The organism is Paracoccus limosus, assembly GCF_009711185.1.
Lineage (GTDB): Bacteria > Pseudomonadota > Alphaproteobacteria > Rhodobacterales > Rhodobacteraceae > Paracoccus > Paracoccus limosus.
The window spans coordinates 1-55,329 of sequence record NZ_WMIF01000019.1; the positions used below are offsets into that span (position 1 = coordinate 1).

The following is a 55,329-nucleotide window of genomic DNA, read 5'->3' on the forward strand; positions in this document are numbered from 1 at the left end:
ATCAGCATCCCGTGCTCGGCCTCCGATAATCATCGAAGGCACAATGGACCCAACCCCCGGTCGGTGGGGTCCCTTTTGGACGCCGATCACCCCAGAAGCGGGGTCCTTATTGCAAGCCGTTCAACATGCAAGTGATCGGCCAATTCCGCCTCGCCCGCGATCAGCCGCGCCGGCATATGCGGCACCGGCTCAAGCCCCATCGCGCGCAGGCGGGCGGCGGCGGCCAGCATCTCGGCAAAGGGCGTGCCTTCGATATTGGCGACAAAAACCTCGCTGCCCGGCGGCAGTTGCAGCCGCGCATCCTCGTGCCGCGCCAACGTGCGCGGCGTCACCTCGATCGAGGCCGCGCCCAGCATCGGGCATGGCTTGGGGGCGATCCGCCCGGCAGGTTCTGGCCGCATCCGCTGTCCTTTCGCAATCGCGCCATCCTAGACGGCGCGCCCGGCGCGGGCATCGCAGGAATGCGTCAGGCCCGGCGCAGGCTTGCGGCGGCCAAGGGAGCGATGGGATCAGACGGCGCCGCGCTCGGCCTCGACCACGGCCAGCCGGGCCATCTCCAGCGCCGCCTCGCGGCTGGCGGCGGCGGCGATGAAGCGGCCGTTATGGCAAAACAGCGCGCCCGCCACGCCCGAGGCCTGTTCCAGCGCCTCGCCCGTCAGCCCGGCCCAGGCGGCGGGCAGGTCGGCGCGCTGCTCGAACCCGTCCTCGGATTTGCGGATGCCGCCGATCACCCAGTCCTTGTTGCGCGGCGAGATCACGAACCACAGCCGGTCGGCCCCGGCCCGGACCACGGTCGGGCGGAACGGCATGCCCATCGGCAGCTCCAGAATGCGGCCATCGCCCGCCGCCTCGATTGCCTGCAGCACGATGCCATCGGCGCGCAGCTTGGCGGCACTGCGGGCGACCCTCGCCTCGACAAAGGCGCGCGCGATGGTCAGCGCATTCAGAAAGGCGCGGTCATCGGCGCCGGGCTCAGTGTCATCGAACACCGGTTTCAGGCTTTCCAGCAGGCCCGGCAGCAGCATCCCCGTCAGCAGCGGACCCGCCGTGCCGGGGTTCAGCGCGCCATTGTCCAGCAGATCCACCGGCAGCACGAAGCGGGCGTCGAAAGAGGCATGGATGCCCTCGATATGCTCGGCCGGCACTTCCATCGCGGCAAGATAGTCGCGGCCGAAATGCTGCCAGATTAGCCCGAACGAGCTGAACGGCTGGCCATCGGCGCGCAGCGGCGCGCCGCGCTGGTGGTGGTCGAAAATTCCCGCCTCGGGATCGTAGGCGCCGCCCACGTCATAGATCACCCGGTCGGGCGCGGCGGTGATCCATTGCGGATCGCGGCTGCGCCGGATCTCGGCCTGAGGAAACAGCCGGCTCAGGATGACGGTTGAGAACAGCTCATCCGCGTGAAAGCCGCCGGAATGGGTGACGAGAAAGGCGGGGGACATGGCGGGCTTCCTTGCAAGGATCACGGGATGACGCCCGGCGCCGCCCCTTGGACGTGAAAATCCGGGGCCGGCGATCCGACCCCGGGGCAATATCGAACGGGCGGCCCCTCGGCGGCGCGGGCCGCTGGCCTCAATGCGTCCAGGGCGCGCGGCGGTCGGTCGCGAAATTCTCGCCATAGCCGCGCGGGCGAACATTGGCGGCACGGGCATGCGGCTCGATCACCACGAAATCCAGGCCCTTCTCGCGGGCGTAATCCTCGGCCTGCTTGCGGGTCTCAAAGCGCAGCCGGACCTGAGCCTGGGTGTCGTCCGAACTGGTCCAGCCCATCAGCGGGTCGATCTCGCGCGCATCGGCGGCCGGGAACTCAAGGACCCACAGCTTGGTCCGCGCGATACCGGATTGCATGGCGTTACGGGCAGGTTTGTAGATGCGAACGCGCATTGGCGGGAACCCTCTGTTCTTGCTTGCCGCCTTATCCCCCAAGCCGGGCTTCGGTTCAAGATGGCTGCGACAATGCGGGGCAATGCGCGCCCGCTTTGCACTTGCCTCTTGCATCCTGGCCACCCGATGCCAGATTCAGCACCGGAACAAAGGTGAAACCATGGGTCACAACAATACCAACGCCCCGACGCTGCGCTTTGCAGAGGTCACCCGCCCCAAGCTTGAGGGCGGCAAGCGCTTTGTCATGCAGTCCGAGTTCCAGCCCGCCGGCGACCAACCGACGGCGATCGCGGAACTGTCGCGCGGGGTGGTGGAGGGCGAACGCGATCAGGTGCTGCTGGGCGCGACCGGCACCGGCAAGACCTATACCATGGCCAAGGTGATCGAGGCGACGCAGCGCCCGGCCATCATTCTGGCACCCAACAAGACGCTGGCGGCCCAGCTTTACGGTGAATTCAAGGGCTTCTTCCCGGAAAATGCCGTCGAATATTTCGTCAGCTATTACGATTACTACCAGCCCGAGGCCTATGTCGCCCGCTCGGACACCTATATCGAGAAAGAGTCGCAGATCAACGAGGCCATCGACCGCATGCGCCACTCGGCCACGCGGGCGCTCTTGGAGCGCGACGATGTGATCATCGTGGCCTCGGTTTCCTGTATCTACGGCATCGGCTCGGTCGAGACCTATTCGGCCATGACGCAGGACATGATCGTGGGTCAGCAATACGAACAGCGCGGCTTCATCAACGAGCTGGTGGCCCAGCAATACCGCCGTCTCGACGCCGCCTTCCAGCGCGGTGGTTTCCGCGTGCGCGGCGATGTGGTCGAGGTCTGGCCCGCCCACCTCGAAGACCGCGCATGGCGCTTTGATTTCTTTGGCAACGAGCTGGAAGCGATCACCGAATTCGACCCGCTGACCGGCGCCAAGACCGACAGCTTCAAGCAGATCCGCATCTACGCCAACAGCCACTACGTCACCCCGCGCCCGACTTTGCAGCAGGCAATCAAGGGGATAAAAGCCGAACTTCACGGACGTCTGAAACAGCTGACCGAGGAAGGCAAGCTGCTGGAGGCGCAGCGGCTGGAGCAACGCACGAACTTTGACCTGGAAATGCTTGAAGCGACCGGGGTTTGCAACGGGATCGAGAACTACTCCCGCTATCTGACCGGCCGCGCCCCGGGCGAGCCGCCGCCGACCCTGTTCGAGTTCATCCCCGACAACGCCATTGTCTTTGCCGATGAATCCCACGTCTCGGTGCCGCAGATCGGGGGCATGTATCGCGGCGACTTCCGGCGCAAGTTCACGCTGGCTGAACACGGCTTCCGCCTGCCAAGCTGCATGGACAACCGGCCTCTCAAGTTCGAGGAATGGGACGCCATGCGCCCGCAATCGGTCTTTGTCAGCGCCACCCCCGCGCAATGGGAAATGGACCAGACCGGCGGCGTCTTTACCGAACAGGTCATCCGCCCCACCGGCCTGATCGACCCGCAGATCGAGATCCGCCCGGTCGAGATGCAGGTCGATGACTTGCTCGATGAGGTGCGCAAGGTCTCGGCGGCGGGGATGCGCACGCTGGTCACCACCCTGACCAAGCGCATGGCCGAGGATCTGACCGAATATCTGCACGAACAGGGCGTCCGCATCCGCTACATGCACAGCGACATCGACACCATCGAGCGGATCGAGATCCTGCGCGACCTGCGGCTGGGCGCATTCGACGTGCTGGTCGGCATCAACTTGCTGCGCGAAGGCCTTGATATTCCTGAATGTGGTCTGGTCGCCATTCTGGACGCCGACAAAGAGGGCTTCCTGCGCTCCGAGACCTCGCTGATCCAGACCATCGGCCGCGCCGCTCGCAACGCCGATGGCCGCGTCATCATGTATGCCGACCGCATCACCGGCAGCATGGAGCGCGCCATGGCGGAAACCGAGCGCCGGCGGCATAAGCAGATGGCCTATAACGCCGAACATGGCATCACGCCGCAGACCGTGCGCAAGAATGTCGAGGATGTGCTGGCCGGGCTCTGGCAGGGCGATACCGACCAGTCGCGCATCACCACCAAGGTGGACAAGCCGCTGGTCGGTGCCAATCTCTCCGCACATCTGGATGCGCTGCGCGCCCAAATGCGCAAGGCGGCCGAGAACCTCGAATTCGAAGAGGCCGCGCGGCTGCGCGACGAGGTCAAGCGGCTGGAAGCAGTCGAGCTGGCCGTGGCCGACGATCCGCTGGCGCGGCAATCGGCCATCGAGGAAGCCGCCGAAGAGGCAGTCCGCGCCTCGGGCCGCTCGACTGCCGGCCGGGCCGGCCAGCGCGGTGGCACCAAGCGATCCAAGCGCCGGCACTAGGGCCGGCGCCCGCGCAGGCTGGACCTAGCGCGGTTTGCGTTCGGTCAGGCGACGCTCGATGGCGTCCCAGATCAGCGCGGCGGCATTGATGCCGTCGAATCGCTCCAGCTCCTGAATCCCGGTCGGCGAGGTCACGTTGATCTCGGTCAGCCAACCGTCGATCACGTCGATGCCGGTAAACAGCAGGCTCTTTTCGCGCAGGACCGGGCCGATAATGGCGCAGATCTCACGCTCGCGTTCGGTCAGGCCGATCCTTTCGGGGCGACCGCCGACATGCATATTGGAACGTGCCTCACCCTCGGCCGGAACCCGGTTGATCGCACCGACCGGCTCGCCATCGACCAGGATGATGCGCTTGTCACCCTTGACCACCGCCGGCAGGTATTTCTGGGCGATGACTGGCTCGCGGTTGCTGCCGGTAAAGGTCTCCAACAGCGAGGACAGGTTGGGATCGTTCGGGCGCAGGTGAAAGATCCCTGCCCCGCCATTGCCGTAAAGCGGCTTGACGATGATATCGCCGTGCCGCTGGCGAAAGGCGCGGATCTGCGCCAGATCGCGGGTGATCAGCGTTGGTGGCGTCAGATCGGGAAAATCCAGCACCAGCAGCTTTTCCGGGCAGTTGCGCACCCAGAACGGGTCGTTGACTACATAGGTTTCCGGATGCACGCGTTCCAGCAGATGGGTGTTGGTGATATAGCCCATGTCAAAGGGCGGATCCTGCCGCAGCCAGACCACGTCGAATTCGCGCAGATCCGCCTCTTGCCAATCGCCGAAGCTGACATGGTTGCCGCGCTCGCGCCGCAAGGTGATCGGCCGGCCCTGTGCGAGGATCCGGCCCTCATCATAGCTCAGCTTATCGACCGTATACTGGAAAAGACGGTGCCCCCGCGCCTGGGCTTCCAATCCCAGACGGAAGGTGCTGTCGCCATCGATCGAGACATGTTCGATCGGGTCCATCTGGAGGGCGACGTATAGGCTCATGCTGACAACTCCAGTCTCGTTCGCAATGAGTTCTGGCCTGCCCGTGGCGCCATTGCAAGCACTGCCGGCAGGCAGTCAGCCCATGGCGAATGCGTTCTCAAGGATCTCGACCCGGCCCTGACCATCGACCAGCGCCGCGTCGAAGCGCATCGGCGTCAGCAGTGCCTGTGGCAGCCGGCCACAGAATTCCAACGCGGCATTGCAGATGCGTTCGATCTGCTGCGCGCTGATCCGCATCACCGCATCGGCATGGCGCGCCGCGCTCTTGACCTCGACAAAGACATATTCCCGGTCGCGCTCCATGATCAGGTCAATTTCGCCGCCCGCACCGCGCCAGCGTGCCGCCACCTTGGAATAACCGCGTGCCAGATAATCCCGCAGCACGCTGTCCTCGCCCATGCGGCCGGCGGCATAGGCGGTCGCACCCCCGGCACGGCGGCTGGCCGGGACGGCGCGGGGCTGGGCGACAGAGGTCCGGGCCGCGGGGGACTGAACGGCGGGGATCCGCGTGGCGGGCATGGTCATGGCGTCTCCTTTTTCATTTCCAGCGCCAGCGCATAGATGTCGCGCCGGGGCAGATCGAATTTCGCGGCGACCCGAGCCGCCGCCTCCTTGACTGGCAGTTCGGGCAATAGCGCGGCCAAGGCCTGACGCAGATCACCCTCATCCCGTTCCTTCGCCGCCGGGCGGTCGAATAGCACCACCACCTCGCCGCGCAATCCCTCGGGCGGGATCGCTTCCAGCAGTCCACCGGCCGTACCGCGCATCACCTCTTCGAATTTCTTGGTCAGTTCCCGGCAGATCACCGTAGATCGATTCGGGTCAATCTCGCACATATTCTCCAATAATTGCCTAACGCGGCGCGGGCTTTCGAAGGTGATGACGGTGGCCTCGATCTCGGCCCAGCCGGCGATCCAGCTGCGCCGGGCGCCCTGTGTCGCGGGCGGAAAGCCCACGAACAGGAAACGGTCGCTCGGCAGGCCCGAGACCGACAGCCCCGCCAGCGCCGCCGAAGGGCCCGGCAGCGCCCGCACCACCAGCCCCTCCTGCGCCAGATCGCGCGCCAGCCGATAGCCGGGATCGGCCACCAGCGGCGTTCCCGCATCCGAGGCATAGGCCACCGACAGGCCCGCGCGTAGCGCCTCGATGATGCCCGGGCGGGCGCGATCGGCATTGTGGTCGTGATAGGCGATCATCCGGCGGCCGCGCAGCGGGATGCCGTGAATGTCCATCAGGTGCCGCAAGGTCCGGGTATCTTCGGCCGCCAGCACATCGGCGGTATTGAGCACGTCGAGCGCGCGCAGTGTGATGTCGCGGGCCGAGCCGATCGGGGTTGCCACCAGATAGAGCGCCGCCTCGGGGGGCGCGGCGGAAATCGATAGTGCGATCGACCGCGCAGCAGTTTCCTTGTCAGCCATGGCGGCGCTCCTTGTTGCTGGGCCAGTCGTTTTGGGGCCGGGGCGTCCTGCCGGAAGGCCGGATGCCGGGCACGTTGCCATCCCCGGGATATGCCAATAACCTGCCGGGGTTAAGTCCCCAGCCCCAGTGACAGGGAATCAAGCCATGATCGCATTGACCACGACGCGCGGCGGCTTCGGCCTTCGCCGGCCTCTCGCCCGCATCGCCGCCATCGCCTCGGCCCTGTTCCTGGCCGCCTGTGACCCGATCGAAACCGCCAGCTCCGGCGCCTCGACCGGGCAATCCATCGACCCGACCAAGCCGGTGCAGATCGCGCTGCTGGTGCCCGGCGGCACCAACAACGCCGATTTCGACTGGCTGGCGCGTTCGTTGACCAATTCGGCCAAGATGGCCGCCGCCGATGCGCGCGGCGCCACCATCGACCTGCGGGTCTATGACTCGGGCTCCGATCCGGGGACGGCGGTGGCCAAAGCCACTGAGGCGGTCGATCAGGGCGCCAAGATCATCCTTGGCCCGCTGTTTGCCGACAGCGCCAATGCCGTCGGCAATGCCATGGCGCCGCGGGGCGTGAACGTGCTGTCGTTTTCGAACAATGCCGACATCGCGGGCGGCAACGTCTTTGTGCTGGGCAATACCTTTGACAACACCGCCAACCGGCTGGTCAGCTATGCGGTCCAGAACGGCAAGCGCCGCATCATGGTGCTGGCCGAGGATGACGCCGCAGGCCAGATCGGCAGCGCCGCGATCCAGCGCGCCATTCAGGCCAACCGCGCCACGCTGGCCGGCACGGCCACGCATCCGCTGTCGAAACAGGGCATCGACGGGGTGATCCCGAACGTGGCTCAGGCGGCCCTGTCCGGCAATGTCGATGCGGTGTTCCTGACCGCGAACCAGGGCGCTGTGCTGCCCTATCTGACCGACAAGCTGGCCGATGCCGGCGTCTCTTCGGGCACGGTGCAGATGATGGGGCTGACGCGCTGGGACACCCCGGCTTCGCGCCTGAAACTGAAGGGCGTGCAAGGCGGCTGGTTCGCCCTGCCCGACACCCGGATGAAGGGCCAGTTCGAGCAGCGCTACCGCTCGGCCTATGGCGAGGCGCCGCATGAGCTGGGTTCGCTGGCCTATGACGGCGTGGCTGCCATCGCCGCTCTGGTCCGCGCCGGCAAGAAGAACGCGCTGACCACCGCCGGGCTGACCCAGAACGCAGGCTTTGCCGGCGTGAACGGCGCCTTCCGGCTGAAACGCGACGGCACCAACGAACGCGCGCTGGCCATCGCCACGATCCAGAACGGTCAGGTGCAGATCCTGTCGCCGACACCCACCAGCTTTGGCGGCTTCGGGTTCTGATCTTGGCCGACCTGTCCGCCGACCGCCTGCCGCAAAGCGCCCCGGCCCTGCCCGGGGCGCATGCGCTGTTTTCGCCCGAGACTTTCCTGCCGCAGCTCAGCCGCGAATTGCAGGGCATCGACAACCCGCGCGACATCCGCGCCCGCACGGTCGCGCTGCTGACCGAGGCGCGCACCGCCGCCCTTGCCGATATCGTCGCGGGCTTTCAGTCCCATCCCCGCGCCGCGCGTGAAACCGTCCGCGCCATCTCGAACCTGACCGATGCCACGGTGACGGCGATCCACCATGTCGCCACCACCATCCTGCATCCGCACACCAATCCGACCGATGCCGAGCGCCTGTCGGTGCTGGCAATCGGCGGCTATGGTCGCGCCGAGATGGCGCCGCAATCGGATGTGGACCTGCTGTTCCTAACGCCGTGGAAGGTCACCGGCTGGGCCGAAAGCGTGGTCGAATCCATGCTTTACATGCTGTGGGATCTGAAGCTGAAGATCGGCCAGTCCACCCGTTCGATCGACGACTGCATCCGGCTGGGCGGCGGCGACATCACCATCCGCACCAGCCTTCTGGAGCACCGGCTGGTCTGTGGCCATGCCGCCACGGCGGAATCGCTGCGCGAGCGGCTGTGGAGCGAGCTTTTCGACAATTCCGTGCCCGAGTTCATCGAGGCCAAGATGGCCGAGCGGGCCGAGCGCCACCGCCGTCAGGGCGGCCAGCGCTATGTGCTGGAGCCCAATGTCAAAGAGGGCAAGGGCGGGCTGCGCGACCTGCAGACGCTCTACTGGATCGGCAAATACATCCACCGCGTCGACCGCGCGGTCGAGCTGGTGGGCCTTGGCGTATTCACCAAGGACGAACACCTGACCTTCTGGCAGGCCGAGGATTTCCTGTGGGCCGTGCGCTGCCACCTGCACCTGCTGACCGGCCGGCCGACCGATCAGCTGACCTTCGACATTCAGGTCGAGGTCGCCCGCGCCATGGGCTATCGCGATCTGAGCGGGCGGCGCGCGGTCGAGGTCTTCATGCAGGATTATTTCACCCATGCCACCCGCGTGGGCGAGCTGACGCGGGTGTTCCTCGTCTCGCTCGAAGCGCGCCATCTTTACAAGGCGCCGATCCTGAGCGGGCTGCTGAGCCGGCGCAAGCGTGTGCGGCCGGGCTTTCGGATTGACCGTGGCCGGCTGAACTATGCCGACGAAAAACAGTTCCTGGCCGATCCGCTGAACATTCTGCGCCTGTTCGAGGAATCGCTGCGCACGCAATTGATGCTGCATCCCGATGCCATGCGCGCGGTGGCGGCGAACCTGAACCTTCTGGACGACAGCCTGCGTTCGGACCCCGAGGCAGTGCGCATCTTTCTGGACCTGCTGCTGAAACACGGCAACCCGGAACGCTCGCTGCGGCGCATGAACGAGTTGGGCGTGTTGGGCGCCTTCATCCCCGAATTCGCGCCGGTCGTGGCGATGATGCAGTTCAACGTCTATCACCATTACACGGTGGACGAGCATCTGATCCAATGCGTCGCCGCCCTTTCGGCCATCGAGCGCGGCGAACAGATCGAGGATCTGCCCACCGTCAGCCGCATCATGCATGGCAAGATCAGCCGCCGGGTGATCTATCTGGCGGTGCTCTTGCATGACATCGGCAAGGGCCGTACCGAGGATCACTCGATCCTAGGCGCGCGGCTGGCGCGGCGGGTCTGCACACGCTTTGGCCTGCCCGCGGATGAGATCGAGACCATCGAATGGCTGATCCGCAATCACCTTCTGATGTCGGACGTGGCGCAGAAACGCGACATTTCCGACCCGCGCACGCTGCGCGACTTTGCCAAGCTGGTGAAAAGCACGCGGCGGCTGGACCTGCTGACGGTGCTGACCGTCTGCGACATCCGTGGCGTCGGCCCTGGCACATGGAACAACTGGAAGGCCGTGCTGCTGCGCAAGCTGCATGCCGAAACCGAACTGGCGCTGAAGAACGGGCTGGAAGAGCTGAACCGCGAAAAGCGCACCGGCGAGGCCAAGCGCTCGCTGCGCCACCTGCTGACCGCCCGTGGCTGGGAGCCGCGCGCGATCAAGGCCGAGCTGGGCCGGCATTACGAAAACTACTGGCCGGGCCTGCCGACCGAAACGCAATCGGTCTTTGCCGACCTGCTGCGCGGTCTTGGCACCGATGAGATCCGCATCGACCTGAACCCCGACCCCGATCGCGACGCCACCCGCGCCGCCTTCGTGCTGGCCGATCATCCCGGCATCTTTTCGCGTCTGGCCGGCGCGCTGGCGCTGGTCGGCGCCAATATCGTCGATGCCCGCACCTACACCACCAAGGACGGCTTCGCGACGGCGGTGTTCTGGCTGCAGGACGGCGACGGCCATCCCTATGACATGGACCGCCTGCCCCGGCTCAGCAAGATGATCGAGCGCACGCTGAAGGGCGAGGTGGTCCCGCGCGAGGCGCTGGCCGGGCGCGACAAGCCGAAGAAACGCGAATCCGCCTTTCGTTTTCCGACGCATATCACCTTCGACAACGAGGCATCCGACGTCTACACGCTGATCGAGGTCGATACCCGCGACCGTCCCGGCCTGCTTTACGACCTGACGCGGACGCTGGCCGAAAATCACATCCAGATTGCCAGCGCGGTGATCGCGACCTTTGGCGCGCAGGTGGTGGACACCTTCTACGTCAAGGACATGTTCGGATTGAAACTGCACCAGCCGCAAAAGCGCGAGTCGCTGCGCAAGAAGCTGGAAAAGGCGATCCGCGACGGGGTCGAACGTGCCGAAAAGGCCGATCGACCCTTGGGCGGATCGTTCTGACCTAGGGACAGGAATACAATGCAACCGATCAGACTTATCCGGGGGTTCCTCTCGGTCGGGGCCTGGACTTTGGCCAGCCGGGTGGTGGGCTTTGTCCGCGACGTGATGATCGCGGCCTATCTGGGCGCGGGCCCGGTGGCCGAGGCCTATAACGTCGCCTTCCGCCTGCCCAACATGTTCCGCCGCTTTTTCGCCGAGGGCGCGTTCAACACCGCTTTCGTGCCGATGTTCGCCAAACGGCTGGAAGCGGGTGAGGACCCGCGCAGCTTTGCCGAAGAGGCGTTCTCGGGCCTGTTCAGCGTAGTGCTGCTGGTGTCGCTGGTCGCGACCTTCCTGATGCCATGGCTGGTCTTTGCCTTGGCGGCGGGCTTTGTCGGCGACGAGCGCTTCGATCTGGCCGTGACCTATGGCCGGATCTGCTTTCCCTATATCCTGTTCATCTCGCTGACGGCGCTGCTGTCGGGGCTGTTGAACGCGGGTGGGCGTTTCATGGCGGCGGCGGCCGCGCCGGTGCTGATGAACCTGATCCTGATCGTCGCCATGCTGCTGGCCGACCATTACGGCTGGGACATGGGCAGCGCCATGGCCTGGTCGACGCCGGTCTCGGGGCTGGCGCAATTCCTGACCGTCTGGTGGGCCGCCAAGCGCATGGGCTTTCCGCTGCGCCTGCGCCGGCCGCGACTGTCGCCCGACATGAAGCGGCTGCTGGCCGTCGCCGCGCCCTCGGTGCTGGCCGGCGGCGTGGTGCAGCTGAACCTGATCGTCGGCCAGCAGGTCGGCTCGTTCTTCGACGGTGCGGTGGCCTGGCTGACCTATGCCGACCGCCTGTATCAGCTGCCGCTGGGTGTGGTCGGCATCGCCATCGGCATCGTGCTGCTGCCCGACATCTCGCGCCGGCTGAAGGCCGAGGACACGGTGGGCGGCCGCTATGCCTATAACCGGGCCACGGAATTTGCGCTGTTCCTGACGGTGCCGGCGGCGATCGCGCTGACGGTCGCGGCCTATCCGGTGATCTCGGTCCTGTTCAAGCGCGGCGCGTTTCTGGAATCCGACGTCGGCCCCACGGCACTGGCGCTGGCGATCTATGGCGTGGGCCTGCCGGCATTCGTGCTGCAAAAGGTGCTACAACCGCTGTATTTCGCACGCGAGGACACGCAAAGCCCGTTCCGCTTTGCCATCTGGTCGATGGTGGTGAACGCCGTGCTGGCGCTGGGTCTGGCGCCGCTGATCGGCTTTTCGGCGGCAGCACTTGGCACCACGGTCGCCGGTTGGACCATGGCTTGGCAATTGTGGCGCGGCACCCGCGTCTATGGCGAGGCAGCCGAGTTCGACGACCGGCTGCGCCATCGCCTGCCGCGCATCGTCGCGGCCTCGCTGGTGATGGGCGGCGCGCTTTGGGTGGCAATGCTGGTGCTTGGCGACAGCCTGTATCAGCCGGGGACGCGCTATCTGGCACTGCTGGCGCTGGTCATGGCGGGGGCGCTGTCCTATGGCGCTGCGCTGGTCGCTTTGGGCGGGTTCCGGCTGTCGGACCTGCGCGCCGGCTTCAGCCGCGGGCGCTGATCGCGGCCCGCCGGCTTGCCCTGCGGCAGGCCGGCCCGGCCTTAGCGGTCGCGGATCTGGGCCATGACGCGGGCAATGCCGCCCGGCACCAGCACGAAGGACAAAAGGAAGCCGGTGCCAAAGCCCGCAACCTCGGCGATCCATGTCTTGTTGCCGGTCTGGAACAGGATGCCAAAGACCAGCTGGAAGGCCAGCAACATGCCGATCAGCGTGAACGCCCGCATCCGGTTCGCGTTCTCTTGCCCAAGCCGGGTCCAGAGCAGGAAGGTAAAGGCGCCGACAAAGCCATAGACCGCCGGATAGCCGCCGATCAGCGGCTGAAAGTTCAGCTGCGGCAAGGCGGCCACGAAAAGCGTATAGACCAGCGCACCGCCGATGGCCGAGCCAAAGAACAGCACGATCACTGCCCAGGGCCGAAAGACATTGGCAATCAGATTGCCAAGCGCCAGGCAGAACACCACGACGAAAACCGCCTGCATCAGCGACAGATGCACAAAGGAATAGGTCAGCACCCGCCAGCTTTGATCCAGCAGGAACACCCGCATCTGCCACAGCCGCAGCACCAGCTCGGGGATATAGGCGCTGCGCTCGACCGCGATCTGGCGCATGGCCATGCCCGCACCCGGGCCGCCGCCGCCGGCAAAGCCCAGCTGCGCCAGCCCGAACAGCGCCTCGCAGGCGATCATCGGCAGCACCAGCGCCCAGACCACGGCAGGAACAGGGTTCAGGGGCGATTCATCGTAACCGGGGCGCATCTTCTCTCCTTCCGACAGGGCGGTTGCGCCCGAACGGGGCAAGGGGTAAGCCAGCGCACGGGATTTTCCAAGCAGGTAGTGCCATGGCCACGAGCTTCACCAAGCGCATCTTCTCCGGCATCCAGCCCTCGGGCGGGCTGACGCTGGGGAACTATCTGGGCGCGCTGAAACGTTTCGCGGAATATCAGGGACAAGGGGCCGAGACGATCTATTGCGTCGTCGACCTGCACGCGATCACCGTCTGGCAAGATCCCGAAAAGCTGCGCCACAACACGCGCGAGGTGGCGGCGGCCTTTCTGGCTTCGGGCGTCGATCCGGCGCAGTCGATCCTGTTCAACCAAAGCCAGGTCAGCCAGCACGCGGAACTGGCGTGGCTGTTCAACACGGTCGCGCGCGTCGGCTGGATGTATCGGATGACCCAGTTCAAGGACAAGGCGGGCAAGAACAGCGAGAATTCTTCGCTGGGGCTGCTGGCCTATCCCTCGCTGATGGCGGCCGACATTCTGGCCTATCACGCGACGGCGGTGCCGGTCGGCGAGGATCAGAAGCAGCATCTGGAACTGACCCGCGACATCGCCGCCAAGTTCAACCATGACTACGGCGTGGAGTTCTTCCCGATCACCGAGCCGCTGATCGAGGGCACCGCGACCCGCGTTATGTCTCTGCGCGACGGGTCCAAGAAGATGTCGAAATCCGATCCGTCGGATGCGGCGCGCATCAACCTGACCGACGATGCCGATGCCATTGCGCAAAAGATCCGCAAGGCGCGCACCGATGCCGAGCCGCTGCCCGGCACCATGGAGGGGCTCAAGGACCGCCCCGAGGCGCGCAATCTGGTCAATATCTATGCCGCACTTTCGGGCGAAACCGCCGATCAGGTTCTGGCGCGCTTCGAGGGTCAGGGCTTTGGCGCCTTCAAGCCGGCGCTGGCCGAGGTCGCGGTCGAGGTCATGGCCCCGATCACCGCGCGCATGACCGAGTTCATGGCCGACCCCGCCGAGATCGACCGCATTCTGGGTCATGGCGCGGATCAGGCCGCCGCCATCGCCCAGCCCATCGTCGAGCGGACCAAGGAAATCATGGGGATGATCCGGTCGCGCTAGGCCGGGGATTTTCCCAAGTTCGCGCCCCATGCTAGGCTGGGGCAAAGGCAGGATGACACGCGCGGGCGACGCGCGGGAACGGATGGGGTGATGACGCACAGGCTTGCCCGGCTGCTTGCGACGCGGGACTGGATTCTGGCCGACGGGGCGACGGGGACCAACCTTTACAACATGGGGCTGGCCAGCGGTGACGCGCCGGACCTGTGGTGCGAAACCCACCCCGAGCGGGTCTCGGCGCTGCACCGGCAGATGATCGCCGCCGGCGCCGACCTGATCCTGACCAACAGTTTTGGCGCCAATGCCAGCCGGCTGCGGCTGGCCGGGGCGCAGGACCGGGTGCAGGTGCTTAACCTGGCCGCCGCCCGGCTGGCGCGGGCCGAGGCCGATGCCGCTGGGCGCGAAGTTGTCGTCGCAGGCTCGATCGGCCCGACAGGCGAGATCATGGCCCCCATCGGCCGGCTGACCGAGGCCGAGGCGGTGCGCATGTTCACCCAGCAGGCAGAGGCGTTGAAGCAGGGCGGTGTCGACCTGCTCTGGGTAGAGACCATCAGCGCCGCCGAGGAAATGCGCGCCGCCGCCAAGGCCGCGCAGGCGGTGGGCCTGCCGTGGTGCGGCATGATGAGCTTCGAGCCCGGCGGGCGCAGCGTCATGGGCGTCAGCCCGCCGCAACTGGCCACGCTGATCGACCGCCTGCCCTGCCCGCCGCTGGCTTACGGCGCCAATTGCGGCACCGGCCCGGCCGAGCTGTTGCTTGCCGTCTCGGGCTTTTCTGCCGCCGGCTGCGAACGTGCGCTGATCGCCAAGCCCAATGCCGGCGTGCCGCGCTATCAGGACGGCGGGCTGATCTATGACGCCACGCCCGAGGTCATGGCCGAATTCGCCGTGCTGGCCCGCGATCTGGGCGTGCGCATCATCGGCGGCTGCTGCGGCACCACGCCCGAACACCTGTCGGCGATGCGGGCCGCGCTGCAAAGCCGGCCGCAGGGCGCGCGGCCGAGCCCCGAAGCCATCTCGTCGCGCATCGCCGCGCTGATGCCGGATCGCTAGAACAGCGCCAGCTGATCACCCGCCCGCGGCGGCGCGCGAAAGCGGCTGCAATCCAGCACCGGCCCCGGCCCGTCCAGCCCCAACCGCCGCCGGGCCAGCCGGAACCGCTGCTGCAACAGATCGGCCTCGTGCCCCTCGCCCCGCATCCGGCTGCCGAAACGCGGATCATTGTCGCGCCCGCCGCGCATCGCCTGAACGCGGGCCATCACATGCGCGGCCTTGCCGGGGTGCAGCCGCTCCAGCCAGTCGCGAAACAGCGGCGCCACCTCCAGCGGCAGACGCAGCGGGATCATGCTGGCGGCGCTGGCGCCGGCGTCGCGGGCAGCGGTCAGGATGCGCTCGATCTCGTGTTCGTTCAGCACCGGGATCATCGGCGCGGCCATGATCCGCACCGGCACGCCCACCTTGGCCAGCCCCTCGATCATCTTCAGCCGGGTCGCGGGTGCCGGCGCGCGCGGCTCCATGCTGCGCGACAGGGCCGGGTCCAGCGTGGTCAGCGACACGCCCGCCGACACCAGCCGCCGCCCGGCCATGTCGCCCAGCAGATCCAGATCGCGCAATACCGTCGCGCCGCGCGTCACCAGACTCATCGGGTGGTTCCAGTCCGACAGCACCTGCAGACAGCCGCGCATGATCCGCAGCTGCGCCTCGACCGGCTGATAGGGATCGGTATTGGTGCCAAAGGCGATCGGTGCCACCGCATAGCAGCGCCGGCCAATCTGAGCGGCCAGCAGCTCGGGCGCGTTCGGCTTGGCGGTGATGCGGGTTTCGAAATCCAGCCCCGGCGACAGGCCCAGATAGGCGTGACTGGGCCGGGCGAAGCAATAGATGCAGCCATGTTCGCAGCCGCGATAGGGGTTCACCGAGCGGTCGAAGGAAATATCGGGCGAGCTGTTGCGCGAGATAATCGAGCGCGCCTGCTCCAGCCGGATCTCGGTGCGCAATTGCTGCTGCGCTTCGGGAATGTCCCAGCCATCATGTTCGCGGGCGCGCTGATAGGGCTCGAACCGACCATCGGGGCGGCTGTCGGCGCCTCGGGCGCGCAGGATCTGGTCAGGGTCTCGCGGCGGCAGGGTCATGCCCTACCCTAGCCGCCCGAAGAGAACATTTCAAGAACATGAAACCGGATCGGTGCCGCAGGGTTGGTTTACCGAGATCGCGATTCCATCTTTCGATTCTGCTGCGCCGGTCGCATAGTCATAGCAACGGAGGACCACATGCCATTGCCGCATTTCCTGCTCTTGCTGATCGCTGTCGTCGCGGCCGCCGCCCTGACGATCTGGGTCGCCAGTGCGGTCGGCGTGCCGCTGCTGGTCATGGCGCTGCTGATGCTGATGGCGGCGGGCATCGCCCATCTGGCGATGCATCTGGACCGTTAGCTGTCCAGCTCGGTGTCCCAATACAGATAGTCCATCCAGCTTTCATGCAGAAAGTTCGGCGGAAAGCGGCGGCCGACCGCGTGCATTTCCTCGGTCGTGGGCTGGCGCGGTGGGCGACGCAGGCGCAGGCCGGAATTGCGCAGCGACTTGTTGGCCTTTTTCAGGTTGCAGGGAGAACAGGCCGCGACCACGTTTTCCCAGCTGGTCACGCCGCCGCGCGACCGCGGCACGACATGGTCAAAGGTCAGATCGCCGCGCGCGCCGCAATACTGGCAACAGAATTCGTCCCGCAGAAAAAGATTGAAGCGCGTGAATGCCACGCGCTTCTGGGGTTTGACGAAATCTTTCAGGACGACGACCGAGGGGATGCGTATCGCCTCTTTCTGGCTTCGCACCACCTCGTCATATTCGGCGATGATCTGCACCCGGTCCAGCACCACCGCCTTGATCGCCTCTTGCCAGGGCCAAAGCGACAGCGGGTAATAGCTGAGCGGGCGGAAATCGGCGTTCAGCACCAGCGCCGGATGATGGCGCAGGCCGGCCGGCTCGCGCACGAAATGAGTTCGGAAATCGCCATGGTCGTCCAGCATAGGCCCTCTGCCCTTGTGTGCCAGGATCTGTCGAACGTCTTGGCCTGACTATATATCGCGACCAGACCCTGACAAGCCCCCGAATATATGCCTGTTCCTGACTATCCCGCAGTCGTGACATCGGCGTGACAGGGCCGCCGGGGCCGGTCTAATGCGGCGTGGCGAATTTCAACAAAAGCAAGCCCGCAAGGATCAGCCCCGCCGCCGTCAGCCGCAGCGGATCGGCGGATTCGCCCAAGGCCACGATGCCCAGCACGAATGCGCCCACGGCGCCGATCCCGGTCCAGATCACATAGGCCGTGCCCAGAGGCAGGCTGCGCATGGCCAGCGACAAAAACCAGACGCTGGCCAGCATCGCCACCACGGTCACCGCCACCGGTCCCGGCCGCGTCAGCCCCTCGGACTGTTTCATCGCGAAGGCCCAGACCACCTCCAGCAGCCCCGCGATCATCAGATGGATCCACGCCATGCCATCCCCTTTGGTTGTTCCGCGCCAGACTGGCATAATCGCGCGGGCAATGTCAGGATGGTTTTATGACCCAAGCCCCACATCTGATCGGAACGCTGGAAAGCGCGCTCTATGCCGAGGATCTGGCGGCTGCGGTGGCGTTCTGGACGGGCATCATCGGGCTGCAACAGATCGGTCATGTGCCGGGGCGGCATGTGTTTTTCCGCTGCGGTGCGCAGATCCTGCTGGTCTTTGACCCGCGCGCGACCCGCGTGCCGCCGGGGCCAGAGGCGCGCCTGCCCGTGCCTCCGCATGGTGCCGAGGGTGCCGGCCATTTCTGCATGGCCGCCGCCCCCGATGACATCGAACGCTGGAAGGTTCATCTGGAACGGAAGGGAGTCGGGATCGAGGCCGATCTGCGCTGGCCTCAAGGCGGCCGCTCGATCTATTTCCGCGACCCGGCGGGAAATTCCGTCGAGATCGCCGATCCGGCGATATGGCTTTCCCGGTAAAGGGCCAAAAGGCAAAAACGGCACCCCGTCAGGGATGCCGCACCGCAGGAACTGGCGAAATCAGCGACGGGCGCGAACAGCGACCCTTTCAGCCTGCGGCTGGTGCATCGCCGAGCCTGCCAGTCCAGCAGTCACCAAGGCAATCAGCGCTATCGCGGTCAGGGTCATCGCAATCTCCTCACTTCCTGTAGTTGAAGGTAAGGACCAGCCCGGCCAGTTCAAGCATTATTTCATGAAACTTTCAGGATTCAGCAGAAAATTGCTGCTTCAGGAAAGCCAGCGCCACCGACAGCCCGTCGGGCGAGATGCCGTGCGGCGTGTTTTTCATCACATATTTCGAGACATCGAAGCCCACCGCCGCCAGCGCATCTGCGGCAAGCGCCATGCTTTCAAAAGGCACCACCGGATCCTGATCGCCATGCAGCAGCAGGATCGCCGGGCGGGTCACGGGGCCGGCGGCACGTTCGGGGTCCAGCAGCCGGCCGGAAAAGCCCACCACACCCGCGATCTCATCGGGGCGGCGCGGCGCCACATCCAGCGCCATCATCGTGCCCTGCGAAAAGCCGACCAGCGCCAGCCGATGCGCCGGCAGTTCTTCCCGTTTCAGAACTTCGTCAAGGAAGGCATTGATATCATCAAATGATTGCTCGGCCCCTGCCCGCGCCTGCTCGGGGCTGGACCCATCCATCCACGGGATCGGGAACCATTGATAGCCCATCGGATTGTTGACGCAGCGCTCGGGCGCGTTCGGGGCATAAAAGGCGGTGCCGGGCAGATGCGGCGCCAGCGGATCGGCAAGACCCAGAAGGTCGTCGCCATCCGCGCCATAGCCGTGCAGGAACACCACCACCGAATCGGCCTTGGCCGGCCCCTTGCGTTTCGATTGCAATTCGTGCGTCATCTGATCCCCTCTCGGCCCTTGGCATGGCGGTAATAGGCCCAGAGCGCGCGTGCCGCAACCGCGCGCCACGGCCGCCATGGCTCGGCCAGGGCCACCAGCGCCCTGGGGCCCGGCCGCTCGGGCAGGTCATAAAGCAGCCGCACCGCCTCGGCCAAGGCAAGGTCGGCGCTGGCAAAGACATCGGCACGGCCAAGCGCGAATTTCAGGTAAATCTCGGCGGTCCAGCGCCCGATACCGGGCAGCGCGACCAGCCGTGCCACTACCGCCTCGTCCTCCAGATCGCGCAGCCCCGGCCAGTCCAGCCCCGCCTCGGCAATGCCGCGCAGATAGCGCGCCTTGGGCCGCGACAGACCCGCCGCCCGCAACTGATCGTCCGTGGCGGCGCGGATCCCGGCCTCGTCCGCCAGCCCCGCCTCGGCCATGCGGCGCAGGATCGCCGCCGCCGCGCTGGTCGAGATCTGCTGGCTGACCACCGCATCGCGGATCGAGCCGAACCCCTCATCCCAGCGCCGCAACGGCAGCGGGCCCAGCATCGGCAAGGTGCGGGCCCAGACCGGACAGACCCGCGCCAGATGCGCCGCACCCTCTGCCAGATCGGATGCGTCGCGAATCACCCGGATCATACGTCGAGGCCGATTCCACCCGCCGCGGCCAGCCGCGCGTCCTCCTTGAGCCGGGTTTCGAAGGCCATCGAGATATGCCGGCGCAACGCCTGTTCGGCGTGCTCTCCGTCGCGCTTGGCAATGGCGTCGACGATCTCCTGATGTTCGTCCAGACTGACGGCATCGCGCCCCTTGGCCGCCAACGAGGTGCGCGCCATCAGCGCCATGCTGCGATGCACGAGATCCAGTTGCTGCACCAGATAGCGGTTGTGCGAGGCCAGATGGATCTGGTGGTGAAAGCGCCGGTTCGACCGCGACAGCGCCTGCGGATCGCCAAGAATGGCGCGGTCGTCCTGAACCATACTGGCCAGAACGCGGACTTCTTCGGGTGTGGCATGGCGCGCCGCCAGCCGCGCGGCCAGCGCCTCCAGTTCGGCGCGCACGGTGTAAAGCTCGGCCAGCTGGTTGTGGTCCAGCGTGGCGACGATCAGGCTGCGGCCGTCGCGCTTGAGCATGGACTGGGTTTCCAGCCGCTGCAGCGCCTCGCGCACCGGGGTGCGCGACACGCCGAAACGTTCGGCCAGCTCGGATTCCACCAGCCGGTCGCCGGGACGATAGATGCCATTGTCGATGGCAGAGAGGATCAGCGAATAGGCGTCTTTCATGCCGGCACGATCCGTCCTCGTCAGGCGGAATGCAAGCCTCGGCTTGGGGCCCATTGCAAGCCCGCGCGCGGCACCCTAGGCAGGGGCATGGATTTTCGCCACGTGACCACCTGGATCTTTGATCTGGACAATACGCTTTACGCGCCCGAGATGCGGCTTTTCGACCAGATCGAGGCCCGCATGACCGCCTATGTGATGCGCGAATTCGCCGTGGACGAGGTCGAGGCCAACCGTCTGCGCCGACATTACTGGCGCGAACATGGCACCACGCTGTCAGGGCTGATGGCCGAACATGGCATCGACCCGATGGCCTATCTGCACGAGGTCCATGACATCGACTTTTCGCATCTGGTGCCCGACCCGGATCTGGCCGCGCTGATCGCAGCCCTGCCCGGGCGCAAGATCGTGCATACCAATGGCGATGTCGCCTATGCGGCCAAGGTGCTGGCCGGGCGCGGCCTCGGCGTCTTTGACGAGGTGCATGGCATCGACACGCTGGATTTCCATCCCAAACCCGACCCGCGCGCATATGCCGCAGTGCGCAGTCTCTCGGGCTTTGACCCGCGCGCTGCCGCGATGTTCGAGGACGATCCGCGCAACCTCGCCATCCCGCATCAGCTTGGAATGCGGACGATTCTGGTCGGTGACGGCCGCCAGGGCCATGACATCGCCGACCGGGACATAGTGGCTGATGCGCATGTCCAGCACCGCACCGATGATCTCGCAACCTTCTTGCGCACCCTTGCCGCAGGCCGCAACTAGCGTCAGAATCGCGCAACCCGCCCAAGGAGGAACCGAACATGGCCCATGCCCCGACGAACTCGTCCGCCGCCCTCGCCGAAAAGGCCCGCGAAACCCGCGCCGCGATCGGCCTGCTGATCTGCGTCGTCCTGACGCTGGCGGTGACCGCCATCGGAACCGTGCTCTGGGGTGCTGTCGCCCTGACCATGGTCGGGCTCGCCGGCACGGTTTTCGTCCTTCTCATGCTGACCGCCTACGCCGCAGGCTTCTGATGCAGGATTGCGATGTCCTCGTCTCGGGCGGCGGCGTCGCTGGGCTGGTCGCGGCAGCAGCCTTTGGCGCGGCCGGCCATTCGGTCATCTGTGTTGATCCCGCGCCCCCGGTCACCGATGAGGCGGCCGAGGGCTCGGACTTGCGCAGCACTGCCTTTCTCAACCCTTCGATCCCGGTGCTTGATGCGGCGGGCCTTTGGGAGCGGTTGGCGCCTCATGCCACGCCGCTGCAGGTCATGCGCATCATCGACGCCGGCGGCAGCCAGCCGCAGGCACGCCTGACCCGCGACTTTGACGCCGCCGAGATCTCGGACCAGCCCTTTGGCTGGAACCTGCCCAACTGGCTGCTCAAGCGCGAGATTTCGGCCCGCATCGCCTGCCAGCAGAACATCCGCTTTCTGCCCGGCACCGGCACCGCCGGCCTTCTGGCCCGCGACAGCGAGGCACTGGTCACCCTGACCGATGGCAGCCGCATCCGCGCCCGGCTGGTGGTCGGCGCCGATGGCCGCAACTCGCCGGTGCGTCAGGCGCTGGGGATCGGCACCCGCACCATCCGCTACGGCCAGAAGGCGCTGGCCTTCGCCGTCACTCATACCCGTCCGCATAACAACGTCTCGACCGAAATCCACCGCTCGGGTGGCCCCTTCACGCTGGTGCCGCTGCCCGACCGCGATGGCCGGCACTCCTCGGCGGTGGTCTGGATAGAGCGCGGCCCCGAAACCGCCCGTCTGCGCGCCCTGCCCCGTGAGGAGTTCGAGACCGAGCTGAACCGGCGCTCGGCCGGCATCCTCGGCCATCTGACGCAGGCCACGCGCCTGACCGAATGGCCGATCATCAGCCAGATCGCCGACAGCTTCACCGGCCCGCGCACCGCCCTGATCGCCGAGGCCGCCCATGTCGTGCCACCCATCGGCGCACAAGGGCTGAATATGAGCCTCGCCGACCTCAAGGCGCTGATTGATATTTCGGGCGACCGCCCCGGCGCCAGTGCCGGCCTCGACAGCTACAACCGCCGCCGCCGCCCCGAGGCGCTGGCCCGGCTGATCGGCATCGACGCGCTGAACCGCACCAGCATGATCTCGGCCCGGCCCCTGCGCGACCTGCGCGCCGCCGCGCTCGGCAGCCTCTATGCCGCAGCCCCGGTGCGCAAACTTCTGATGCGGGCCGGCCTCGGCGTCCACTAACCGCCACGGCGGCGACTGCGCCCAACCGCCGAATTCACCATTTTCCAAATACCCATATCCGAACCGCCACCAGCCCCTCGGGTTCCGGTGGCACCTGGCGGCGCAATCTGCCACAAACCCCGACATGGCCAAACCGATCACCGCCTTCACCTGCACCGCCTGCGGCGCCACCCACCGGAAATGGTCGGGCAAATGCGACGCCTGCGGCGCATGGAACACCATCATCGAAGAGGCGCCCCTGTCTCAAGGCCCCGGACGCGGCCTTGGCACGTTCAAGGGCAAGCCGGTGCCGCTCTCGGGGCTGGCAACCCAGGACGCGCCGCCCCCGCGCGCCACCTCGGGTATAGCCGAATTCGACCGCGTGCTGGGCGGAGGGCTGGTGCCCGGCTCGGCGCTGCTGGTCGGCGGCGATCCGGGCATCGGCAAATCCACCCTGCTGTTGCAGGCCGCCGCCGCCTTTGCCCGCTCGGGGCAAAGCGCAATCTACCTGTCCGGCGAAGAGGCCAGTGCGCAAGTGCGCATGCGCGCGCAACGGCTTGGCCTTGGCGATGCGCCGGTGCGGCTGGGTGCGGAAACCGCGCTGCGCGACATCCTGACCACGCTTGATGCCGAACGGCCCGATGTGGCGGTGATCGACTCGATCCAGACGCTCTGGTCCGATCAGATCGAGGCCGCGCCCGGCTCGGTGGCGCAGGTGCGCGCCAGCGCGCATGAGCTGGTGACCTTTGCCAAGCGGCGCGGCACCGCCATCATCCTGGTCGGCCATGTCACCAAAGAGGGCCAGATCGCCGGCCCGCGCGTCGTCGAGCATATGGTCGACACGGTGCTGTATTTCGAGGGCGAGCGCGGCCACCAGTTCCGCATCCTGCGTGCCCACAAGAACCGCTTCGGCCCCGCCGATGAGATCGGCGTCTTCGAGATGACCGGCGGCGGGCTGGCCGAGGTTTCAAATCCCTCGGCGCTGTTTCTGTCAGAACGCGGCGAGCCATCGCCGGGCTCGGCGGTCTTTGCCGGCATCGAGGGCACCCGCCCCGTCCTGACCGAGATCCAGGCGCTGGTCGCGCCCTCGACGCTGGCCAGCCCGCGACGCACCGTGGTCGGGCTCGACAGCGGCCGGGTCTCGACCATCCTTGCCGTGCTCGAAGCGCGCTGCGCCATCCCCTTTGCCGGGCTGGACGTGTTTCTGAATGTCGCCGGCGGCATGCGCGTGGCCGAGCCCGCCGCCGATCTGGCCATCGCCGCCGCCCTTCTCAGCGCGCGCGAGGATCGCCCCCTGCCCGCCGATACCGTGCTTTTCGGGGAAATCAGCCTGTCGGGCGCATTGCGTCCCGTCACCCAATCGGAAAACAGGTTGAAAGAGGCGCAGAAACTTGGTTTTTCACGGGCAATCCTGCCATCGGCCAGCAAGGTCGAGGCACTTGCCGGGATGCGGACAGACCGCAGCCCGGACCTGACAAGCTTCGTGGGCGAGACATTCGGTGCCGGGTGAACTCGTCCCAAAACGCGGGCAAACCCGCGAAAGGGCGTAGATATGGACGGATTCACCATCATTGACGGCATCGTTGCCGCCGTGATCATTCTTTCGGCGATCCTGGCCTATGCACGCGGCTTCGTCCGCGAATCGCTGGCGATCCTCGGCTGGATCGGCGCCGCCGTGCTGGCCTTCATCTTTGCGCCCACGGTACGACCCATGGTCGCGCAGGTGCCGGGGCTCAGCAAATTTCTGGGAGACAGTTGCGAACTGGCCACGATTGCCGGCTTTGCGGCGGTCTTTGCGCTGGCGCTGGTCGTGTTCTCGATCATCACGCCGCTGTTCTCGTCGGTGGTGCAGCGCTCGGCGCTTGGCGGCGTCGATCAGGGCATCGGGTTTCTGTTCGGCGTGGCGCGCGGCATCCTTTTGGTCGCGGTGGCCTTCATCGTCTATGACCGGGTGATGGCAACGCAGCCGGTGGCCGTGGTGGACAATTCCCGCTCGGCCCAGGTGTTTTCGCGGATGCGCGGCCAGATGGACCAGCAAATTCCGCAGGATGCGCCCGGTTGGGTGGTATCGCGCTATGAGCAGCTGGTGCGCAGCTGCGCCGCGACCCAGCCGGTCGATGCCGGCACCGCGACCCCGGTTCCGGCCACAAACTGAGCCAGCGTGACCAATTCGTGACACAAATCGCGCCCTGTCGCAGCGGCAGGGCGTGACTTCACCGGTGCGACTCCCTATGTTGGCGACAACAAGCGCCACAATGCAGCCCTCCCCTAGCCCCATGAGTCGGTGATGATGCAGCCATTCCTTGCCCATCCCTTCGATTCCGATCGCCTGCACGAAGAATGCGGTGTGTTCGGTGTAATCGGTGTCGCGGATGCGGCCAACTTCGTCGCCCTCGGTCTGCACGCGTTGCAGCATCGCGGGCAGGAGGCTGGCGGCATCATCAGCCATGATCCAGAGCAGGGCTTCAACAGCGCCCATCGCTTTGGCTATGTGCGCGACAACTTCACCAAGCAAAGCCTGATGGAGACCCTGCCGGGTCCGCTCGCCATCGGCCATGTCCGCTATTCGACCGCCGGCACCAAGGCCGCGACGGCGATCCGCGACGTGCAGCCCTTCTTTGGCGAATTCGCCATGGGCGGTTGCGCGGTTGCCCATAACGGCAACATCACCAATGCGCTCGCGCTGCGCCGCGAGCTGATCGAGCGCGGCTCGATCTTCCAGTCCTCGTCGGATTCGGAATGTATCATCCACCTGATGGCGCGCTCGATCCAGCGCAACATCCCCGAGCGGATGAAGGACGCGCTGCGCCGCGTCGAAGGCGCCTTCAGCGTCATCGCCATGACCCGCACCAAGCTGATCGGCGTGCGCGACCCCTTGGGCGTGCGGCCGCTGGTGCTGGGCAAGGTCGGCGACGACGGCTTTGCGCTGGCCTCGGAAACCTGTGCCCTCGACATCATCGGTGCCGAATTCGTGCGTGAGATCGAGCCGGGCGAGATGGTCGTCATCTCCAAGGGCGAGGTCGAAAGCTCGCGCCCCTTCGGCCCGTCGAAAGGCCGGTTCTGCATCTTTGAACATGTCTATTTCTCGCGCCCCGACTCGATCATCGGCGGCCGCTCGGTCTATGAGACCCGGCGCCAGATCGGCGTGGAACTGGCCCGCGAGGCCCCGATCGAGGCCGATCTGGTCTGCCCGGTGCCGGATTCGGGCACGCCTGCCGCCATCGGCTATGCCCATGAAAGTGGCATCCCCTTTGGCATGGGCATCATCCGCAACCAATACATGGGTCGGACCTTCATCGAGCCGACCGAGCAGATCCGCAACATGGGTGTGCGGCTGAAGCTGAACGTCAACCGGGCGCTGGTCAAGGGCAAGCGCGTGGTGCTGGTCGACGATTCGGTGGTGCGCGGCACCACCTCGCGCAAGATCAAGGACATGATTCTGGATGCCGGCGCGGCCGAGGTGCATTTCCGCATCGCCTCGCCGCCGACGGCATGGCCCTGCTTCTACGGGGTTGATACGCCCGACCGCGAAAAGCTGCTGGCCGCGCAGATGACTGTGGACGAGATGCGCGAATGGATCGGCGTCGACAGCCTCGCCTTTGTGTCGCTGGACGGGCTTTATCGCGCCGTGGGCGAGGCCCGCGGCCGCAACAGCGCCAATCCGCAATATTGCGACGCCTGCTTCTCGGGCGAATATCCGGTGGCGCCCTTTGACCAGCTGGAGCGCGGTTTCCGCATGAAGCCGCAGGCCGAGCTGGCCCAGATCACCAATCACGCCGCCGAGTGAGCGCGGCGCGACATGTTCAGGCCGAAAGACTGCCCCGGCAGCCTTTCGGCATCTTTCATTCCCGATGACCCACAACCGCCCCCTGACCACGGTACCCGCGCTGATCGAGACCGGGCTGGTGCCTGACGATACCTCTGGTCAACTGGACCGGGTGACGCAGGAATTCCGGCTGCGCCTGTCCCCGGTCATGGCGAGGGCGGCAGGGGCCTCGGACGGGGTTGCGGCGCAATTTGTGCCCGATGCGCGCGAATTGCAGATCCGGCCCGAAGAGCTGACCGATCCGATTGGCGATTCCGCCTTCAGTCCGGTGCCGGGGCTGACGCATCGCTATCCCGACCGGGTGATCCTGCATATCACCAAGACCTGCGAGGTCTATTGCCGGTTCTGTTTCCGCCGTGAAGTGGTGGGCGAGGAAGGCAACCTGCCCGAGCCACAGCTGGCGGCGGCGCTGGATTACATCGCCCGCACCCCCGCCATCCGCGAGGTGATCCTGACCGGCGGCGATCCGATGGTGCTGTCGGCCCGCCGTATCGCCAGCCTGATGGGGCGGCTGTCGGCGATCCCGCATCTGGATGTGGTGCGGTTCCATACCCGGGTGCCGGTGGTGGCGCCGCAGCGCATCGACGCGGCGCTGCTGGCTGCCCTGCGCCCCGAGCGGTTGGCGGTCTGGGTCGTGCTGCATGTCAACCATGCCGACGAGCTGACACCCGAGGCCTGCGCGGCGCTGGCGCGGCTGGCCGATGCCGGGGTGCCGCTGTTGTCGCAAAGCGTGCTGCTGCGCGGGGTGAATGCCAATGCGGCGGCGCTGGAGGCGCTGTTCCGCGCCCTGATCCGGCATCGGGTCAAGCCCTATTACCTGCATCATTGCGATCTGGCACGGGGCACCAGCCATTTCCGCACCAGCATCGCCGAGGGGCTGGCGATCATGGCCGCGTTGCGGGGCCGACTATCAGGCACTTGCCTGCCGACCTATGTGCTGGACCTGCCCGGGGGGCATGGCAAGGTGCCGCTGGGGCCGGATTATCTGCGACAGGATGGCTGTGGCGTGTGGCGGCTGCGTGACTGGCGCGGCAAGTGGCACGATTATCGCGATCCGGAGGCGTAAGGACCGGGGGCGCTGCCCCCGGACCCCCGGGATATTTTTCCACGAAAGAAGCCGGGATCAGCCGGCTGCGGCGCGCAGGGCCTGACGGCGGGCGACGCGCTGGCGGATTGCCTCGATGTCGGTGACCGGGGTGGCGGCAAAGAGTTCGCGCGTATAGGGATGCTGCGGGTCGGCAAAGACCGCCTCGCGCGTGCCCTGCTCGACCGCCTCGCCCTGATGCATGACCAGCACGTCATCGGCGATATAGCGCACCACCGACAGATCATGGCTGATGAAGACATAGGCCAGATTGAATTCATCCTGCAGGTCGGCGAGCAGGTTCAGCACCTGCGCCTGCACCGAGAGGTCGAGCGCCGAAACCGGCTCGTCCAGCACCAGAAGCGTCGGCTTCAGCATCAGCGCGCGGGCGATGGCGATGCGCTGGCGCTGGCCGCCCGAGAACATATGCGGGTAGCGGTTGAAATGCTCGGCCGGCAGCCCGACCTTGACCAGCATTTCGCGCGCGCGGTCGCGGCGTTCGGCGGCGGGGGTGTCGGTGTTCAGAAGCAGCGGCTCTATCAGCACATCGCCGATCTTCTGGCGCGGGTTCAGGCTGCCATAGGGGTTCTGGAACACCATCTGCACCTTGCAGCGCATCTCGCGCGTCAGGCCCTTGGTGATATCGACGGGCTTCCCCTCGATCGAGAGCTCGCCCCCGGTGGCGGGGTCGATCAGCGCAATGATGCGGGCGAGCGTCGATTTTCCCGAGCCGGATTCGCCGACGATGGCCAGCGTCTTGCCGCGATCCACCGAAAAGCTGATGCCCTTGACCGCGCGCACGACCTTGGCGCGGCGGGTCAGCGAGCCCGGGACGTGATAGTCGCGGATGATGTTCTTGCCCTGAACGACGCTCATTTCGCGGCCTCTTCCATGAACGAGCCCACGGTGGGCAGGCGGTCGCCGGTGGCGTTTTCCGGCAGGGCCGAAAGCAGCGCCCGGGTATAGGGGTGCTTGGGCGCCTCGAACAGCGAGAGCACGTCGGCCTCTTCCATCTTCTTGCCCTTGTATTGCACCTGCACGCGGTCGGCGGTTTCGGCCACCACGCCCATGTCATGGGTGATCAGGATCAGCGCCATGCCGGTCTGTTCCTGCAATTCCATCAGCAGGTCGAGGATCTGTTTCTGGATGGTCACGTCCAGCGCGGTCGTCGGCTCATCGGCGATCAGCAGGCGCGGGTTGGTGGCAATGGCCATGGCGATCATCACCCGCTGGCATTGCCCGCCCGACATCTGATGCGGATAGGCGCGCAGCTTTTCCTCGGGCTCGGGGATGCCGACCTGACGGAACAGCTCCAGCGCGCGGGCACGGGCGGCGCGTTTCGAAAGGCCCGCGTTAAAGCGCAGCACCTCTTCGATCTGATAGCCGGCGGTAAAGCTGGGGTTCAGCGACGCGATGGGTTCCTGAAAGATCATGGTGATCTGGCGGCCGATGATCTGGCGGCGCTGGCGCGGCGTCATGCGCAACAGATCCTGACTGTCGAAGGTCATCTCGTCGGCGGTGATGGTCGCGGTGTCGGGCAAGAGCCCCATCGCCGCCAGCATCGACACCGATTTGCCCGAGCCGGATTCGCCGACGATGGCCAGCACCTCGCCCCGGTCCACGCGCGCGTCGATGCCGTCCACGGCGGTAAAGCTGCCGGTCGAGGTGGCAAAGCGCACGGTCAGATTGCGGATGGTCAGCAGGGACATGGCATCAGCTCCGCTTCAGTTTCGGGTCGAGCGCGTCGCGCAGGCCATCGCCCATCAGGTTGATCGCCAGAACCGAGATCAGGATGGCGAGCCCCGGAAAGGTCACCACCCACCAGGCGCGCAGAATGAACTCGCGGGCCTCGGCCAGCATGGTGCCCCATTCCGAGGCCGGAGGCTGCGCGCCCATGCCAAGGAACCCCAGCGCCGCACTGTCCAGAACCGCGCTGGAAAACGACAGCGTCGCCTGCACGATCAGCGGCGCCAGGCAATTGGGCAGGATGGTCTTGAACATCAGCCGCAGATTGCTGGCCCCGGCCACCTTCGCGGCGGTGACATATTCGCGCGCCTTTTCGCCCATCACCGCGGCGCGCGTCAGGCGGGCGAAATGCGGCTGATAGACGATGGCAATGGCAATCATCGCATTGGTCAGGCCCGGCCCCAGCACCGCCACCAAGACCAGCGCCAGCAAAAGCGACGGGAAGGCCAAGACCACGTCCATCACCCGCATGATGACATTGTCGACCCAGCCGCCGTAAAAGCCCGCGATCAGGCCGATGAAGATGCCGCCGATCAGCGCGATGGCCACGACCACGATGCCGATGAACAGCGAATATTGCGCGCCATAGATCAGCCGCGACAGCATGTCCCGGCCAACGGCATCGGTGCCCAGCAGGAAACCGGCGCGCCCGCCCTCGGCCCAGAACGGCGGCGCCAGAAGCGCGTCGCGATATTGTTGCGTCGGGTCATGCGGGGCCAGCAGCGGCGCGAAAAGCGCAGTAAGCACCAGCAGCACAAAGACCACCAGCCCGATGACGGCGCCGCGGTTCTGGCTGAAATAAAACCAGAATTCCTTGATCTGCCGGCGCCGGATGGCCGCGTCCGAGATTTTCACGGTGGTATCGGTCATTTGTGCCGGATCCTCGGGTTGATGAGACCATAGGTCAGATCGACGATCAGGTTCACGATCATCACGATGGCGGCGATCAGCAGCAGACCCGATTGCACCACCGGATAATCGCGACGGCTGATCGAATCGATCATCCATTTGCCGATCCCGGGCCATGAAAAGATCGTCTCGGTCAGGATGGCACCGGCCAGCAGCACGCCGATCTGCAGGCCGATGGTGGTGATGACCGGGATCATGGCGTTGCGCAGCGCGTGGACGCCGATCACCCGCAGGGGCGACAGGCCCTTGGCGCGGGCGGTGCGGACGTAATCCTCGCCCATCACCTCCAGCATGGCTGAGCGGGTCTGGCGTGCGATCACTGCCAGCGGGATCGTCGCCAGCACCACCGAGGGCAGGATCAGGTGGCTGAGTGCCGATTTGAACGCCCCCGCCTGCCCCGAAATCAGGCTGTCGATCAGCATGAACCCGGTCACCGGCGGAAAGAAATACATCAGGCTGATGCGGCCCGAGACCGGCGTCCATTGCAGGATGCCGGAAAAGAAGATGATCAGCAGCAGCCCCCACCAGAAGATCGGCATGGAGAACCCGATCAGCGCCCCGGTCATCGAGATCTGGTCGAACCAGCTGCCGCGCTTGATCGCGGCGATCACCCCCACCGGCACGCCGACCGCCGTGGCGATGATGATGGCGCAAAGCCCCAGCTCGACCGTGGCCGGGAACAGGGTCAGGAATTCGGACAGGACCGGCTTCTTGGTGACCAGCGAATTGCCCAGATCGCCATGCAGCAGGTTGTTGAGATACAGCAGATATTGCTGCCAGACCGGCTTGTCGAAGCCGAGCTGCGCGGCAATCTGGGCGTAACGCTCGGGCGCGACGCCGCGCTCACCGGCCATCAGCAACACGGGATCGCCCGGCAGCAGGCGGATGAAACCGAATGCCACCAGCGTGATGCCCAGCATGGTCGGCACCAGATAAAGCAGCTTGGTAAGAATGAATCTCAGCATCGGACCCTGATCCAAAAGGGCCGTGCGAGAGGCATCCCCCCGCACGGCCACAATGCGTGAAACCGAGGGTTACTCGGTCAGATCGACGTTTTCGAACGTATAGTCACCCAGCGGCGACTGCACAAAGCCGGTCACGTTCTTGCGCATCGGCACATATTGCGTCGAATGCGCCAGCGTGGCCCAGGGTTCCTCTTTCTTGAAGATGACCTGCGCCTCTTCGTAAAGCTTGACCCGTTCGGCGTGATCGCTGCTGGCTTTGGCCTTGGCGAGCAGATCCGAAAAGTCCTTGTTGCACCAATAGGCCCGGTTGGCCCCGCCCGGCGTCGCCGCCGCGCAGCTCAGCAGCACCGACAGGAAGTTGTCCGGATCGCCATTGTCGCCGGTCCAGCCCAGAATGACGGCGCCCTTGCGGCCTTCCTCCATCGACTTCTTGAGGTATTCGCCCCATTCGTAGCTGACGATATCGACCTTGACGCCGACCTTGGCGAAATCGCTCTGGATCAGTTCGGCCGCGCGCCGCGCGTTCGGCATATAGGGGCGCTGCACCGGCATCGCCCAGACCTCCATCGACAGGTCCTTGACGCCGGCGGCCTCCAGCGCGGCCTTGGCGGCCGCAGGGTCGTATTTGTCGGCCTCGATGGCGTCGTTATAGCCCCACATGGTCGGCGGGATCGGGTTCTTGGCCACGACGGCATCGCCTTGATAGACGGCATCGACCAGCGCCTTCTTGTCGATTGCCATGTTCAGCGCCTTGCGGACCTCGGGCTTGTCGAAGGGCGCAACCGTGGTGTTATAGGCCAGATAGCCGACGTTCAGGCCGGCCTGCTCGTCCAGTTTCAGGTTCGGATCGGCCTTGATGTCAGCGATGTCGGCAGGCGAGGGATAGGGCATCAGCTGGCATTCGTTGGCCTTCAGCTTTTGCAGCCGCACCGAGGCATCGGGGGTGATCGCAAAGACCAGATCGTCGATCTTGGGTGCCGGGCCCCAGTAATCGGCGTTTTTCTGGTAACGGATCACCGCGTCCTTCTGATAGGCGACGAATTTGAACGGGCCGGTGCCGATCGGGACGTTGTTCAGATCCTCGCGCGTGCCGGCCTTGTCCAGCGTATCGGCATATTCCTTGCTCAGGATCGAGACGAAGGGCATGGCGATATTGGCAAGGAACGGCGCTTCGGGATGGTTCAGCGTGAACTTCACCGTATTGTCATCGACCTTTTCGATGGACTTGATCAGCTTGTCCATCTCCATCGATGAGTAATATTCATAGGTGATGCCGGGGATATATTCGTGCCACGGATCCTTGGCATCGGCCTGACGCATGAAGGTAAAGATCACGTCATCGGCGTCGAAATCGCGCGAGGGTGTGAACTTGTCGTTCGAGTGAAACTTGACGCCCTTGCGCAGATGGAAGGTATAGGTCAGCCCGTCCTCGCTGACATCCCAGCTTTCAGCCAGCGCCGGCTCGATCTCGGTCGTGCCGGGCTTGAACTGCACCAGACGGTTATAGACCGCATGGCCCGACGCATCGAAGGTCGTGCCCGAGGTATAGGGCGCAGGATCGAACCCCTCGGGCGAACCTTCCGAGCAATAGACGAAGGTCTTGGCGCTCAGCGGCGTCGCCGCCATCAGTGCCAAAGCGGACACCGCCAGGATGCGGGGTGAGAAGATCGACATTAGGCCTCCCATGTCTGGATTTATTCGTTTCAACCGATGCAGAACTTGAAGCGGGTTCGGGTCAAGAGACTTGACCTTTGAACCGGCGTTTCGCCAGCGTGACGTCGCGAAATATTGCGAAAAACTGTCTCTCGCCACGACATCCTGCCGCGCAGTGGACCCGTGGTCGCATATCCTCCTCATGCCGCGCCGATTCTGTTCCGCCCGCCGACCGCCGCTAGCCCGAAGCATCGCCGAGCCTGAAGTTCTGTCAACCGCTACCTGCCAAAGAGTTTACGTGCCGGCTGCGACCGGATGCCCGGGTGGGGGCCCGTTGTCTTGGCCGTGCCACCCTGCTTGCACCCAATGTCGGTCTGCGGCCGCAAGTCCATGGCTCACACTCGCTACGGGTCTGCGGCCCGCGCTCAGCACTGGCCACGGCCTTTGCCTCAGCGCGAGCCTGTGGCGCGCCACCGACGCGGGGCTGCGGTTCGCTCTCGGCACAAATCTATGCTCGCACTCGCTATGGAGCTACGGCCCGCGCTCAGCGCTGGCGATAGCTTTTTTGTCTCCAGCGCTGCCTGTGGCGCGACCGGCGCAAGACTATGGCTTGCACGCGCTACGGCGCCGCGGCTTGCGCTCAGCGCGGGCCCATGGCTTTGCGCCCACACGCCCAACCCGATCGCTGCGTTACGAGGTTTCGCCGCGCAGCCATGAAAAAGCCCCGGTCCTGCCGGGGCTTTCGCGTTTCCCTGTCCGCGCCGTCAGCTCGCAGTCGCGGTTTCCTTTTTCGGGTCGGCGTGGATCAGCAGCGGCTTGGCGCTGGGATTGTCCACGGCCTCTTCATTGACCACGACCTCAGCCACGCTGTCCATGCCGGGCAGGTCGAACATGGTATCCAGCAGGATATCCTCCATGATCGAGCGCAGCCCGCGCGCCCCGGTCTTGCGCTTGATCGCGCGCCGGGCGATGGCGGTCAGCGCATCCTCGGTGAAGGTCAGCTTGACGTCCTCGATGTCGAACAGCCGCTGATACTGCTTGACCAAAGCGTTCTTGGGCTTGGTCAGGATGTTGATCAGCGCCGCCTCGTCCAGATCGCCCAGCGTGGCGATCACCGGCAGACGGCCGACGAATTCGGGGATCAGGCCGAATTTCAGCAGATCCTCGGGTTCGAGCTGTTTGAAGAGCTCGCCCACCCCCTTGTCGTCGCTTTCCTTGACCGAGGCGCCAAAGCCCATCGCCGTGCCCTTGTTGCGCTGCGCGATGATGCGGTCCAGACCGGCAAAGGCGCCGCCACAGATGAACAGGATGTTCGTCGTGTCCACCTGCAGGAATTCCTGCTGCGGATGCTTGCGCCCGCCTTGCGGCGGCACCGAGGCCACCGTGCCCTCCATGATCTTCAGCAGGGCCTGCTGCACGCCCTCGCCCGACACGTCACGGGTGATCGAGGGATTGTCGGACTTGCGGGTGATCTTGTCGACCTCGTCGATATAGACGATGCCGCGCTGCGCCCGCTCGACGTTGTATTCCGAGGCCTGCAGCAGCTTCAGGATGATGTTTTCCACATCCTCGCCGACGTAGCCAGCTTCGGTCAGCGTGGTCGCATCGGCCATCGTGAACGGCACGTCTAGAATGCGTGCCAGAGTCTGGGCCAGCAGCGTCTTGCCGGTGCCGGTCGGCCCGATCAGCAGGATGTTCGACTTGGCCAGTTCGATATCGGCCTTCGAGCTGTGGTTCAGCCGCTTGTAGTGGTTGTGCACCGCGACGGACAGCACGCGCTTGGCATGTTCCTGGCCCACGACGTAATCATCCAGCACATTGCAGATTTCGCGCGGGGTCGGCACGCCATCGCCGGATTTCAGCGCCGAGGTCTTGGTCTCTTCCCGAATGATGTCCATGCACAATTCGACGCATTCGTCGCAAATGAACACGGTGGGACCGGCGATCAGCTTGCGCACCTCGTGCTGGCTCTTGCCGCAGAAGCTGCAGTAGAGCGTGTTCTTGCTGTCGCCGCCGGTCGGATTGGCCATCAGTTGATCCTCGTATTGCACCGGAGAACCGGCTGGATTGCCGGCCCGCCGCATGGTGCGGGAACGGCCGAAGCCGGCCCGCGCATCAAAGGACATGTTACGGGCCGACCCGGCCTGTCACAATCCCCAAAAAGCCCCAAGTTTAGCGATCCCGCAGGAGTGCTCAACTGCCGGGCTCGGCCTTGCCGCGCGCTTCCAGGATCTCGTCGATCAGGCCCCATTCCTTGGCCTCTTCGGGCGACATGAACCGGTCACGCTCCAGCGCCTCTTCGACCTCTTCGAGGCTGCGGCCGGTGTGCTTGACATAGATCTCGTTCAGGCGGCGCTTCAGCTTTTCGGTTTCGCGCGCGTGGATCAGGATATCCGTCGCCTGCCCCTGGAACCCGCCCGAGGGCTGGTGGACCATCACCCGGCTGTTGGGGAGCGAGAAACGGTGCCCCGGCTGGCCTGCGCACAGCAGCAGCGACCCCATCGAGGCCGCCTGCCCCACCACCAGCGTCGAGACGCGCGGCTTGATATATTGCATCGTGTCATAGATCGACAGGCCCGCGGTCACCACGCCGCCGGGGCTGTTGATATACATGCTGATGTCCTTGGTCGGGTTCTCAGCCTCAAGAAACAGCAGCTGCGCCGAGATCAGCGTCGCCATCCCGTCATGCACCGGGCCGGACAGGAAGATGATCCGTTCCTTGAGCAGGCGCGAAAAGATGTCATAGGCGCGTTCGCCCCGGCTGGTCTGTTCGACGACCATCGGGACGAGGGTGTTCATGTAGAATTCTGCCGGATCTTGCATGTGCTTCCTTGCTTTTTGTCCCTGCCTGGCCTGCCCGTTTCGCGATTCGCCCGCGGGACGCGCCCGCAATCAAACCTCTTAGAGGCGAAACATTGACAGAGTCTTAGTAACGCCCGGCCCCAAGGACAAGAGAGCGATAAAATTTGCCCCCATCCCCGCGCCCCGGTATCCTGTCGTCAAGTGACGGAGAAGATGATGAAACTGATCGTCGGCTTGGGCAATCCGGGCGCGAAATACCAGAAAAACCGCCACAATATCGGCTTCATGGCGCTGGACCGCATCGCTGCCGATCACGGGCTTTCGCCCTGGCGCGCGCGGTTTCAGGGCGAGGTGGCCGAGGGCCGGCTTGGCGGTGAGCGCGTCACCCTGCTCAAACCCGGCACCTTCATGAACCTTTCGGGCCAGTCCGTGGGCGAGGCGATGCGCTATCTCAAGCTCGAACCCGCCGATATCGTCGTCCTGCATGACGAGCTGGACCTTGCGCCGGGCAAGCTGCGCAGCAAGCTGGGCGGCGGCCACGCGGGCCACAACGGGTTGCGCTCGATCCACCAGCATATCGGCGAGAATTACCGCCGCCTGCGCATCGGCATCGGCCATCCCGGCCACAAGGACCGCGTCGCGGGCTATGTGCTGTCGGATTTCGCCAAGGCCGAGGAGGCTCTGGTCGAGGATATGTTGCGCGGCATCTCGGACGGGGCGACCGATCTGGCCTCGGGCGATGACGCGCGGCTGATGAATGCCGTGGCCGCAAGGGTGGCACCGGCGCGCAACAGCGGCCAGAAACCGCCGGGCGCCGCCCCGGCAAAACCGGCCGTCGAGAAGCCCGTGCCCGCCAAGGCACCCGACGCCGCCGACACGCCGCCCGCCTCGCTGAGCGAGCGTCTGCGCGCCTTGGGCGAGCGGTTCCGGTGACGCGCTGGCGCTGGTCCTGACGGACGCCCTGCCCGCAACCGAACTGAACGGAGGCGATCTTGTCCATGTCTTTCAAGGGCATGATAGGCATTTCCTGGAATGGATCTCACGCGCGCCGCAAACCAACGAGGTCGGCCGCGCGGCGGTGTTGATCGCCGCCAGTCGGTTTCTGGCCGGCTTGGGCCATGACGATCTGGACCTGCTGGAGCTGGGCGCCAGCGCGGGACTTAACCTTAACTTCCCGCTGTATCACCTTGATCCAGAACGGATGGACGCGCAGCCCGATGGCGTCATACTGACGCCCGACTGGCACGGCACCCCGCCCGATCCGCGGCCGCTGCGGTTCGGCACGGCGCGCGGGGTCGATCTAAGCCCGGTCGATGCCATCCGCGATGGCCTGCGGCTTTTGGCTTATGTCTGGCCCGATCAGCCGCAGCGGGCGGCACGGCTGCGGGCGGCTCTGGCTATCGCTTGCCAACACCCGCCGCAGGTCGATCAGGGCGATGCCGCGCCCTGGCTGGCCACGCAGCTGGCCCGGCCAGCCCAACGCGGCCGTATGGTCTATCACACCGTCGCCGCGCAGTATTTCCCGGCCGAAAGCCGCGCCCGCATCGAAACCTTGCTGCACGAGACCGGCGCCGCCACCACGCCCGGAAAACCGCTCTGCCATGTCTCGATGGAATCGGCCGGCCCCGAGGGCATGGCCTTGCAGCTGCGGCTGTGGGACAAGGGACGGATGCGCAGCTGGAATCTGGGCCGGGCCCATGCCCATGCGCAATGGATCGACTGGCGACCAAGGGAGACGACCTGATGGACAAGCCGCTGAACGTGCTGGGCGGGGCGCTGGAGCCCTGCTCGATGGCGCCGCTGACCGGGTTCTATCGCGACGGTTGCTGCAATACCGGCCCCGAGGATGGTGGCCGCCATACGGTCTGCGTCATCGTCAATGCCGAGTTTCTGGCGCTGTCGAAATACCTTGGCAACGACCTGTCCACGCCGCGCCCGGAATACCGTTTTGCCGGGTTGAAACCAGGGGATCGCTGGTGCCTTTGCGCCGCGCGCTTCATGCAGGCGGCCGAGGAGCTGGCCGCACCGCTGGTCGTGCTGGAATCCACCCATATGCGCACGCTCGACATCGTGCCGCTGGAGCTGTTGCAGGCGCATAAGGCCTAGCGTTTCAGGCCCGGCGTTCGGTCAGATAGTGGCGCACGGCATCGACGACATGGCGAAAGCGGTCGCCGCCCAGATGCTTGCCGCCATACCAGCGCGTGACGATGACGATGTGATCGTTCAGCCCGGCGCGTTCCAGCATCTGCAGGATGATCTGAGCCGCGCCGCTTTCGCCGTCATCGTCCTTGACGCCCTCGCCCGACAGGATCGCGGCCCAGGTGTTATGCGTGGCCTTGGCGAACCGCTTGTTCGAGCGCAGCTCGGCCAGCAATGCCTCGGCCTCGGCGCGGTTGCGCGCCGGCCCGCCCGAGACGGCATAGCGCGAGCCACGGTCCGAGATGATCTTGTCAAAGACTTGCAGGGTCATGGCTTGCGGCGGACGTAAAGCTCCAGCCGGTGGCGGACGATCTCATAGCCCATTTCGGCGGCAATCTCGGCCTGCAAACGCTCGATGCGCTCATTGACGAATTCATGCACCTCGCCGGTGTCGACGTCGATCATGTGGTCGTGGTGGCGGGTGTCGGCCGGCTCGAATCGCGCTGCTGCCCCCTCGAAGACCTGCTTCAGGATCACCCCCTGCGTCTCAAGCGCGGACAGCGTCCGATAGACCGTCGCCAGCGACACGCCCGCCCCCGCCGCCGTGGCGCGCTGGAACAGCTGGATGGCGTCGGGATGGTCCTCGGCGGCGGCCAGCACACGCAACAGCGCCGCACGCTGGCGCGTGATGCGCACGCCGGCGCGGCGCAGGGCGGTCTCGAAGGCTAGGGCACGGGCTTCATGGGTCATGCCCCCCTTTTCCCGCAGCGGCGGCCGGACTGCAATACGCTTGACAGTTGCGAATGCTTCGCAGATGCTTCTGGCTATGACGAACATCATTTTGCACCGCCGCCACCTTCTGGCCTCTGCCCTGGCCGGAGCATCGGCCACCCTGCTCGGGGGGCTTGCCGCTCCGGCTCTGGCGCAAATCCGGCCCAAGGTGGTCACCACCTTCACCATCATCGCCGACATGGCGCGCAATATCGCCGGCGACCGGCTTGAGGTGGTTTCGATCACCAAACCGGGCGCCGACATCCACAATTACGAACCGACGCCAAGCGACCTGATCGGCGCGCGCGGCGCCAACCTGATCCTGCGCAATGGGCTGAACCTCGAACTGTGGTTCGAACAATTCCTGCGCAACCTTGGCGATCTGCCCTCGGCCGTGGTCAGCGCGGGCGTCGAGCCAATGCCGATTTCGGGCGGCAGCAATCGCGGCAAGCCCAATCCGCACGCCTGGATGGGGCTGGATACCGCGATGATCTATATCGACAATATCGCGGCGGCGCTGTCGCGGCTGGACCCGGACGGTCAGGCCGATTACGCGCGCAACGCCGGGCGCTACAAGGGTGATCTGGCCCGCACCATCGGCCCGCTGCGCGACCGCGCCCGCGCCCTGCCCGACGACCGGCGCTGGCTGGTGTCCTCGGAGGGGGCATTTTCCTATCTCGCGCGCGATTTCCAGCTGCACGAGCTTTACCTGTGGCCGATCAATGCCGATGCGCAGGGCACACCGCAGCAGGTGCGCCGCGTGGTCGATACGATCCGCCAATACCGCATCCCGGTGGTGTTTTCCGAAAGCACCGTCTCGGACCGGCCGGCGCGCCAGATCGCAGCCGAGACCGGGGCGCGCTATGGCGGCGTGCTTTACGTCGACAGCCTGTCGGCGCCCGATGGCCCGGTGCCGACCTATCTGGACCTGATGCGCGTCACCGCCACCACCATCATGCAGGGACTTGACCATGACTGAAGGGATCCTCGCCAAGGGGTTGACCGTCACCTATCGCAACGGCTTTACCGCGCTGCGCGATGCCAGCTTCAGCGTGCCGCAGGGCTCGGTCACGGCGCTGGTCGGCGTCAATGGCGCGGGCAAATCGACGCTTTTCAAGGCGCTGATGGGCTTTGTCCCGGCCTCGCGCGGGACGGTGCAGGTGCTGGGGATGAGCGTGCCGCAGGCGCTGCGCCAGAACCTGATCGCCTATGTTCCGCAATCCGAAGAGGTCGATTGGACATTCCCGGTGCTGGTCGAGGACGTGGTGACGATGGGCCGCTATGGCCATATGGGCTTTTTGCGCCGCACCCGCCCCGAGGACCGGCGCGCCGTGGACGAGGCTCTGGCCCGCGTCAACATGACCGAATTCCGCAAGCGCCAGATCGGAGAACTGTCGGGCGGGCAGAAAAAGCGCGTGTTTCTGGCCCGCGCCATGGCGCAGGGGGCCTCGGTCATCCTGCTGGACGAGCCCTTTACCGGCGTCGATGTCAAGACCGAGGCCGCGATCATCGACCTGCTGCGCCAGATGCGGGCCGAGGGCCGGGTGATGCTGGTTTCGACCCATGATCTGGGCTCGGTGCCGGAATTCTGCGACCGGGTGGTGCTGGTCAAGGGCACGGTGCTGGCCTCGGGGCCGACGGCCGAAGTCTTTACCCCGGCCAATCTGCGCGAGGCCTTTGGCGGCGTGCTGCGCCATCTGGTGCTGGACGCGCGCCAGATCCATGACGACGACGATCCCCGCGCCGTGACCATGCTGACCGACGACGAGCGGCCGCTGGTGCTCTATGACGGCGAGACCCGCTCGCCGGAGGTGTCCGCGAAATGAACGGCACGCTGATCGACACCCTGCTGGTGCCCTTTCAATACGGTTACATGCGCGACGCGATCTGGGTCTCGGCGCTGGTCGGCGCGGTCTGCGCCTTTCTTTCGGCCTATCTGATGCTCAAGGGCTGGTCGCTGATCGGCGATGCGCTCAGCCATTCGATCGTGCCGGGCGTCGCGGGCGCCTATATGCTGGGCCTGCCCTTTGCGCTGGGGGCGTTCCTGTCGGGCGGGCTGGCGGCGCTGACCATGCTGTTTCTGAACCAGCGCACCGGGCTGAAAGAGGACGCCATCATCGGGCTGATCTTTACCGGCTTTTTCGGGCTGGGCCTGTTCATGGTCTCGCTGAACCCGATGGCGGTTTCTGTGCAGACCATCACCATGGGCAATATCCTTGCCATCACCCCCGAGGATGTGCGCCAGCTGGCGCTGATCGGTGGCATTTCGCTGCTGGTGCTGACGCTGAAATGGCGCGACTTGATGGTGGTGTTCTTTGACGAGAACCACGCCCGCACCATCGGCCTGTCGCCGGGGCGGCTGCGGCTGATGTTCTTTACGCTGCTGTCGGCCTGCACCGTGGCCGCGATGCAGACGGTCGGGGCCTTTCTGGTGGTGGCGCTGGTCGTCACGCCGGGCGCGACCGCCTATCTGCTGACCGACCGCTTTCCGCGGCTGATCCTGCTGGCGGTGGCGATCGGGTCGCTGACCTCGGCAGCGGGGGCCTATATTTCGTTCTTTCTGGATGGCGCGACCGGCGGGGTCATCGTCTGCCTGCAGACGCTGCTGTTTCTGACCGCCTTTCTGCTGGCACCCAAGCACGGGCTGCTTGCGGCACGGCGCCGCGCCAGGGAGGCGGTGGCATGACCGAGTTCCTGACGCTGCCGTTTTCGTTTCCTTTCATGCGCGATGCGGCGCTGCTGGGGCTGATGGTCGCCCTGCCCGCCGGCCTGCTCAGCTGTTTTCTGGTGCTGCGTGGCTGGTCGCTGATGGGCGATGCCGTCAGCCATGCGATCCTGCCGGGCGTGGTGCTGGCCTATGTCGCGGGGGTGCCGCTGATCCTTGGGGCCTTCGTCGCCGGGCTCGGCTCGGCCATGGCCGCCGGCTGGCTGCAGGGCAACAGCCGCATCAAGCGCGACACCGTGCTGGGCGTGGTCATGTCGGGCATGTTCGGGCTGGGCATGGTGCTCTATACTGCCATCCCGTCCGAGCTGCATCTGGACCATATCCTGTTTGGCAACATGCTGGGCATCGGTCCCGACGACCTGCGGCTGGGCGCGATCATCTCGGCGCTGGTCGGGGGGGCGCTGCTGTTGAAATGGCGCGACATCGCGCTGGCGAGCTTTGATCCGGTGCAGGCGCGGGTCTCGGGGCTGGCGGTGCGCTGGCTGGATTACGCGCTGCTGGCGATGATCTCGGCCACGGTGGTCGCGATGCTGAGCGCGGTGGGCATCATCCTGTCGGTGGCGCTGCTGATCGCGCCGGGTGCCATCGCCTTCCTGCTGGCGCGGCGGCTGGCGGTCATGCTGGGGGTCGCGGTCGCGGTTGCGGGGTTCAGCACGCTGGCCGGCGTCTGGGTCAGCTTCTGGCTGGACAGCGCACCGGCGCCAACCATCGTCTTGCTGCTGCTGATACAGTTTATCGCCGCCTTCCTGTGGCGAAACGTCGCCACAAGGCGAAATACCGCCGGTTGACGGGGTGCGGCCATTTGGACTTGGCCGACAACGGGGCTAAGTTAGGGCTTGACCACGCCACCCCTCTATCGAAGGCAGCCCGCATGAGCCAGAGCATCAGCCAAGACTATCGCGAAGATCCGAGCGCACATCCCGACGACCCGCATTATATCGGCAGGCTGGGCTGGTTGCGCGCCTCGGTGCTGGGGGCCAATGACGGCATCGTGTCGGTGGGGGCGCTGATCGTGGGCGTCGCCGCCGCCGATCCCGGCCGGCAGGCGATCCTGATCGCGGGCGTGGCGGCGCTGGTCGCCGGCGCCATGTCGATGGCCATGGGGGAATATGTCTCGGTCAGTTCGCAATCGGACACCGAGCGCGCCGATATCGCCCGCGAACGCGCAGCCCTGCGTGACATGCCCGAGGACGAGCTGCACGAGCTGGCCGCGATCTATGAATCGCGCGGCATGTCACCCGGCACCGCCCTGCAGGCGGCGCGCGAGGTGACCGAGCATGACGCGCTGGCCGCCCATGTCCGCGACGAGCTGGGCCTGTCCGAGGCGTCAAGCGCCAACCCCCTGCAGGCGGCCGCAGCCTCGGCCCTGACCTTCAGCGCGGCAGCGGCGATCCCGCTGCTCGCGGCGGTGCTGGCGCCCGGCGGGGCGGTCATCGTCAGCGTGCTGATCTCGGTCGTGCTGGCGCTGGCGCTTTTGGGTGCGCTGGGGGCCTGGGCCGGCGGCGCGCCGGTGGCGCGCGCCGTGCTGCGTGTCGTCGTCGGTGGTCTGGCGGCACTGGCGATCACCGCCGTGGTCGGACGGATCTTTGGCGTCTCGGTCTAGGCCGGCTGATAACTGGCGCTGGCTGCAATCAGCGCGCGGGCGTAATCGCTGACCGCCGTGCCCGCGCGCAAGGCCGAGGCCGGCATTTCCTCGATGACGCGGCCCGCGCGCATGACCGCCAGCCGGTCGCACATATGCGCCACCACCGCCAGATCGTGGCTGACCATCACATAGGTCAGCCCGCGCTCGCGCCGCAGGTCCGAGAGCAGGTTCAGGATCTCGGCCTGCACGCTGACATCCAGCGCCGAGGTCGGCTCGTCCAGCAGCAGCAGGCGCGGCTCGGCCGCCAGTGCTCGGGCGATCGCCACCCGCTGGCGCTGTCCGCCCGAAAGCTGGTGCGGGTAGCGAAAGCGAAAACCGCGCCCCAACCCCACGCTGTCCAGAAGCGCGGTGATGCGGCGGTCGATTTGATCCATGCCCTGCAGATGCAGGGTTTCGGACAGCACGCGGTCCACCGAGTGGCGCGGATGCAGGCTGGCATAGGGGTCCTGAAACACCATCTGCACGGTCTTGTGAAAGGCCTTGCTGCGGTGCTGGCCGGTCACGGGCTGACCATCCACGGTGATCGTGCCGGACCAAGTGCCGATCAGCCCGGTGATCGCCCGCAGGATGGTCGACTTGCCCGAGCCCGATTCGCCGACGAGGCCAAAGCTTTCGCCGCTGGCGACGCTGAAGCTGGCCGCGCTGACCGCATCGACGCGGTCGGGCGGGTGGCCGAACCAGACATCGAGATCCCGGACCGTCAGCATGGCTGGCGCCGTTGCGTTTGGGTATTTGGAAAATGGTGAAGCATCACAGGCCTTCGGGCAGCGGGGTGGTGATTTCCGCGTCGCGCCAGCTGTCCTGACGTTGCAGCACCGCCAGCCGGCCGACCGGGCGGTCGAGCCGCGGCAGGCTGTCGAGCAGGCCGCGCGTATAGGGGTGGCGGGCGTTGTGCAACTCGCGCGCGGGCAGTTCCTCGACCACGCGGCCGGCATACATGATCAGCACCCGGTCGCAGAACTGGCCGACGAGGTTCAGGTCATGGCTGATGAAGATCAACCCCATGCCGCGATCGCGCACCAGCTTGTCCATGATGTTCAGGACCTCGTTCCGGACCGAGACATCCAGCGCCGAGGTGGGCTCATCCGCGATCAGGATTTCCGGGTCTGGTGCCAGCATCATCGCAATCATCACCCGCTGGCCCATGCCGCCCGAGATTTCATGCGGATAGGCGTTGAAGACGCGCTCGGGGTCGCGGATCTGCACCGCTTCGAGCATGTCGAGCGCCTTTTGCCGGGCGGCGGCGGCGGATTGGCCGGAATGCAGGCGGTAGCCTTCGGTGATCTGGCGGCCGATGGTCATTACCGGGTTCAGACTGAACTTGGGGTCCTGCATCACCATGCTGATGCGCGCGCCGCGCAATTGCCGCATGCGGCGTTCGGGCAGGTTCAGAATGCTTTCGCCGTCAAGCTCCATCCGGTCGGCGCTGACGCGGCCCGGCGGGCGCACAAGGCCGAGAATGGCGCGCCCGGTCATCGACTTACCTGAGCCGGATTCGCCCACCACCCCCAGCCTTTCGCGGCCCAGATCAAAGCTGACGCCGCGCACGGCATCGAACGTGCCGCTGCGGGTGGGAAAGCTGACACGCAGGTTACGCAGCGACAGAAGCGGGCTCATTCCTTGGCTCCTTTCGGGTCCAGCACGTCGCGCAGGCCGTCACCCAGCAGGTTGAAGGCCAGGCTGACGATAAAGATCGCCATGCCGGGCATGGCCGCGACCCACCAGAAATCGAGGATATAGGTGCGCCCGTCCGAGATCATCGCGCCCCATTCCGGCATCGGTGGCTGAGCGCCAAGGCCGAGAAAGCCCAAGCCTGCCGCCGAAAGGATGATCCCCGCCATGTCCAGCGCCACCCGCACGATCAGCGAACTGATGCAGAGCGGCCAGATATGGCCGATCAGCAGCCGCAGCCGCCCCGCGCCTTGCAGCCGGGCGGCGGCGATGTAATCGGCGTTGCGGATGCTGAGCGTCTCGGCCCGCGCCAGCCGGGCGTAGGGCGGCCATGAGGTGATGGCGAGTGCCAAGACCGCATTGCCGATCCCGGGGCCAAGTGCCGCAACGAAAGCCAGCGCAAGGATCAACTTGGGGAAGGCCAGAAAGATGTCGGTGATCCGCATCAGCACCTGATCGACCCAGCCGCCGGCAAAGCCCGCCACGGTGCCAATGAAAAGCCCGATCACTGGCGCGATCAGCGCCACGGTGCCCACGATGAACAGCGTCACGCGCGAGCCGTAGATCAGCCGCGACAGGATGTCCCGGCCCAAGGCATCGGTGCCCAGCCAATGCGCCGCGGACGGCGGCTTCAGCCGCCCGGCCAGATCCTGCGCCAGCGGGTTTTGCGGCGCGAGCCAGGGCGCAAAGGCCGCGATGCCCAGCAGGGCCAGCAGGATCACCAGCCCCAGCATGGCGAGCTTGTTGGCGCGAAAGGTCAGCCAGCCCTGATAGAGCGCACCCAGACGTGCCTGCCTGCGGGTCTGCGGCGCGTCGCTCAGCAGCCATGTGCGGGTGGTGGGGTTCATGCGGCCCTCGGGTCTAGCAGGCGGTAGAGAATGTCCGAGGCGATGTTCAGCACCACGAAGCAGGTGCCGATCAGCACCGTGCCGCCCAGCACCGCGTTCATGTCCCCGGCGAGCAGCGCCTTGGTGATGTATTGCCCCAGCCCGGGCCAGGAAAAGACGATCTCGGTCAGCACCGAGCCTTCGAGCAGCGAAGCAAAGCTGAGCGCGATCACCGTGACCAGCGGCACGAGGATGTTGCGGAAGGCATGGCCCCAGATCACCCGCCGCTCGCTGAGCCCCTTGACCCGGGCGGTGGTGATGTATTCGGCCGAAAGCTGCTCCAGCATGAAGCTGCGGGTCATCCGGCTGATATAGGCCAGGCTGAAATAACCCAGCAGGCTGGCCGGCAGGATGATATGGCTGAAGGTATCGCGGAACGCGCCCCAGTCGCCCGACAGCAGGCTGTCGATCAGGATCATCCCGGTGACCTCGGGCACCATGCCGTCATAGATGATGCCCTGACGCCCCGGACCGCCGATCCAGCCGAGAATGCCGTAGAACAGCAAAAGCCCCATCAACCCCAGCCAGAAAATCGGCATCGAATAGCCGATCAGCGCCACCACGCGCGCGATCTGGTCGATCCAGCGACCGCGCCGCGCCGCCGCGATCACCCCCAGAGGCACGCCCGCGCAAACGCCGATCAGCGTGCCCAGCGTCGCCAGCTCGACCGTGGCCGGAAAGACGCGCCGCAGATCCTCGGTCACCGCATGGCCGGTCGAGATCGAGCGCCCGAAATCGCCATGCAGCACCTGTCCGGCATAGGTCAGGAATTGCCGCCACAGCGGCTGGTCCAACCCCATGGCAAGGCGCGCCGCATCATATTGCGCCTGCGTCGCGCGCTCGCCCACCACCTTCAGCACCGGGTCGATCGGCATGACGCGGCCGATGATAAAGGTGACCAGCAACAGCCCCAGCAGCGTCAGCGCCAAAGACAGCAGAACGCCGGCCACGCCACGCAGCTGGCGGCCCAGACGGGCGCCGCGCCGGGCCGAGGGCGGTCTTGCCCCCGGCCCGGCCATCATGTCCGGATGCGCCACGCCCTATTCCTTCGTGACCTTGCCATACATGGCCGAGGTGACCGAGCCGCCGGCGGTCCAGTTGTGGACGTTCTTTTGCATCCCGTCGCGCTCGATGCGCTGGAACAGCGGAATGATCGGCGCGATGTCGCGATATTGCTGCTGGATGTCCAGATACATCTGCTTGCGCTTGTCGGTATCGCCCTCCAGCGTCGCGGCGATGGTGGCCTTGTTCATGTCGTCCGGCACCGCCCAGGCGTTGCGCCAGGCCAGCTGCGACAGTTTCGCGTCATCGGCGTTGTTGGGGTTATAGGCAAAGGTCGAGGCATTGGTGTTCGGATCGGCGTAATCCGGGCCCCATTCGCCAATATAGATCGGCACCCGCCGCGCGCGATAGGCGTCCAGCGATTGCGCGCCGGTGACTTGCTGGATCTCCAGCGTCAGCCCGACCTGTGCCATCGACGCCTGCAGGGTCTGCATCACGTTGCTGTATTCGGCCATATCGCGCACCGTGGTCTTGATCGTGCCCGATCTCACCCCGGCATCGGCCAGCAGCTTGCGCGCCTTTTCGACATCATAGGTCCAGGGGTTCTCGTCCGAGGCCCCCAGATAGCCCTCGGGCAGGAAGTTCTGGTGGATCTTGAACTGGCCCTTCAGGAAGCTGCCCTCGATGCCCTTGTAGTCGATCAGATAGCGCATGGCCTGCACCACGGCCGGGTTCGACAGGATCGGGTCCTTCTGGTTCAGGCCCATGTAAAGGATGCGCCCGCGCGGCTCATTGCCGACCACCAGCTTGTCGCTGTTCGACAGCGCCTCGATATCGGTCGGCGTCAGGTTGCGCGCCACGTCGATATCGCCCTGCTCCAGCAGCAGCCGCTGGGCGCTGCTTTCCTGCACGTTGCGCACGATGACGCGTTTCATCGCCGGAGCGCCCTGCCAGTAATCGGCATTGCCCGCGAACTGGACCGCCTCGTTCGGGCGCCATGCAGCCAGCGTGAAGGGACCCGAGCCGGCCGAATTGGTCGACAGCCACTTGTTGCCCTGATCCTCGCCCTCGGCATGCGAAAGCACGGTTTCCTTGTCCACCACCGAGGCGACCTCGGAGGCAAGGCTGTTCAGGACATAGCTTTGCGCATAGGGCTGATCCAGCTTCAGGATCACCTTGTTGCCGTCAAAGCCGACCTGCTGATCGACGTTTTCGGCGGTAAAGCCGAACTGGTTCAGGATGAAGGCCGGCGACAGGTTCAGCTTGACCGCGCGCTGCAGCGACCATGCGGCATCCTCGGCACGCACCGGGTTGCCGGACTGGAACTTGATGCCCTCGCGCATGGTCAGGGTGATGGTCTTGCCATCAGGGCTGACCTCCCAGCTTTCGGCAAGGCTCGGCTTGATGCCGGCGTTCAGATCGACGGGATCGAAATCCACCAGCCGGTCGTAAAGGTTCTTGATCACATCCTGGCCCGACAGCTCGAAGCTTTGCGCCGGATCCATGCTGATGATGTCGTCGATCTGGCCGGCGACGACCAGCGTATCAGCCGGCGTTGCCGCAAAGGCCGCCGGCGCGAAGGCCACCACGCTGGCCAGCATCAGCGCGCGAATCGAACTCTGGAACATCTCGGTTTTCCCCGTTGTCATACCCCTTTTTCCGGGGCTGGAATGGTAGCAGATTGGCCCGAAGACCGCGACAGGGCAAGCCGTGCCTTGCGATCGACGGGTTGCGAAACCCGATCGCGTCCTCCATGTCGTAAACAAGGAGAGAGCATGGAAAAACGACATCTGCCCGAGCGGCCCGGCTGGCGCGACGAAGCGCGCAAACTGGGCTTTACCTTTGCCGATATGGGCGGCGAGCCCTATTGGGACGAAACCAGCGCCTATCGCTTTACCCTGCACGAGATCGAAAACGATCTGGAAGCGCCGGCGACCGAACTTGACGCGCTCTGCCGCGAGGCGGTGTCGCAGGCGATTGCGGATGACTACTGGCTGGAGCGCATGGCGATCCCGCCCGAACAGCGCGATTTCATCGCCGACAGCTGGCGCCGCGGCGAGCCTGCGCTTTATGGTCGCATGGATCTGGCCTATGACGGCACCGGCCCGGCCAAACTGCTGGAATACAACGCCGACACCCCGACCTCGCTTTACGAAAGCGCCTCGTTCCAATGGCTGTGGTTCGAACAGCAGCAGCAGGCGGGCGTGCTGGGACCGGACAGCGACCAGTTCAACAGCATCCACGAATCGCTGGTCGAACGTTTCGCCGAAATCAACACCCCGGCCGAGGATGTGCATTTCGCCGCCGACCCCGACAACCCCGAGGATTACGCTACGGTCGAGACGCTGGCCTGGGCCGCCCGCGAGGCCGGGCTGGGCGCGCATTTCACCGCGCTTTCGGCCATCGGGCTCAGCGAGGATGGTCAATTCGCCGATGCCGAGTCGCGGGTGATCGGCACGCTCTTCAAGCTTTACCCGTGGGAGGACATGCTGCGCGACGAGTTTGCGCCGCATCTGCAATCCTCGGGCACCCGCTTCATCGAACCGCCATGGAAGGCGCTGGTATCGAACAAGGCGATCCTGCCGCTTTTGTGGCAGATCGCGCCGGGCCATCCGAACCTGCTGCCGGCCTTCTTTCTGGAGGACGTGGCCGATGCGCTGACCGGCGGCAGCCCTGCGCCGCATGTCGCCCAAGCCTTTGCCGCCGCCGAGGCGCAGCTGCGCGCCGGCCATGTCACCAAGCCGATCTTCTCGCGCGAAGGCGCCGGCGTATCGCTGATCCAGCCGGGCAAGCCCCCGGTCACCACCCCGGATGACAGCTATTCGCACCACCCGATGATCGTGCAGGCTTTGGCGCCCCTGCCGGATTTCGACGGTTTTCATCCGGTGGTCGGCGCATGGATCATCGGCGAGACCTGCACCGGCATCGGCCTGCGCGAGGACCGCTCGCGCATCACCCACAACCTGTCGCGCTTCAAGCCGCATTTCATCGAGGGCTGACCCATGATCCTCCGCAAACGCGGCCGCCGCGCCGCCCTGATCCTGGCCGGCACGGCAACCCTGACGCTGACCGCCTGCAAGGATGATCAGGTCGATGCGCAAAGCTTTCCCGATCTCGAAAGCTGCATCGCCGCCAGCAAGCAGAACGAGCTGTGGTTCACCGAGGACGACTGCCGCAAGAACTTCGACGCCGCCAAGCAGGAGTTCATGGAGACCGCACCGCGCTATGCCTCCAAGGAGCTCTGCGAACAGGAACATGGCGTGGGCAATTGCGGCGGCGATCCGGCGGCCCAGCAGCAAAGCGGCGGCGGCTTTTCCTTCATGCCGCTCTTCATGGGCTATATGCTTGGCTCGATGATGTCGCGCGGCGGCGGCATCTTCTCGCAGCCGATGGTGCGCACGGCCGATGGCAAATACGCCACCCCCAAGGGCGACCAGAGCTTTGCCACGAACCGCGGCGCCGGCAAGGTGCCCGCGCAAAGCTTCCAGCGTGCCCCGACCACGCTCGGCAAACCGCCGATGTCGGCCACTCAGGTCAACCAGCGCGGCGGCTTCGGTGCGTCGGCCACTTCCCGCCCCTCCTCCTCCGGCGGCCGCAGCAGCTTCGGCGGCTAGGTTTCGCCATTTTCCAAATACCCCGGGGGAAGCCCTGACCGGGCCCGTCGAGGGCCGGGCCAGGGCTGGGGGCAGAGCCCCCGTCCCCGCACCCTGCCGCAGGCAAGACCCAAGCTATAGTTACCGCTAACATAGCCTCTTGCACCCCAGCCCATAAAAGCGCAACCTGCGCCAAGATTCCGTGCACAGAGGCCCGCCATGACCCCCGAGACCCAGTCCCAGAAGAACCGCGCGCTTTGCGAACTCGCCCCGGTGATCCCGGTCCTGGTCGTCGGCGATGCCGCCCGTGCCGAGGGTCTGGCCACGGCCCTGGTCACCGGCGGGCTGCCGGTGCTGGAAGTCACGCTGCGCACCCCCGCCGCGCTTGAGGTCATCCGGCAAATGTCGCGTGTTCCCGGCGGCCATGTCGGTGCCGGAACCGTGCTGACCCCCGATGACGCCAAACGCGCCAAGGATGCCGGCGCCAGCTTTGCCGTCGCGCCGGGCGCCACGGAAATTCTGGTGCGCGCCTGCGAAGAGATTGGCCTGCCGCTTTTGCCCGGCGCCGTCACCGCCTCCGAGGTCATGCGGGCGATGGAATGGGGCTATTCCATGCTGAAATTCTTTCCGGCCGAGGCCGCAGGCGGCGTCAAGTCGCTTAAATCCCTGAGCGGTCCGCTGCCGCGGGTCAGCTTCTGCCCGACTGGCGGCGTCACGCTGAAATCCGCACCCGAATATCTGGCGCTGCCCAATGTGATCTGCGTCGGCGGCAGCTGGATCGCGCCGGACGCGGATGTGGCCGCCTCGGACTGGCAGGCGATCAGGACCCGCGCCCGCGAGGCCAGCGCGCTGGCCTGATCATGACGGGGCTGGCTGATCCGGTAATGGAACCTTCGCGCGACCTGCGCCGCGCACGCCGCAATCTCGTGGTGCTGCTGCTGGCGCAGGCAGTCATGGGCGCGCAGATGTCGATGATCTTCATCGTCGGCGGGCTGACCGGGCAGATGCTCAGCCCCAATCCCTGCATCGCCACGCTGCCCTTGTCCATGATCGTGCTGGGCTCGGCGATCTCGGCGCGGCCGCTGGCGGGGTTCATGCAGCGCCATGGCCGACGGGCGGGCTTTACGCTGGCCTGCGGCTGCGGCGGGCTTGGTGCGGGGCTGGCGGCGACGGGGATGATCCTTGGGAATTTCTGGCTGTTTCTGGCCAGCGGGCTGCTGACCGGGGTCTATCAGGCCGGACAGGGCTTCTATCGCTTTGCCGCCACGGATTGCGCGCCGCCCGAGTTTCAGTCGCGCGCGATCTCGCTGGTGCTGGCGGGTGGGCTGGTCGCGGCCTTTACCGGGCCCTTCCTCGTGCGTCTGACCGCCGAGATGACGGCGATCCCCTTTCTAGCGACCTATGCCGCAATCATCGGGCTGAACCTGCTGGGACCGTTGATCTTTTCCTTTCTGGACATTCCCCGTGCCACGGCAGGCGCCGCCGGGCAGATGCAGGGCCGCACCTTGGGTCAGCTGATCCGGGTGCCGCAGATCGCGGTCGCCATGGTCTGCGGCATGGTTTCCTATGCGCTGATGAATCTGGTGATGACCTCGACGCCGCTGGCGGTGGTCGGCTGCGGTTTCCACACCGCCGATGCCGCCAATATCGTCGCGCTGCATGTAGTGGCGATGTTCGGCCCGTCCTTTTTCACCGGCCATCTTATCGCGCGCTTTGGGGCGCAGCGCATCGTCATGCTGGGGCTGGTCATTCTGGCTAGCGCCGGTGCCATCGCGCTTTCCGGGGTCGAGCTGGGGAATTTCTATCTGGCACTGGTGCTGCTGGGGCTGGGCTGGAACTTTGGCTTCATCGGCTCGACGGCGATGCTGACCCGCGCCTATCGCGCCGAAGAGCGTGAGCGGGTGCAGGGGCTGAACGACGCGGTGGTCTTTGCCGGGGTCTTTGTGGCCTCGCTGTCCTCGGGTGGATTGATGAACTGTCTGGGCGGCACGCCGCAGGCAGGCTGGAACGCGGTCAATCTGGCCATGCTGCCGTTTCTGGTGCTGGCCGGTGCCGCACTGCTGTGGCTGATGCTTCGCCCGGTCGAACGGGCGCGTTAGGGGGCTCTGCCCCCTACGTTTTCGGTGCCCTCGACGGGCGCCGAAAACGTTCCCCCGGGATATTTCCACACGAAAGAAGCCTAGAAGAGTGACTTCTGGTCCTTGGCGGCGGGCTTTTTGCGGGCGGACTTCACGGGTGGCGTTTCGGGACGGGCGCCGATGCGACCATCGGCAAACTGGATTTCGAAATGCGGCGTCTGGGCCGCTTGGGTGGCACTGGTCAGCAGGCCGTCCGGGCCGTGCACCACGGCAAAGCCGCGTTTCAAAGTTTCCTCATAGCCCAGGGTCAGGCGCAGCCGGTCGAGCCGGTCAAGCCTTTCGCGGCGTGGCGGCAGCAGGCGTTGCCCGGTTGCGGCAAGGCGCGCGGCAAGGGCGTCGAGCCGGGTGCGGTCGCGCGTGGCCTGCCGGCTGCGTTCGGCCAGATCGCGGGTGCGGGCGCGGGCCAGACGATCGGCGAGGCTGCTCAGGGTCTCGGCCTGACGCTTGCGGTGGCGCGCCCATGCCGGCGGCAGGCGCCGCGCCAGATCGCTGAGCCGGTCGCGGCGCAGGTGCAGGCTGGCGCGCAAAGCCGCCAGCGACAGCGGCAGAGCGTTCAGCCGCTCGCGCCGGCTGCGGACGAAACCACGCAGGGCGGGCTCCAGCCGGTCGGCAAAGAGGTCGAGGCGCTGCCGCGCCGGATCGGTCAGGGCCTGCGGCCGGCCCAGGGCGCGGCCCAGATCGGACAGCCGCTGGCGCTGGCGCTGGCCGGCCTGTTGCTGGGCGCGGATCATCCGCGCAGCCAGTTCGCTCAGCCGGGCGGCGAGTTCGGCCCTGACAGGAACCGCGATCTCGGCTGCGGCGGTGGGCGTCGGCGCGCGGCGCGACGAGGCAAAGTCGATGAGCGTGGTGTCGGTCTCGTGGCCCACGGCCGAGATCAGCGGGATCGCGCTGGCCGCCGCCGCCCGCACCACCGATTCCTCGTTGAAACCCCACAGGTCCTCGAGACTGCCGCCGCCGCGCGCGACGATGATCAGGTCGGGGCGCGGGATCGGGCCGCCCGGGGCGAGCGCGTTGAAGCCCTGAATCGCCGCCGTGACCTGTGGCGCGCAATCCTGTCCCTGCACCGCCACCGGCCAGATCAGCACATGCGTCGGAAAGCGGTCGCGCAACCGGTGCAGGATGTCTCGGATCACCGCGCCCGAGGGCGAGGTGACGACGCCGATCACGTGGGGCAGATAGGGCAGCGGCAGCTTGCGCGCCTCGTCGAAAAGACCTTCGGCGGCCAGCGCCTTGCGGCGCTTTTCCAGCATCATCATCAGTGCGCCGGCGCCGGCCGGTTCGATCTCATCGACGATCAGCTGATATTTCGACTGGCCCGGAAAGGTGGTCAGCCGACCGGTGGCGATGACCTCGATGCCTTCCTCGGGGCGGGTCGAGAGGCGCGCGGCCTGACCTTTCCAGGTGACGGCGGCAATGACGGCGCGGTCATCCTTGAGGTCGAAATAGAGATGTCCTGAGGACGGGCGCGAGACGCGGCCGATCTCGCCGCGCACGCGGACGCGGCCGAACTCGCCCTCGAGCACGCGCTTGACCGCGCCCGAGATCTCCGAGACGGTGAATTCATGGGCATTGCTGCCGGCGGGTTCTTCGAAAAGCTCCATGCTGCCGGTTCTGGCGCGGCCGGCCCGCAGGATCAAGGGGATTGATCCCGCGCAAGCCAGTTCCTAGAAGGCGCCAGACATCCGCAAACGGGGGCTATGCCATGAATATCCTGATCCTGGGCAGCGGCGGGCGCGAACATGCGCTGGCCTGGGCGATCCGGCAGAACCCGAAATGCGACCGGCTGTTCGTGGCCCCGGGCAATGCCGGGATGGAGCCGCTAGCGCGGCTGGCGGATCTGGATATCCTGTCGGGCCCGGCCGTGATCGGCTTTTGCGAGGAAAACGCCATCGATCTGGTGGTGATCGGCCCCGAGGCACCCCTGGCGGCCGGCGTGGCCGACGATCTGCGCGCGGCCGGTATCCTGGCCTTTGGTCCGTCGAAAGCGGCGGCGATGCTGGAGGCCTCGAAAAGCTTTACCAAAGAGGTCTGCGACGCCTGCGGCGCGCCGACCGCCGCCTGGGCGCGCTTTGACGCGGCGGGGCCGGCGCGCGATTACATCCGCGCGCAAGGGGCGCCCATCGTCATCAAGGCCGACGGGCTGGCCGCCGGCAAGGGCGTGACCGTAGCGATGACCGAGGCCGAGGCCATCGCCGCCGTGGACGATGCCTTTGGCGGCGCCTTTGGCGATGCCGGGGCCGAGGTGGTGATCGAGGAATTCATGGCCGGCGAAGAGGCCAGTTTCTTTATCCTGTGCGATGGCACGGATTGCCTGCCGATCGGCACGGCACAGGACCACAAGCGCGTGGGCGACGGCGATACCGGCCCGAACACCGGCGGCATGGGCGCCTATTCCCCGGCCCCGGTGCTGACGCAGGAGATTCAGGACGCGGTGATGGCCGAGATCGTGCGCCCCACCGTCGCCGAGATGGCGCGGCGCGGGACGCCGTTCCAGGGCGTGCTTTACGCCGGGCTGATGATCGAGGACGGACGCGCGCGGCTGGTCGAATACAACGTGCGTTTCGGCGACCCGGAATGTCAGGTCCTGATGATGCGGCTGGGCGCGCAGGCGCTGGACCTGATCCTGGCCTGCGCCGAGGGCCGGCTGGGCGAGACCTCGGTCACCTGGGCCGACGATCACGCCTTGACCGTGGTGCTGGCGGCGTCGGGCTATCCCAGCGCCTATGAGAAGGGCAGCGAGATCCGGGGGCTGGACGCCCTGCCCGAAGATTCAAGCCATATGGTCTTTCATGCCGGCACCGCGCGCCGCGATGGCGTGCTGGTTGCGACCGGCGGGCGGGTGCTGGCCGCAACCGGGCGCGGCGCCACTTTGGCCGAGGCGCATGGCCGCGCCTATGCCTTGGCCGATGCCATCGACTGGCCGGGCGGGTTCTATCGCCGCGACATCGGCTGGCGCGCACTCTGAGGGCGTGGTGCCGGCGTCACGCGCGGCATGGGTATTTGGAAAATGGTGAAAGCGGCGGGCGCGGATCAAAGATTGCGGGGGCGGCATGTTTTTCGGCCTTTTCAATCCCGCGCGGGCGGTTCTATAGTGCCGGCATGACTCGGATACGCCCCATCAGCATCAGTTGCGACGCGCCTGTTTCGGCGCGCTTCGGCGTGCGCCCCCGCGGTCTGCTTCTTCTTACGCTGCGCTGAGCGGGTCTTCCGGGCCGCCGCTCAGTCTGGTTCGTGCCCGGTT

Annotated in this window: 56 protein-coding genes; 28 read left to right on the plus strand and 28 right to left on the minus strand. The window is 66.1% G+C overall.

The annotated features are described in order from the left end of the window. Positions 1–86: 86 nt before the first annotated feature. The 3 genes from GL279_RS13235 to GL279_RS13245 form a co-directional block, all read right to left on the minus strand. Entirely contained in the window at positions 87–401 is a 315-nt protein-coding gene (locus GL279_RS13235; RefSeq protein WP_155065118.1) for a hypothetical protein, read from the minus strand. Between the two features lie 108 nt (positions 402–509). Then, positions 510–1,442, minus strand: coding sequence for an MYG1 family protein (locus GL279_RS13240; RefSeq protein ID WP_155065119.1), 933 nt, complete (start codon positions 1,440–1,442; stop codon positions 510–512). A 130-nt stretch (positions 1,443–1,572) separates the two neighbouring features. Continuing rightward, entirely contained in the window at positions 1,573–1,884 is a 312-nt protein-coding gene (locus GL279_RS13245) for an ETC complex I subunit (protein WP_155065120.1), read from the minus strand. 160 nt (positions 1,885–2,044) lie between these two features. On the opposite strand from GL279_RS13245, the gene uvrB reads away from it, so the two are divergent. Further along, the gene (uvrB, locus tag GL279_RS13250) at positions 2,045–4,231 is read left to right on the plus strand and encodes an excinuclease ABC subunit UvrB (RefSeq protein WP_155065121.1); all 2,187 of its coding nucleotides are present in this window, start codon (positions 2,045–2,047) and stop codon (positions 4,229–4,231) included. A gap of 24 nt (positions 4,232–4,255) precedes the next feature. On the opposite strand, the gene gshB is transcribed toward uvrB, so the two are convergent. From gshB to rsmI, 3 genes are all read right to left on the minus strand, one after another. Next, positions 4,256–5,212, minus strand: a complete 957-nt coding sequence (gshB, locus tag GL279_RS13255) for a glutathione synthase (RefSeq protein ID WP_155065122.1) — start codon at positions 5,210–5,212, stop codon at positions 4,256–4,258. A gap of 75 nt (positions 5,213–5,287) precedes the next feature. Next, positions 5,288–5,737, minus strand: coding sequence for a YraN family protein (locus GL279_RS13260; RefSeq protein WP_246175314.1), 450 nt, complete (start codon positions 5,735–5,737; stop codon positions 5,288–5,290). After that, positions 5,734–6,630 carry a 16S rRNA (cytidine(1402)-2'-O)-methyltransferase gene (rsmI, locus tag GL279_RS13265; protein ID WP_155065123.1) on the minus strand — a complete coding sequence of 299 codons (897 nt, stop codon included), beginning with the start codon at positions 6,628–6,630 and terminating at the stop codon, positions 5,734–5,736. Before rsmI ends, GL279_RS13260 begins: the two co-directional genes overlap by 4 nt. 145 nt (positions 6,631–6,775) lie before the next feature. Here rsmI and GL279_RS13270 point away from each other — a divergent pair, with 145 nt between their 5' ends. From GL279_RS13270 to murJ, 3 genes are read left to right on the plus strand one after another with little or no spacing between them, the layout of a single operon-like run. Next, a complete protein-coding gene (locus GL279_RS13270; RefSeq protein ID WP_155065124.1) occupies positions 6,776–7,978 on the plus strand; it encodes a penicillin-binding protein activator in 1,203 nt (400 codons plus the stop codon). Next, positions 7,975–10,791: a [protein-PII] uridylyltransferase gene (locus tag GL279_RS13275; RefSeq protein ID WP_425495607.1), complete on the plus strand. Its 2,817-nt coding sequence runs from the start codon at positions 7,975–7,977 to the stop codon at positions 10,789–10,791. The genes GL279_RS13270 and GL279_RS13275 overlap by 4 nt, the downstream gene beginning before the upstream one ends. An 18-nt stretch (positions 10,792–10,809) precedes the next feature. Beyond that, a complete protein-coding gene (gene murJ, locus GL279_RS13280; protein WP_155065126.1) occupies positions 10,810–12,354 on the plus strand; it encodes a murein biosynthesis integral membrane protein MurJ in 1,545 nt (514 codons plus the stop codon). A gap of 41 nt (positions 12,355–12,395) precedes the next feature. On the opposite strand, the gene GL279_RS13285 is transcribed toward murJ, so the two are convergent. Continuing rightward, a complete protein-coding gene (locus GL279_RS13285) occupies positions 12,396–13,109 on the minus strand; it encodes a rhomboid family intramembrane serine protease (protein WP_155065127.1) in 714 nt (237 codons plus the stop codon). Positions 13,110–13,192: 83 nt separating this feature from the next. Between GL279_RS13285 and trpS the strand changes: the two genes are divergently transcribed. Next, complete coding sequence (gene trpS, locus GL279_RS13290; RefSeq protein WP_155065128.1) at positions 13,193–14,212, plus strand: tryptophan--tRNA ligase; 1,020 nt, start codon at positions 13,193–13,195, stop codon at positions 14,210–14,212. A 90-nt stretch (positions 14,213–14,302) separates the two neighbouring features. Further along, positions 14,303–15,259 (plus strand): betaine--homocysteine S-methyltransferase, encoded by a 957-nt coding sequence (gene bmt / locus GL279_RS13295; protein WP_155065129.1) that lies wholly within the window; start codon positions 14,303–14,305, stop codon positions 15,257–15,259. Here the strand turns inward: bmt and GL279_RS13300 are convergent. Beyond that, positions 15,256–16,338, minus strand: coding sequence for a PA0069 family radical SAM protein (locus GL279_RS13300; RefSeq protein ID WP_155065130.1), 1,083 nt, complete (start codon positions 16,336–16,338; stop codon positions 15,256–15,258). The genes bmt and GL279_RS13300 overlap by 4 nt on opposite strands. A 138-nt stretch (positions 16,339–16,476) precedes the next feature. Here GL279_RS13300 and GL279_RS19155 point away from each other — a divergent pair, with 138 nt between their 5' ends. After that, positions 16,477–16,638 carry a hypothetical protein gene (locus GL279_RS19155; protein WP_170293976.1) on the plus strand — a complete coding sequence of 54 codons (162 nt, stop codon included), beginning with the start codon at positions 16,477–16,479 and terminating at the stop codon, positions 16,636–16,638. Here GL279_RS19155 and GL279_RS13305 read toward each other — a convergent pair. Together GL279_RS13305 and GL279_RS13310 are read right to left on the minus strand one after the other, a co-directional pair. Continuing rightward, entirely contained in the window at positions 16,635–17,228 is a 594-nt protein-coding gene (locus tag GL279_RS13305) for an HNH endonuclease (RefSeq protein WP_155065131.1), read from the minus strand. The two genes, GL279_RS19155 and GL279_RS13305, sit on opposite strands and share 4 nt — an antisense overlap. Before the next feature lie 148 nt (positions 17,229–17,376). Beyond that, entirely contained in the window at positions 17,377–17,697 is a 321-nt protein-coding gene (locus tag GL279_RS13310; RefSeq protein WP_155065132.1) for a DMT family transporter, read from the minus strand. Between the two features lie 65 nt (positions 17,698–17,762). Here GL279_RS13310 and GL279_RS13315 point away from each other — a divergent pair, with 65 nt between their 5' ends. Next, positions 17,763–18,188 (plus strand): VOC family protein, encoded by a 426-nt coding sequence (locus tag GL279_RS13315; protein WP_155065133.1) that lies wholly within the window; start codon positions 17,763–17,765, stop codon positions 18,186–18,188. A 241-nt stretch (positions 18,189–18,429) separates the two neighbouring features. Here the strand turns inward: GL279_RS13315 and GL279_RS13320 are convergent, their stop codons facing one another. Genes GL279_RS13320 through GL279_RS13330 form a run of 3 tightly spaced genes read right to left on the minus strand, consistent with a single transcriptional unit; the run spans position 18,430 to position 20,356 of the window. Next, complete coding sequence (locus GL279_RS13320) at positions 18,430–19,089, minus strand: alpha/beta hydrolase (protein WP_155065134.1); 660 nt, start codon at positions 19,087–19,089, stop codon at positions 18,430–18,432. Beyond that, a complete protein-coding gene (locus GL279_RS13325) occupies positions 19,086–19,712 on the minus strand; it encodes a DNA-3-methyladenine glycosylase family protein (protein WP_155065135.1) in 627 nt (208 codons plus the stop codon). Before GL279_RS13325 ends, GL279_RS13320 begins: the two co-directional genes overlap by 4 nt. Further along, complete coding sequence (locus tag GL279_RS13330; RefSeq protein WP_155065136.1) at positions 19,709–20,356, minus strand: GntR family transcriptional regulator; 648 nt, start codon at positions 20,354–20,356, stop codon at positions 19,709–19,711. Before GL279_RS13330 ends, GL279_RS13325 begins: the two co-directional genes overlap by 4 nt. A gap of 87 nt (positions 20,357–20,443) precedes the next feature. Between GL279_RS13330 and GL279_RS13335 the strand changes: the two genes are divergently transcribed. The 7 genes from GL279_RS13335 (at position 20,444) to GL279_RS13365 (ending at position 27,424) form a co-directional block, all read left to right on the plus strand. Next, positions 20,444–21,118 carry a pyrimidine 5'-nucleotidase gene (locus GL279_RS13335; RefSeq protein ID WP_155065137.1) on the plus strand — a complete coding sequence of 225 codons (675 nt, stop codon included), beginning with the start codon at positions 20,444–20,446 and terminating at the stop codon, positions 21,116–21,118. Positions 21,119–21,156: 38 nt separating this feature from the next. Further along, complete coding sequence (locus GL279_RS13340; RefSeq protein ID WP_155065138.1) at positions 21,157–21,369, plus strand: hypothetical protein; 213 nt, start codon at positions 21,157–21,159, stop codon at positions 21,367–21,369. Then, positions 21,369–22,553, plus strand: coding sequence for a UbiH/UbiF family hydroxylase (locus tag GL279_RS13345; RefSeq protein WP_155065139.1), 1,185 nt, complete (start codon positions 21,369–21,371; stop codon positions 22,551–22,553). The genes GL279_RS13340 and GL279_RS13345 overlap by 1 nt, the downstream gene beginning before the upstream one ends. 124 nt (positions 22,554–22,677) lie before the next feature. Then, positions 22,678–24,042: a DNA repair protein RadA gene (gene radA / locus GL279_RS13350; RefSeq protein WP_155065140.1), complete on the plus strand. Its 1,365-nt coding sequence runs from the start codon at positions 22,678–22,680 to the stop codon at positions 24,040–24,042. 42 nt (positions 24,043–24,084) lie between these two features. Then, positions 24,085–24,687 (plus strand): CvpA family protein, encoded by a 603-nt coding sequence (locus GL279_RS13355; protein WP_155065141.1) that lies wholly within the window; start codon positions 24,085–24,087, stop codon positions 24,685–24,687. 135 nt (positions 24,688–24,822) lie between these two features. Continuing rightward, positions 24,823–26,319: an amidophosphoribosyltransferase gene (gene purF, locus GL279_RS13360; protein WP_155065183.1), complete on the plus strand. Its 1,497-nt coding sequence runs from the start codon at positions 24,823–24,825 to the stop codon at positions 26,317–26,319. Between the two features lie 64 nt (positions 26,320–26,383). Beyond that, positions 26,384–27,424, plus strand: coding sequence for a lysine-2,3-aminomutase-like protein (locus tag GL279_RS13365; protein ID WP_155065142.1), 1,041 nt, complete (start codon positions 26,384–26,386; stop codon positions 27,422–27,424). Between the two features lie 57 nt (positions 27,425–27,481). Here the strand turns inward: GL279_RS13365 and GL279_RS13370 are convergent, their stop codons facing one another. The 7 genes from GL279_RS13370 to GL279_RS13400 all read right to left on the minus strand — a co-directional run bounded on the left by GL279_RS13370 (position 27,482) and on the right by GL279_RS13400 (position 35,538). Further along, complete coding sequence (locus GL279_RS13370; protein WP_155065143.1) at positions 27,482–28,318, minus strand: ATP-binding cassette domain-containing protein; 837 nt, start codon at positions 28,316–28,318, stop codon at positions 27,482–27,484. Then, positions 28,315–29,151: an ABC transporter ATP-binding protein gene (locus GL279_RS13375; protein WP_155065144.1), complete on the minus strand. Its 837-nt coding sequence runs from the start codon at positions 29,149–29,151 to the stop codon at positions 28,315–28,317. Before GL279_RS13375 ends, GL279_RS13370 begins: the two co-directional genes overlap by 4 nt. Positions 29,152–29,155: 4 nt before the next feature. After that, complete coding sequence (locus GL279_RS13380) at positions 29,156–30,058, minus strand: ABC transporter permease subunit (protein ID WP_155065145.1); 903 nt, start codon at positions 30,056–30,058, stop codon at positions 29,156–29,158. Further along, positions 30,055–31,062 (minus strand): ABC transporter permease subunit, encoded by a 1,008-nt coding sequence (locus GL279_RS13385; protein ID WP_155065146.1) that lies wholly within the window; start codon positions 31,060–31,062, stop codon positions 30,055–30,057. The genes GL279_RS13380 and GL279_RS13385 overlap by 4 nt, the downstream gene beginning before the upstream one ends. A gap of 69 nt (positions 31,063–31,131) precedes the next feature. Continuing rightward, positions 31,132–32,736 carry an ABC transporter substrate-binding protein gene (locus GL279_RS13390; protein ID WP_155065147.1) on the minus strand — a complete coding sequence of 535 codons (1,605 nt, stop codon included), beginning with the start codon at positions 32,734–32,736 and terminating at the stop codon, positions 31,132–31,134. Between the two features lie 743 nt (positions 32,737–33,479). Then, positions 33,480–34,745, minus strand: coding sequence for an ATP-dependent Clp protease ATP-binding subunit ClpX (gene clpX / locus GL279_RS13395; protein ID WP_155065148.1), 1,266 nt, complete (start codon positions 34,743–34,745; stop codon positions 33,480–33,482). 163 nt (positions 34,746–34,908) lie between these two features. After that, the gene (locus tag GL279_RS13400) at positions 34,909–35,538 is read right to left on the minus strand and encodes an ATP-dependent Clp protease proteolytic subunit (protein ID WP_155065149.1); all 630 of its coding nucleotides are present in this window, start codon (positions 35,536–35,538) and stop codon (positions 34,909–34,911) included. Positions 35,539–35,733: 195 nt separating this feature from the next. On the opposite strand from GL279_RS13400, the gene pth reads away from it, so the two are divergent. Genes pth through GL279_RS13415 form a run of 3 tightly spaced genes read left to right on the plus strand, consistent with a single transcriptional unit; the run spans position 35,734 to position 37,623 of the window. Further along, a complete protein-coding gene (gene pth / locus GL279_RS13405) occupies positions 35,734–36,450 on the plus strand; it encodes an aminoacyl-tRNA hydrolase (RefSeq protein ID WP_155065150.1) in 717 nt (238 codons plus the stop codon). A gap of 43 nt (positions 36,451–36,493) precedes the next feature. Beyond that, on the plus strand, positions 36,494–37,261 hold the full coding sequence (locus tag GL279_RS13410; RefSeq protein ID WP_281348980.1) for a DUF2332 family protein: 768 nt from the start codon (positions 36,494–36,496) through the stop codon (positions 37,259–37,261). After that, on the plus strand, positions 37,261–37,623 hold the full coding sequence (locus tag GL279_RS13415; protein ID WP_211371316.1) for a DUF2237 family protein: 363 nt from the start codon (positions 37,261–37,263) through the stop codon (positions 37,621–37,623). The genes GL279_RS13410 and GL279_RS13415 overlap by 1 nt, the downstream gene beginning before the upstream one ends. Before the next feature lie 4 nt (positions 37,624–37,627). Here the strand turns inward: GL279_RS13415 and GL279_RS13420 are convergent, their stop codons facing one another. Continuing rightward, entirely contained in the window at positions 37,628–37,987 is a 360-nt protein-coding gene (locus GL279_RS13420; protein WP_155065152.1) for a YigZ family protein, read from the minus strand. Further along, the gene (locus GL279_RS13425) at positions 37,984–38,406 is read right to left on the minus strand and encodes a Fur family transcriptional regulator (protein WP_155065153.1); all 423 of its coding nucleotides are present in this window, start codon (positions 38,404–38,406) and stop codon (positions 37,984–37,986) included. The genes GL279_RS13420 and GL279_RS13425 overlap by 4 nt, the downstream gene beginning before the upstream one ends. A 76-nt stretch (positions 38,407–38,482) precedes the next feature. Here GL279_RS13425 and GL279_RS13430 point away from each other — a divergent pair, with 76 nt between their 5' ends. From GL279_RS13430 to GL279_RS13450, 5 genes are all read left to right on the plus strand, one after another. After that, positions 38,483–39,406 carry a metal ABC transporter substrate-binding protein gene (locus tag GL279_RS13430; RefSeq protein WP_155065154.1) on the plus strand — a complete coding sequence of 308 codons (924 nt, stop codon included), beginning with the start codon at positions 38,483–38,485 and terminating at the stop codon, positions 39,404–39,406. Then, entirely contained in the window at positions 39,399–40,253 is an 855-nt protein-coding gene (locus tag GL279_RS13435) for a manganese/iron ABC transporter ATP-binding protein (RefSeq protein ID WP_155065155.1), read from the plus strand. Before GL279_RS13430 ends, GL279_RS13435 begins: the two co-directional genes overlap by 8 nt. Then, positions 40,250–41,113 (plus strand): metal ABC transporter permease, encoded by an 864-nt coding sequence (locus tag GL279_RS13440; RefSeq protein ID WP_155065156.1) that lies wholly within the window; start codon positions 40,250–40,252, stop codon positions 41,111–41,113. Before GL279_RS13435 ends, GL279_RS13440 begins: the two co-directional genes overlap by 4 nt. Then, the gene (locus GL279_RS13445) at positions 41,110–41,940 is read left to right on the plus strand and encodes a metal ABC transporter permease (RefSeq protein ID WP_155065157.1); all 831 of its coding nucleotides are present in this window, start codon (positions 41,110–41,112) and stop codon (positions 41,938–41,940) included. The genes GL279_RS13440 and GL279_RS13445 overlap by 4 nt, the downstream gene beginning before the upstream one ends. Before the next feature lie 83 nt (positions 41,941–42,023). Further along, positions 42,024–42,755 (plus strand): VIT1/CCC1 transporter family protein, encoded by a 732-nt coding sequence (locus GL279_RS13450; protein WP_155065158.1) that lies wholly within the window; start codon positions 42,024–42,026, stop codon positions 42,753–42,755. Here the strand turns inward: GL279_RS13450 and GL279_RS13455 are convergent. The 5 genes from GL279_RS13455 to GL279_RS13475 are packed head-to-tail and all read right to left on the minus strand — an operon-like array spanning position 42,752 to position 47,985. Continuing rightward, positions 42,752–43,504 carry an ABC transporter ATP-binding protein gene (locus GL279_RS13455; protein ID WP_155065159.1) on the minus strand — a complete coding sequence of 251 codons (753 nt, stop codon included), beginning with the start codon at positions 43,502–43,504 and terminating at the stop codon, positions 42,752–42,754. The genes GL279_RS13450 and GL279_RS13455 overlap by 4 nt on opposite strands. 43 nt (positions 43,505–43,547) lie before the next feature. Beyond that, the gene (locus GL279_RS13460) at positions 43,548–44,414 is read right to left on the minus strand and encodes an ABC transporter ATP-binding protein (RefSeq protein ID WP_155065160.1); all 867 of its coding nucleotides are present in this window, start codon (positions 44,412–44,414) and stop codon (positions 43,548–43,550) included. Beyond that, positions 44,411–45,316, minus strand: coding sequence for a nickel transporter permease (nikC, locus tag GL279_RS13465; RefSeq protein ID WP_155065161.1), 906 nt, complete (start codon positions 45,314–45,316; stop codon positions 44,411–44,413). Before nikC ends, GL279_RS13460 begins: the two co-directional genes overlap by 4 nt. Beyond that, a complete protein-coding gene (locus GL279_RS13470) occupies positions 45,313–46,374 on the minus strand; it encodes an ABC transporter permease (RefSeq protein WP_155065185.1) in 1,062 nt (353 codons plus the stop codon). Before GL279_RS13470 ends, nikC begins: the two co-directional genes overlap by 4 nt. A 21-nt stretch (positions 46,375–46,395) precedes the next feature. Then, the gene (locus GL279_RS13475) at positions 46,396–47,985 is read right to left on the minus strand and encodes an ABC transporter substrate-binding protein (protein ID WP_155065162.1); all 1,590 of its coding nucleotides are present in this window, start codon (positions 47,983–47,985) and stop codon (positions 46,396–46,398) included. 147 nt (positions 47,986–48,132) lie between these two features. On the opposite strand from GL279_RS13475, the gene GL279_RS13480 reads away from it, so the two are divergent. The 4 genes from GL279_RS13480 (at position 48,133) to GL279_RS13495 (ending at position 52,049) form a co-directional block, all read left to right on the plus strand. Then, a complete protein-coding gene (locus GL279_RS13480) occupies positions 48,133–49,356 on the plus strand; it encodes a glutathionylspermidine synthase family protein (RefSeq protein WP_155065163.1) in 1,224 nt (407 codons plus the stop codon). Between the two features lie 3 nt (positions 49,357–49,359). Beyond that, complete coding sequence (locus GL279_RS13485; RefSeq protein ID WP_155065164.1) at positions 49,360–49,971, plus strand: DUF1190 domain-containing protein; 612 nt, start codon at positions 49,360–49,362, stop codon at positions 49,969–49,971. A gap of 198 nt (positions 49,972–50,169) precedes the next feature. Further along, positions 50,170–50,808: a bifunctional 4-hydroxy-2-oxoglutarate aldolase/2-dehydro-3-deoxy-phosphogluconate aldolase gene (gene eda, locus GL279_RS13490; protein WP_155065165.1), complete on the plus strand. Its 639-nt coding sequence runs from the start codon at positions 50,170–50,172 to the stop codon at positions 50,806–50,808. 26 nt (positions 50,809–50,834) lie between these two features. Next, positions 50,835–52,049 (plus strand): MFS transporter, encoded by a 1,215-nt coding sequence (locus tag GL279_RS13495; protein ID WP_155065166.1) that lies wholly within the window; start codon positions 50,835–50,837, stop codon positions 52,047–52,049. Between the two features lie 80 nt (positions 52,050–52,129). Here the strand turns inward: GL279_RS13495 and xseA are convergent, their stop codons facing one another. After that, on the minus strand, positions 52,130–53,689 hold the full coding sequence (xseA, locus tag GL279_RS13500; RefSeq protein WP_155065167.1) for an exodeoxyribonuclease VII large subunit: 1,560 nt from the start codon (positions 53,687–53,689) through the stop codon (positions 52,130–52,132). Between the two features lie 101 nt (positions 53,690–53,790). Here xseA and purD point away from each other — a divergent pair, with 101 nt between their 5' ends. Further along, positions 53,791–55,053: a phosphoribosylamine--glycine ligase gene (gene purD, locus GL279_RS13505; protein WP_155065168.1), complete on the plus strand. Its 1,263-nt coding sequence runs from the start codon at positions 53,791–53,793 to the stop codon at positions 55,051–55,053. Positions 55,054–55,329: the final 276 nt, after the last annotated feature.

Excerpts from the sequence above, each read along its gene's own strand:
- GL279_RS13355 (WP_155065141.1), top strand. The coding sequence starts at position 24,085 with ATGGACGGATTCACCATCATTGACGGCATCGTTGCCGCCGTGATCATT.
- uvrB (WP_155065121.1), top strand. The coding sequence starts at position 2,045 with ATGGGTCACAACAATACCAACGCCCCGACGCTGCGCTTTGCAGAGGTC.
- GL279_RS13300 (WP_155065130.1), bottom strand. The coding sequence starts at position 16,338 with ATGACCCTGCCGCCGCGAGACCCTGACCAGATCCTGCGCGCCCGAGGC.
- GL279_RS13420 (WP_155065152.1), bottom strand. The coding sequence starts at position 37,987 with ATGACCCTGCAAGTCTTTGACAAGATCATCTCGGACCGTGGCTCGCGC.
- GL279_RS13480 (WP_155065163.1), top strand. The coding sequence starts at position 48,133 with ATGGAAAAACGACATCTGCCCGAGCGGCCCGGCTGGCGCGACGAAGCG.
- purD (WP_155065168.1), top strand. The coding sequence starts at position 53,791 with ATGAATATCCTGATCCTGGGCAGCGGCGGGCGCGAACATGCGCTGGCC.
- eda (WP_155065165.1), top strand. The coding sequence starts at position 50,170 with ATGACCCCCGAGACCCAGTCCCAGAAGAACCGCGCGCTTTGCGAACTC.
- GL279_RS13380 (WP_155065145.1), bottom strand. The coding sequence starts at position 30,058 with ATGACCGATACCACCGTGAAAATCTCGGACGCGGCCATCCGGCGCCGG.
- murJ (WP_155065126.1), top strand. The coding sequence starts at position 10,810 with ATGCAACCGATCAGACTTATCCGGGGGTTCCTCTCGGTCGGGGCCTGG.
- GL279_RS13415 (WP_211371316.1), top strand. The coding sequence starts at position 37,261 with ATGGACAAGCCGCTGAACGTGCTGGGCGGGGCGCTGGAGCCCTGCTCG.
- GL279_RS13390 (WP_155065147.1), bottom strand. The coding sequence starts at position 32,736 with ATGTCGATCTTCTCACCCCGCATCCTGGCGGTGTCCGCTTTGGCACTG.
- GL279_RS13440 (WP_155065156.1), top strand. The coding sequence starts at position 40,250 with ATGAACGGCACGCTGATCGACACCCTGCTGGTGCCCTTTCAATACGGT.
- xseA (WP_155065167.1), bottom strand. The coding sequence starts at position 53,689 with ATGGAGCTTTTCGAAGAACCCGCCGGCAGCAATGCCCATGAATTCACC.
- clpX (WP_155065148.1), bottom strand. The coding sequence starts at position 34,745 with ATGGCCAATCCGACCGGCGGCGACAGCAAGAACACGCTCTACTGCAGC.
- rsmI (WP_155065123.1), bottom strand. The coding sequence starts at position 6,630 with ATGGCTGACAAGGAAACTGCTGCGCGGTCGATCGCACTATCGATTTCC.
- nikC (WP_155065161.1), bottom strand. The coding sequence starts at position 45,316 with ATGAACCCCACCACCCGCACATGGCTGCTGAGCGACGCGCCGCAGACC.
- GL279_RS13385 (WP_155065146.1), bottom strand. The coding sequence starts at position 31,062 with ATGCTGAGATTCATTCTTACCAAGCTGCTTTATCTGGTGCCGACCATG.
- GL279_RS13260 (WP_246175314.1), bottom strand. The coding sequence starts at position 5,737 with ATGACCATGCCCGCCACGCGGATCCCCGCCGTTCAGTCCCCCGCGGCC.
- GL279_RS13430 (WP_155065154.1), top strand. The coding sequence starts at position 38,483 with ATGACGAACATCATTTTGCACCGCCGCCACCTTCTGGCCTCTGCCCTG.
- GL279_RS13335 (WP_155065137.1), top strand. The coding sequence starts at position 20,444 with ATGGATTTTCGCCACGTGACCACCTGGATCTTTGATCTGGACAATACG.
- bmt (WP_155065129.1), top strand. The coding sequence starts at position 14,303 with ATGACGCACAGGCTTGCCCGGCTGCTTGCGACGCGGGACTGGATTCTG.
- GL279_RS13245 (WP_155065120.1), bottom strand. The coding sequence starts at position 1,884 with ATGCGCGTTCGCATCTACAAACCTGCCCGTAACGCCATGCAATCCGGT.
- GL279_RS13370 (WP_155065143.1), bottom strand. The coding sequence starts at position 28,318 with ATGAGCGTCGTTCAGGGCAAGAACATCATCCGCGACTATCACGTCCCG.
- GL279_RS13400 (WP_155065149.1), bottom strand. The coding sequence starts at position 35,538 with ATGCAAGATCCGGCAGAATTCTACATGAACACCCTCGTCCCGATGGTC.
- GL279_RS13325 (WP_155065135.1), bottom strand. The coding sequence starts at position 19,712 with ATGATCCGGGTGATTCGCGACGCATCCGATCTGGCAGAGGGTGCGGCG.
- GL279_RS13330 (WP_155065136.1), bottom strand. The coding sequence starts at position 20,356 with ATGAAAGACGCCTATTCGCTGATCCTCTCTGCCATCGACAATGGCATC.
- GL279_RS13320 (WP_155065134.1), bottom strand. The coding sequence starts at position 19,089 with ATGACGCACGAATTGCAATCGAAACGCAAGGGGCCGGCCAAGGCCGAT.
- GL279_RS13450 (WP_155065158.1), top strand. The coding sequence starts at position 42,024 with ATGAGCCAGAGCATCAGCCAAGACTATCGCGAAGATCCGAGCGCACAT.
- GL279_RS13235 (WP_155065118.1), bottom strand. The coding sequence starts at position 401 with ATGCGGCCAGAACCTGCCGGGCGGATCGCCCCCAAGCCATGCCCGATG.
- gshB (WP_155065122.1), bottom strand. The coding sequence starts at position 5,212 with ATGAGCCTATACGTCGCCCTCCAGATGGACCCGATCGAACATGTCTCG.
- trpS (WP_155065128.1), top strand. The coding sequence starts at position 13,193 with ATGGCCACGAGCTTCACCAAGCGCATCTTCTCCGGCATCCAGCCCTCG.
- GL279_RS19155 (WP_170293976.1), top strand. The coding sequence starts at position 16,477 with ATGCCATTGCCGCATTTCCTGCTCTTGCTGATCGCTGTCGTCGCGGCC.
- GL279_RS13375 (WP_155065144.1), bottom strand. The coding sequence starts at position 29,151 with ATGTCCCTGCTGACCATCCGCAATCTGACCGTGCGCTTTGCCACCTCG.
- GL279_RS13485 (WP_155065164.1), top strand. The coding sequence starts at position 49,360 with ATGATCCTCCGCAAACGCGGCCGCCGCGCCGCCCTGATCCTGGCCGGC.
- GL279_RS13270 (WP_155065124.1), top strand. The coding sequence starts at position 6,776 with ATGATCGCATTGACCACGACGCGCGGCGGCTTCGGCCTTCGCCGGCCT.
- GL279_RS13340 (WP_155065138.1), top strand. The coding sequence starts at position 21,157 with ATGGCCCATGCCCCGACGAACTCGTCCGCCGCCCTCGCCGAAAAGGCC.
- GL279_RS13425 (WP_155065153.1), bottom strand. The coding sequence starts at position 38,406 with ATGACCCATGAAGCCCGTGCCCTAGCCTTCGAGACCGCCCTGCGCCGC.
- GL279_RS13445 (WP_155065157.1), top strand. The coding sequence starts at position 41,110 with ATGACCGAGTTCCTGACGCTGCCGTTTTCGTTTCCTTTCATGCGCGAT.
- radA (WP_155065140.1), top strand. The coding sequence starts at position 22,678 with ATGGCCAAACCGATCACCGCCTTCACCTGCACCGCCTGCGGCGCCACC.
- GL279_RS13365 (WP_155065142.1), top strand. The coding sequence starts at position 26,384 with ATGACCCACAACCGCCCCCTGACCACGGTACCCGCGCTGATCGAGACC.
- GL279_RS13310 (WP_155065132.1), bottom strand. The coding sequence starts at position 17,697 with ATGGCGTGGATCCATCTGATGATCGCGGGGCTGCTGGAGGTGGTCTGG.
- pth (WP_155065150.1), top strand. The coding sequence starts at position 35,734 with ATGAAACTGATCGTCGGCTTGGGCAATCCGGGCGCGAAATACCAGAAA.
- GL279_RS13315 (WP_155065133.1), top strand. The coding sequence starts at position 17,763 with ATGACCCAAGCCCCACATCTGATCGGAACGCTGGAAAGCGCGCTCTAT.
- GL279_RS13240 (WP_155065119.1), bottom strand. The coding sequence starts at position 1,442 with ATGTCCCCCGCCTTTCTCGTCACCCATTCCGGCGGCTTTCACGCGGAT.
- GL279_RS13455 (WP_155065159.1), bottom strand. The coding sequence starts at position 43,504 with ATGCTGACGGTCCGGGATCTCGATGTCTGGTTCGGCCACCCGCCCGAC.
- GL279_RS13285 (WP_155065127.1), bottom strand. The coding sequence starts at position 13,109 with ATGCGCCCCGGTTACGATGAATCGCCCCTGAACCCTGTTCCTGCCGTG.
- GL279_RS13435 (WP_155065155.1), top strand. The coding sequence starts at position 39,399 with ATGACTGAAGGGATCCTCGCCAAGGGGTTGACCGTCACCTATCGCAAC.
- purF (WP_155065183.1), top strand. The coding sequence starts at position 24,823 with ATGCAGCCATTCCTTGCCCATCCCTTCGATTCCGATCGCCTGCACGAA.
- GL279_RS13495 (WP_155065166.1), top strand. The coding sequence starts at position 50,835 with ATGGAACCTTCGCGCGACCTGCGCCGCGCACGCCGCAATCTCGTGGTG.
- GL279_RS13305 (WP_155065131.1), bottom strand. The coding sequence starts at position 17,228 with ATGCTGGACGACCATGGCGATTTCCGAACTCATTTCGTGCGCGAGCCG.
- GL279_RS13470 (WP_155065185.1), bottom strand. The coding sequence starts at position 46,374 with ATGGCCGGGCCGGGGGCAAGACCGCCCTCGGCCCGGCGCGGCGCCCGT.
- GL279_RS13345 (WP_155065139.1), top strand. The coding sequence starts at position 21,369 with ATGCAGGATTGCGATGTCCTCGTCTCGGGCGGCGGCGTCGCTGGGCTG.
- GL279_RS13475 (WP_155065162.1), bottom strand. The coding sequence starts at position 47,985 with ATGTTCCAGAGTTCGATTCGCGCGCTGATGCTGGCCAGCGTGGTGGCC.
- GL279_RS13460 (WP_155065160.1), bottom strand. The coding sequence starts at position 44,414 with ATGAGCCCGCTTCTGTCGCTGCGTAACCTGCGTGTCAGCTTTCCCACC.